This window comes from Betaproteobacteria bacterium (assembly GCA_016194905.1).
Taxonomy (GTDB): domain Bacteria; phylum Pseudomonadota; class Gammaproteobacteria; order Burkholderiales; family JACQAP01; genus JACQAP01.
Genome location: JACQAP010000022.1, coordinates 1 through 43,960 on the forward strand (window position 1 = coordinate 1; position 43,960 = coordinate 43,960).

Genomic DNA, 43,960 nt, shown 5'->3' on the forward strand with positions numbered 1-43,960 from the left:
AAGCCAACACCATGAGCGATAATGAAGCCGCAAAACAAGTCCAGCAGGCTCGAAAACTACTGTTCCAGTCCATAAACCGTCGATCCAAATCCGCCGCCTGACCTCGACAGTTTCAGCCTCATCTTACGATTAGAAAATACTGGCAGGCGCGCAGCCATCGCCCTTAGGCCTCACCCTGTAGACTTGGCATATGAATGTCGATGTCGCAGTAGTCGGAGGCGGGCCTGTCGGCGGCAGTTTCGCGCGCGCATTGGCGCCGACCGGGCTCAGCGTGGCGCTGGTGGAACCCAGGGTGGCGCGCGCATTGCCGTCCAGTGGTTTCGACCAGCGGGTCTACGCGTTGAACCGCCACAGCCGCCGCTTCCTCGAACGCTGTGAAATCTGGCAGCAGTTGTCGCTGGAACGTGTCGCGCCTGTCCGCGAAATGCGGGTGTTCGGCGACGATGCGTCGAAAATCGAATTCAGCGCCTACCGCAGCGGTGTTCCCGAGTTGGCCTCGATAGTCGAGGAAGCCAACCTTCAGCAAGCCCTGCAGTCGGCGCTGGCCACTCAAGCCAATCTCACGCTACTGACGGGAATCGAGTGTACGGGTGCACGCTGGAACGACGCGCTGGCGACGCTTTCATTGTCCGACGGCAGGCAGATCGAGGCTCGCCTCGTGGTCGCCGCAGACGGCGCAGAGTCCGCGTTGCGCACCGCGGCCGGCATTGCGACGCAAGTTCACCATTACGCGCAGACGGGGGTCGTCGCGAATTTCCGGGCCGGGCGGACACATCGCGATGTTGCGTATCAGTGGTTTTTGACCCATGGCGTGCTGGCTCTGCTGCCCTTGCCGGGCAATCACATTTCCATGGTCTGGTCCGCCCCCGACGCGCATGCACAGGTTCTGTTGGACGCCGGGGCGGAAGAACTGGCGCGAATGGTGGAACAGGCCAGTTCTGGCACGCTGGGCCAGTTACAGCCGGTCAGCGCGGCAGTCGGGTTCCCGCTGCAACGCATGCGGGCCAAGCGACTGATCGGGCCTCGTCTTGCCCTGGTCGGGGACACTGCTCATAATGTCCATCCGCTCGCCGGGCAAGGGCTGAACCTTGGGTTCGGCGACGCACAGGCGCTGGCGGCCGTGCTGGCCGAACGCGGCATGGAAAGCGACAGCGGCGCGGTTTCATTGTTACGCCGGTTCGAGCGCAGCCGGCGCGAAGACCTTCTTGCCATGGAAGTGGTAACTGACGGGTTGCAGGTGCTCTTCGACAGCAGCCTGCCCGGAGCAAAGCGGTTGCGCAACGCGGGTTTGCGCCTGACCAACCGGTTCTCTCCATTAAAGCGATTGCTCGTGAAACGAGCTTTGGGTTAAGCGGTCCAACGGGGCCTTTCATCGTCCACACAGGGTTTGCCTGGAAATCATGTTCATTCGTATCTTGACCGTACTGTCTTCCGTGCTGGTGTTGCTGAGCGGTGTAGCGTGTGCCGACGAAGCTTCGATTCGTGCCGAATTTTCAAAGAAATATCCCCAGGCCAACATCGAGAGTATTACCAAGACGCCTTATCTCGGGCTGTACGAAATGTTGGTGGACGGGGAAGTGCTTTACACCGATCCCGACTTCAATTATCTGATCGTCGGCAGCATCATCGAGACCAAGACCAGAACCAATATCACCGATGCGCGACAGCGCGAAATCGAAGACAAGAAGCTCAAGGGGCTGGCCTTCCCCTTCGAGCAACTGCCGTTCGAACTGGCGATAAAAAAGGTGAAGGGCGATGGCAGCCGCAAGGTGGCCGTGTTCTCTGATCCCGATTGCCCTTTCTGCCGCAAGCTGGAGAAGGATCTCGAGAAGGTTACCGACGTGACCATCTACATCTTCCTGTTCCCGATCGAGCAATTGCATCCGAAGGCGCCGGAGATGTCGCGCGCGATCTGGTGTGCATCCGACCGCGTGAAAGCGTGGGATGAGTACATGCTCAAGGGCTCCGCGCCGAAATCCGCCAAGTGCGACAACCCGGTGGACAAGATCGTGACCTATGGACAGTCGAAGAAGATCAACGGTACGCCGACCATCTTTTTTGCAGACGGCAAGCGCGTACCGGGAGCCATTCCCGCCGAGCGCTTCGAGGAATTGCTGAACAAATCCAGCAGCGCCGGCAAGTCGTAAAAACGACGTTGCGCATCTTCGCCGACGCTCTAGAATTGGGGCGTCAGCGTAACCGGCTGGGAGCGGTGGGTGCGCAGGATCCGACAAACTTCCCCAGGGCTGTCGCCAGCGATATTCAGCCGCATGTCCGCGGCTATCGCGCTTTCCGCCGCACTTCACGTATTCCTGATCTACGGATTTTCGCTGTCCGCGGACCCGGGTCCTGGCGTGCGCGTAACGGTTATTCGCGCGCGACTGATGTCCCCGCAACCCGCCGCAAGCGCGCGACGAGCCAGACTGCCTGAGCGGCTTGGTCCGCCGGACTTTTCTCGGCCCGCGCCCGTTGCGCTTTCGCAGCCTGAGTCGAGCGCTGCGGCAGAACTTTCAGCGGTGCCGACTCCAACGACCACGCCCATTGATCCGGAACCGGTTGTGCCCGCCGGTAACGATGCGGCAATCGCAACTATCCCGGACCCGGTTCACTACCCGGCAAAGGACCTCGATATCTATCCTCAGGCATTGAGGCGGATTACGCCGGTCTATCCTGAGACAGCCCGCGACGCGCAAGTCGCCGGTGCCGTCACGCTTTTGGTATTGATCGACGAAGTCGGGAAGGTTGTCGGCACATCGGTCATGGACGCCGCGCCGGACGGTGTTTTCGAGGAGGCCGCGCAACAGGCGCTGGCGAACGCGATGTTTTACCCGGCCCAGAAAGATGGCCGGATGGTACGCAGCCGGGTACTGATCAAAGTCGAGTTCGATCCGGAATTGACGGGTGCCGCGCAATGATCATGGTGGTTTTGGCTGGAAGCCACGTGGATACAGGATCCACATGCGGCCGCTTTGACGCATGCGTCCGGCGGATTGTCCCGCGTCGTCGCCGAACCCCCAGAAAAAATCGGCGCGCACCGCGCCCTTGATTGCCGTGCCGGTGTCCTGCGCGACGACCAAGCGATTGAGCAGGCGCGACGACAAGGGCGAGGTCGTGGACAGGAATACGGGTGCGCCGAGCGGAGTCGTCATGGCATCGACTGCGATGCTGCGCCCCGGTGTCAATGGCACGCCCAGCGCGCCGGTCGGCCCGAGCAGCGAATCAGGCAGCTCACGAAAAAACACATAAGCCGGATTTTGCTGCAGCAACGGCGCAAGTTTGTTCGGGTTCTTCGCAGCCCACTGTTTGATTCCCTGCATCGAGGCTTTGTCCGCGGCGAGTTCGCCGCGCTCGACCAGAATCCTGCCGATCGATTTGTATAAATGGCCATTGTGTTCCGCGAAGCCGACGCGGACCGTTTCCCCGCCAGGCAATCTGACGCGCCCCGAGCCCTGGACGTGCAGGAAAAACAGCTCGACGGGGTCGTCGACCCAGAGAATTTCACGACCGCGCAGAGAGGCCAGGCCACGCTCGATCTCCGAACGCGTGTAATAGGGGACGACTTTCTTGTCCTGCATGCGGCCGCGCAGCCGGATGCCTTTGAGGTCCGGATTACTCTCGGCCAGATCGATCACCAGAAGGTCGGGCGGCACGCCGTAAACGGGATAACGATAGCTGCGGCCGAACATTCGACTGCCATGGAGCAGAGGTTCGTAGTAGCCGGTCACCAGTCCGTCCGTTCCGCCATCCGCGTTGTGCACCAGCCAGGGAACGAAGGTCGATTCGAAGAATTGCCGTGCGGCCATGGGGTCGGCCTTGCGAACCTGTGCCGCTGCCGCGCAGGCTGAAGTCCATTCCTCGGCGGCTTTCAGGGCATTGCAGGAAAGCAGAAAAGCGGGCAGTGCCTCTGCAAGGTTGTCGTTGTTCCAGTCCGGCAACGCCGCCCAATCCTGCAACTCATAGCTTCGCACCTGCGACGACGGTTCCGGTGCCGTGACGATGGCCGGCTCGGGTGCGGATACGGATGCCGGTTCGGGCTGCGGCGGCAAAGGCGACGAAGGAACGGGTTCAGGAAAGATCTGCGCTGGTGGCGCGGTGTTGGGATTGGTTACACTCGCGCAACCGCTGACGACTGCCGCGCATAACGCGAGCGCCAGCCATTTTCCGGTCTGCATTCGGTGACTGTGCATGAACTTTCTGCGTTCCGGGTATCGCAAAGCGATACCCGGCGATTTTCCGGCCTGCCGGAGTTTTCTCAAGTGATCTGGCTGATACTCGAGGCGGTTCTGTCTGTCGTCCTGTTCCTGCTCATTATCTGGTGGACGATGCCGCGCAAGCGCGATCAAGACCACGACAGGAAGGAATAACGCGGAAAAGCCAGCCGGCGACTCCGATCGCGGAACTTGGAACTGACAACGACCTTGACACGGGATTGGAACAAAGAAGTGTCAGTGCAGCACTCGCGGTGCGCTCAGCGTGAACTGCGGAATCGGCGCGTCGAAGGTCACGCCATCCTCGGCGATCATCTGATAGCTGCCCCGCATTGTCCCCACCGGGGTCGCGATCGCGGTAGCGCTGGTATATTCGTAGCTCTGCTGCGGTTTAAGCAGCGGTTGTTCGCCGACCACGCCCAATCCGCGCACCTCCTGGCTACGGTTTTCGGTGTCGGTGATGATCCAGTGACGCGAGACCAGCCGGGCGGCGACGCTGCCCGAATTGACGATGGTGATCGTGTACGCGAAAACATAACGGTTGTTGGCTTCGTCGGACTGCCCGGGAATATGGGTCGTCCGCGCGGTCACCGTGATGTCGTATTTCTTGTGCTCGGCCACTGCGGCATTTGACCTGATTCCCCAGCAAGCGGCAAGGCCGAAAACGGTACAATGCCGCCGACTCTACCCGCCTGCCCGACCATGTATCGAATCGCTCCGAGCATTCTTTCCGCCGATTTCGCCAAACTTGGTGAAGAAGTGCAATCCGTCATTGGTGCGGGCGCCGACCTGGTTCATTTCGACGTGATGGACAACCATTACGTGCCGAATCTCACCATCGGCCCGATGGTGTGTGAAGCGATCCGGCCGTTGACCAAGGCGGTGATCGATGTGCATCTGATGGTCAAGCCGGTCGATCGCATCATTCCGGACTTCGCCAAGGCCGGAGCCAATATCATCAGCTTTCATCCGGAAGCCTCCGATCATGTCGATCGCACGATCGGACTGATCAGGGAATCGGGATGCAAGGCCGGCCTCGTGTTCAATCCAGCGACCCCGCTTTCCTGGCTGGACCACACGCTCGACAAGCTGGACCTGATCCTGATCATGTCCGTCAATCCCGGCTTTGGCGGGCAGAAATTCATTCCCGCGGCGCTCGGCAAATTGCGTGTGGCGCGCGAACGCATCGTGAAATCGGGCCGCGAGGTCTGGCTCGAAGTCGACGGCGGCGTCAAGGTCGACAATATTGCCGAGATTGCACGCGCCGGCGCGGATACGTTCGTTGCCGGCTCGTCGATCTTCGGCACCAAAGACTACAAGGCCACCATCGCCGCCATGCGCGCCGAGTTGTCGAATGCAAAGCTTTAACCACGGAGGACACAGAGGACGCGGAGGTAAGGGCAGGAGCAAAAAAAGCAAACGAGTGTAAGAAGCTCCAGTTGCGGATGCTCCAGCAAAGTCGAAATTGGCCGCAGAGGATCACGAACAGTCACTTTGCTTTTATCCTCCATTTTTTTTGGTTTTCCTAAAAGGGTACCCCGCGCTATCGCGAGGGTATCCGTGTTCTCCGTGGTGAGCGCATCTCTTGAAATTCCCGATCGAGATTAAGGCGATAGCCTTCGACCTGGACGGCACCCTCGTCGAGACTTTGCCGGACCTGCACGAGTCCGCGGTACGCATGCTCGCGCAAATCGGTCGGCCCGCCGTAACCGAGTCGACCGTACGGGCCTATGTGGGCGACGGCGTCGATCGCCTGGTCAGGCGCCTGTTGACCGGGAAGCCCGACGGTGAACCCGATCCCACGTTGTTCGAAAAGGCCGCAGAGAACTTTCGCAGCCACTACGCGAGCGTGCTGACGCGCGCATCGCATCCGTTTTCCGGCGTTGTTTCCTCTCTCAAAATTCTGCGCGCGCGCGGATTCAAGCTCGCCTGCGTGACCAACAAACCGGCGCGCTTCACCGAGCCTTTGCTGGAAGGATTGGCGCTGACCGGATACTTCGACCTGATCCTCAGCGGAGACAGCCTGCCTCGGAAGAAGCCCGATCCGTTGCCGCTTGTACACAGCGCGCAGGTCTTCGGCATCGACCCAGCACGCTTGCTGATGGTCGGGGACTCGCCGGTCGACACGGGATCGGCTCGCGCTGCAGGCTGCCCTGTGTTCTGCGTCCCCTATGGTTACCGCGGCACGCTGGCGGTGCAAGAGCTTGATTGCGATGCTATAGTACCCACGCTTCCCGACTTGCTGGATCTGATCAGACTTCCGCGTTCATGAACTCGTCGAAACTTGAAAACCTGGGAATGGAAATTCGGGCCGGTTGGCGCTGGTGGCGCCAATCCGCGTCCTGGCGTCGCGCCTGACGCGGCGTCGTTTCCGTTATCCCGTTTTCGAAGTTTCAGGAGTTCATCATGACTGAGCAGGAATTCACGCAACTCGCCGCGCAGGGCTTCAACCGTATCCCGGTTGTGCTGGAAACCTTCGCGGACCTCGATACTCCGCTTTCCGTTTACCTCAAACTCGCCAACAAGCCCTACTCCTATCTGCTCGAGTCTGTGCAGGGCGGCGAACGTTTCGGCCGCTATTCCTTCATCGGCCTGCCCGCCGAGACCCGCTTCGAAGTGCACGGCACTATGTGCAGCGAATATCGTCGCGGAGAACTGATCAGCCGGGATGAACATAAGAATCCGCTTGAGTTCGTCTCCGCCTGCCATGCGCGCATCCAGGCGGCCTCGCTACCGGGCTTGCCGCGCTTTCTTGGCGGGCTGGTCGGCTGCTTCGGTTACGACACGGTGCGCTACGTCGAAAAAAAGCTCGCCCGCACCGGCAAACCGGACACGCTGCAGACGCCGGACATCCTCTTGTTGCTGTCGGAACAACTGGTCGTGCTGGACAATCTCTCCGGCAAACTTTTTCTGGTGGTCTATGCCGATCCGGGCGCGGCCAACGCCTATGCGCGGGCGCAACAACGCCTGCAGGAATTGCTGTGGATGCTGCGCCAGCCGGTCGTCGTGCCGCCGGAAGCGCCAGTCCCGCCGGCGCAACCAAGTTCGGAATTCAGCCGTGAGGCTTTCATTGCGGCCGTGGAACGCGCCAAGCGCTACATCTTCGATGGCGACATCATGCAGGTCGTGTTGTCGCAACGCATGAGCCTTCCCTTTCGCGCTTCTCCGCTGTCGCTGTACCGTGCGTTGCGCGCGCTCAATCCCTCGCCTTACATGTTCTACTTCGACATGGCGGACTTCCATGTCGTCGGCGCTTCGCCGGAAATTCTGGTGCGCCTGGAAAGCGGCATGGTCACGGTCCGGCCGATAGCCGGCACGCGTCCACGGGGCGCAACGCGGGAGCAGGATGTTGCGCTCGAACAGGAACTCCTGGCCGATCCCAAGGAGCGAGCCGAGCACGTGATGCTGATGGACCTCGGGCGCAACGATATCGGCCGCGTAGCCGAAACGGGCAGCGTGCGCGTAACCGAGAACATGACGACCGAGCGCTATTCGCATGTGATGCATATCGTTTCCAACGTCGAGGCCAGGCTGAAACAAGGCCTCGATGCAATGGCGGTGCTGAAAGCGACTTTCCCGGCCGGGACGGTAAGCGGCGCGCCCAAGGTGCGGGCCATGGAGATCATCGACGAACTCGAACCGAGTAAGCGCGGCATCTATTCCGGTGCGGTCGGCTATCTCGGCTTCAACGGCGACATGGACCTCGCCATCGCAATCCGTACCGCGGTGGTGAAGGATGGCAGGCTATACGTGCAGGCTGGCGCGGGCATCGTTGCCGACTCGGTGCCGGAGAGCGAATGGACCGAAACGCAAAACAAGGCGCGAGCCTTGCTGCGCGCGGCGGAAATGGCCCAGGCTGGTCTGAACAGCAAGCTTGATTAAACACTAACCACGGAGGACACAGAGCGGCGCACGGACACGTTACCGGCGTAGTCGGTCGTTTGCGGGGAGTGCGCCGAAGCGCCGACGTGGAAGGCCGCCGAGTAGCGAATGGCATTTCTGCTGCTAGAACTGATCGAGCGGCACAGCGCGGAAATTCCGCAGGTATTAATAAATCTGTTCGCTTTTCGGTGTCGCAATGAGAGAGGGCTCTCGTCTACTGAATGTTCCCGCGTCCGTTGCCCCGGTACACAAAGTTCGGCTGAACGGCCTCGATCTGCGCGTTCTGTCCGCGCAGCTTCTCCATCTTCGCTGGTCCCGGATCCTCAGTGAGCGTTACGAGGAAGATGTTGCGCCCCAGACCCTGAGTGCCCTTGATCCCGAAACGTCCGTAGAGGTCGGCGATAGCCTTAACATCGGCTCCCGCGGCGAGCGTAACGAGATATTCCCCAGGCGCCCGGATCTGACGCGACGAAAAGTCCATCGGCGTCGGCGCAGGGTCGCGCGGCGTCTGGCTGCAGGCAGATGTCGCGGCCAGACCCGCCATGGCCACTACAAGTCCGATGCACCCCCGCCCTCCGCATCGCATGCCGCCTCCTATTGCACGGTGGCCGTCAGGCCCGTGGGCGGGTTGATGAACGCCAGGGACGACATGACATCGACCGCCTTGCCGGTCGTGGTTTTGCCGGCGAGGGCGGGGACGGATCTGCCGCCATTCTTGATGGCGTTGACGGTATTGGCGTAGGTGTACTCCGGGTTGAAGGCGCGCAGCATCGCAGCGAGTCCCGCGACCTCGGGCGAGGCCATGGAGGTGCCACTTTCGATTTGATAGGTGTTGGTCATGAGCGACAAAGCGTTGATCGAGAATTGCGTGATGCCAATACCGAAATCACCTGGCGTGGTCGGGCCGGTCGCAAGCTTGAAGCCGATCAGGCAGTTAATTTTCGCCGCGCAGTCGCTGATATCCAAGGAAACGAGGAATCCCGAATTGCCGGTATCGATAGGACCGGAAATACTTCCCGTTAACGCGCCTGCGCCGAAGGGATCAACGCCGTTCGGATCCACCCCAACGACAAATCTGTCCCCGCCATTGGCAAGATTAACCAACAAACCAAAATTCAAGATCACACCGTTGATTGCGGAGGTATTGAACCCCTTGGCGGCCGTGTCGTTCAGGTTGGGCCCATACTTGGTAATAAGAAAATTTCCTGGATCGACCAGAAAATCGTTAGCGCCATTGAGCACATGAGTCCAGCCGCTGCTGATCGTCCAGCCGGTCAGAGGGTCGGTCGTCGTCGCAACCGTCCCCGCATAGGTGCTTAAGATATTGGCCCCCGGCGCACCGACATCAACGCTGGTCGCTCCCCAGTTCGAGAAGCTCGCGAGCGCGTAGTTCTGGTCGAGCGCGGCGACGCAGACCAGGTTCGGCTGGGTGAAGTTGCAGGGATAAAAAGCAGTGACGGCATTGTTGCTGGCGTTGTTGCCTGCCGCCACCACCACCACGACGTCGCTATTTTTCGCGGTGGTGATGGCGTCGCTGAAGAGCTGGTCGAAGGCTCCGCCGCCGAGGCTCATGTTGACCACCTTGGCACCGTTGGTCACCGCGAAGTTGACGCCCTGGGCAATGGTCGCCGTCGTCCCGCTACCCGCGGCATCCAGCACGCGCACCGCCATGATGCTGGCCTTCTGGCACACGCCAGTGGTGCCCATCCCATTGTTACCCACGGCGCCGATGATGCCGGCGACATGCGTGCCATGACCGTTGAGGTCCATCGGGTCGTTATCGTTGTCGACAAAATCGTGACCATGGTTGGCACTGCCGTTCCACATGTTAGCGGAGAGATCTTGTTGATTATAGTTAACACCAGAATCGACCACCGCAACCACAACACTGCTGCAATCGGTGATGTGATCCCAGGCCGGCTCGATGTTCATGTCATCGCCCACCGTGCCACTGTTGGGCGGAAAGGTGCCGACAATCTGTCCGTTGTTCTTGAACGCCCAGAGCTGGGCGTATTGCGGGTCGTTGGGCGCCGCGGTGGCGTGGTAGATGTAATTCGGCTGGACGTATTCGACATTCGGGTCGTTGCGGTAGGCCGTGAGCGCCGTCTCCACCGTCTGGCCGGCGCCGAGCTTGATGTGCATCCAGCCGGGCTGCTCCAGGTTGGCGAGGACGGAGTGTCCCCGGGCCGCCATGGTCGCCGCGCGCTGCTGCATGCTGGCAGCAGGTTTGAACTTCACAATCACTTCACCCGGCACGTACTTCGCGCCAGCCGCGCCGGCCAGAGTGGGCAGCGCGAAAGGAACAGCGGAAACCTGAGGGGCCAGCGTCAGGACAGCCCCGACGAAAGCGGCTATGGCAATCGAGCGTGACGGTGTTTTCATTAGAGTCTCCTGCCTGTGTCAGGGCACGACCACGGTGAGCGACTGCGAGGGCGCGCTGAGGCGGCCGGAGCTGCCGCCTTGCGCATCGAGCGCCGCGAAGGCGCGCACGGTTACGGTGTAAGTCCCCGTCTGCAATGTCGTAACGGTGGATGTCGGTGCCGTGGGTCCGGCCGCATACGGCACTTCAATCGTCGGTTGGCCACTGATCGAGACTTGGTAGCCGCCACCCGCGCTGTTGACCCCATTTTCGTGGTTGGGCGCCCAAGCCAGGGTGACGGTGTGGTTCGTCACTGGTGGGGGGCTTGACCCGCCACCCCCTCCGCCACCACCGCATCCCGTTAGCGCCAATGTGAATGACACGACGCCGGCCTGAATCAGTGCGATTATTTGCGTCTTCACAATGGCCCTAAAAAAATCGCGGCAGGAAATGGCGCTACTGCGTCAAGCAACGAATAGGAGTGACTTTCCCTGGTTCTGGGCACGCATCGGATATGCACAGCCGGTAAGGAACACTATTCTTCCGCTTGACGTAGATCAACCATTTCGGATGGTCTTGGCCGAATTGCCATTCGAAAAGGCAAAATTTGGCCAAATCGGATGGCGCCAAGTCGGTATCGAGCCTCTCTGTGATCGCAACCCGGTGCCGCCGCGGGATTGGCGGCGATCCCGAGCGGTGCAATAATGCGCCCGTGATTCCTCTCTGCAACCCCGCCGTTTTCCCCTGCCGGCGCTGGCGCAAGCCTGCCGCCTGATCTCCCTTATCGCTGTGCCGAGCGTATCGGCGACCGAGGCCCGGAATTTCGGGGCATTATCCGGGGCCATCCAAATCAATAGCGGGTATTGAGTGCGGGTATCAAAGGCAAGTCAGCTTTGATGCCAGCATTTAGAAACAGAAGGTCAAGTCAATTATGCTGCTGATGATCGACAATTACGATTCATTCACCTACAACCTGGTGCAGTACCTCGGCGAGCTGGGTGAAGATGTGCGGGTTTACCGCAACGACGAGATCACGCTGGAACAGATTGAGGCTCTGCATCCCTCGAGAATCGTCATTTCCCCGGGACCTTGCACGCCTAGCGAGGCCGGCATTTCGGTGCCGCTGATTCAGCACTTTGCGGGCAAGTTGCCGATCCTTGGTGTCTGCCTGGGCCACCAGAGCATCGGACAGGCATTCGGCGGAAAAATCGTTCACGCCGGACAACTGATGCACGGCAAGACTTCCGACATCCGCCACAAGGATGCCGGCGTTTTCCGCGGGCTGCCCAATCCGCTGACCGCCACGCGCTATCATTCGCTGGTCATCGAAAAGAAAAGCCTGCCGGACTGTCTCGAGGTGACGGCCTGGACCGATGACGGTGAAATCATGGGCGTGCGTCACAAGGAACTGGCAGTCGAGGGCGTGCAGTTTCACCCAGAGTCCTTCCTCACAGAACGCGGCCACGATCTGCTGGCAAATTTTCTGAGAAATTGAAGAGCACAAACACTTACCGCAGGACGCAAAGGACGCAGAGGAAAATCAGAAACGAGGAAAAACGTATAGGAGTTAAAAGCAGGCGCAGGGCCAAAGTGACCACCGATACCATAGTCCTTACTTTCGAATGTTTAACTGTTCTTGCCCTTCCTCCGCGTCCTCCGTGGTGAAAGTGTTTTTATTGGGTAGAGGGAGAAGGGTGGCGCAACCCGTTTCGGCAACGTCAACAATGACTAGCCACAAGTTTCAGGAGCCGGCATGACACCTCAGGAAGCCCTGGTCCGGGTGATCGAGCATCGCGAGATCTTTCACGACGAGATGCTGTCGCTTATGCGCCAGATCATGAGCGGCGAGATGTCGCCCACGCTGATCGCGGCCATCATCACCGGCCTGCGGGTGAAAAAGGAAACCATCGGCGAAATCGCCGCTGCCGCCCAGGTTATGCGCGAGTTCTCGACCAAGGTCGAAGTTGGCGATTGCGCGCACTTGCTGGATACCTGCGGCACCGGCGGCGACAGCGCGCATACCTACAACATTTCCACCGCAACGGTATTCGTTGCCGCAGCGGCCGGCGCCAAAGTTGCGAAGCATGGCGGCCGGTCGGTTTCCAGTAAGTCCGGAAGCGCGGACATCCTCGAGGCGCTCGGTGTGAACCTGAACCTCACGCCCGATCAGGTGGCGCAGTGCATCGACCAGACCGGCGTCGGTTTCATGTTCGCACCCAACCATCACAGCGCCATGAAGCATGCCGCACCCGTTCGCCGTGAACTGGGCGTACGCACGTTATTCAACATTCTGGGGCCGCTTACCAACCCGGCCGGGGCGGGTAATCAATTGATCGGTGTGTTTCATCCGGATCTGGTCGGCATTCTGGCGCGTGTACTGCAACGGCTCGGCAGCAGGCATGTCATGGTGGTGCATGGCATGGAGGGCCTGGACGAGATCTCACTTTCCGGCGATACCCTGGTCGGCGAACTCAAGAATGACGACGTCCGGGAGTACGCCATCAATCCGAAACAATTCGGGATGGCCATCAGCGCGCTGTCTGAAATCCAGGTCAGGGACGGCGGCGAATCGAAGGACATGATGCTGACGGCGCTCTCCGACCAGCCTGGGCCCGCCCGCGACATCCTGGCGTTGAACGCGGGCGCCGCGATTTACGTTGCCGGGCTTGCAGACAGCCACCAGGCCGGTGTTCGTCTGGCGCTGGAGACTATCGCCAGTGGCGCGGCGAAGGCGAAGCTCGACCAGTTCATCACGGTTACTCAAAAGCTGAAGAACTGAGGCATTAACCGCCAAGGACGCCAAGGACGCGAGGGGAAACCAGTGGACGAGGACTGCATCGGAAAGTTAATCGTTCCCGCTGCGATGCACGTACATACTGCGCTTGGCGCCGGCCTCTTGGAGAGTGCGTACGAAGCTTGCCTCGCGTACGAGTTGGCAAAACACGGACTCATGGTTGAACGGCAAGTCTCGATGCCGGTGATCTACGAGTCAGTTCGTTTGGACGTAGGTTATCGAATCGACCTGCTGCTGGGGCAGAAAGTGGTCGTCGAAATCAAAGCGGTGGACCGAATAATCCCTGCGCACTTGGCCCAGATACTTACATACCTCAAACTCGGCGGTTATAAACTTGGTTTTCTGCTCAACTTCAATGTGGCCCACATGAGGGACGGTATAAAACGCGTGGCGAACGGGCTTTGAAACAGCGAATGTTGTCCCATTGGATGTCTTCGATGGTTGGTTTACCTGGCGTCCTTTGCGTCCTTGGCGGTTAAAGAGCGTGTCAGACATTCTTGAAAAAATCCTCGCAGTAAAGCGAGTGGAAGTGGCTGCGGCGAAGCAAAAACGCCCCCTTGCCGCGACTCGCAGCGACGCGGAGAAAGCGGACAAGCCCCGTGATTTCCTCGGGGCACTGCGCGCGAAAATTTCGGCCGGAATGCCGGCCGTGATCGCCGAGATCAAGAAAGCGAGTCCGAGCAAAGGGGTGCTGCGCGCCGATTTCGATCCCCCGGCAATTGCCCGGTCATACGCCAGACACGGCGCCGCCTGTCTGTCAGTGCTGACTGACATACAGTTCTTTCAGGGCCACCGTGACTATTTGAGACAGGCGCGGGACGCTAGCGGGCTGCCGGTCCTGCGAAAAGATTTCATCGTCGATCCTTATCAAATCTATGAGGCCCGCGCGATGGGCGCGGACTGCATCCTTTTGATCGTTGCGGCGCTGGATCAGGATGAAATGGTGGAGCTTGAGCGCATTGCCTTGGGGCTCGCGATGGCTGTATTGGTGGAGGTGCACGACGCCCATGAGATCGATCGCGCGTTGGGCCTGCAGACGCCGTTGTTCGGCATCAACAATCGCAACCTGCGAACCTTCGAAACCAGGCTGGAAACCACGCTGAGCCTGCTTGAGCACATCCCTCACGAGCGGCTCGTCGTGACCGAGAGCGGCATTCTTGCGCCCGCCGATGTGGCGCTCATGCGTTCTGCCGGAGTCGATGCCTTCCTGGTCGGCGAAGCGTTCATGCGCGCACCCGATCCCGGTGAAGCGCTTGCTAACCTCTTCCGCCTGTCAGTTACGGCTGTTTGAAGCCGATTGCGCGGATTTCCAGAAATTACTTTATATTTTCTTCTTAAGACCCTGTTTTTGTTATAAAACAGGTTTTAAGGCCTCTCAAGACCGTATGTTGCGGCGCGGTGTTGTAAATATGCCACACAACCTGCAAAAAGCCGCCTGTTTGCGGGAGAAATCGCTTGCTCCCCTGTGTTGCGTTTTGGCAGAATCGCGGCAACTTCTTTCTTTCCCGGGAGAGGTTACATCCGCGGCGCTCGAAATGTGTCGCCGTCAGGGAGGGCGAGTTAACGCGTCCGACCGGCTCAAGCAAATCAAAAAAGGAGATCGCATGAAGAAGAGTCTAATTGCAGTGGCGGTAGCGGGCCTGTTCGCCGCACCGGTCGCAATGGCGGAAGTCACGCTGAGCGGCGCCATCAACCTCGGCATCGAAATCGCAAAATCGAGCTCTAGCACGGTATTAGGTGTCCCCATTGCCAACGGGTTGACGAAGACGTTGCTGAACAGAAACTACTCACACGTGGACTTGGAGTCGGTTGACGACATCGGCGGCGGCAACAAGGTGATTTTCCACTATCAGTTGATCGCTTCTCCGCAAAGCACCGGCGTCGACAACACCAACCGTAACAGCTTCCTGGGTGTGGCCGGCAGTTGGGGTGCGTTTAAGATGGGCACGAACGAAAACGTGTACGAGCGCATGATGTACACGGCCGACCCGCTCGACGGCGCACTCGGACCCGGCGGCAACCTGATGATCCTCGGCACACCTGGACTTGGTACTGCATTTGATACTGGTCAGGGCGGCTGCAGCCCGACCAATTCTGGCGCCGGATGTATCGGTTTCTATCGCCGTACCGACCAGACCATCTGGTACGAAAGCCCGAACTTCAATGGCTTCGCGTTCGAAGTCGACTACACCCTGAGCGCATTCAAATCAAGCCCAATAGGGGGTTCCTCGTTCGATCCCAAGATTCTGTCAGTCGGTGGCAAGTTCCAGCCTGAAGGCGCGCCGTTCTACGTCGACCTCTCTTACGAAAAGCATGAAGACCTTTTTGCGCTGAACGCTCTGAACTTGAGTGGTGTTCCTGCAACTTCAAGCAGCGATACGGGTATTCAGGTCGGTGGCGGCTACATGATCGGCGATCTGGGTCTGCATGTTCGCTACGAACAGTTGAAGTACAAGAGCGATGGCACGTCAGCCCTCGATACTAACGAACTTAAGCGTACCGCATACTGGTTCGGCGTGAAGTACAACCTGCCGTCTGGCTATGTCGGCGGTGAAATTGGCATCGCACAAAATTGGAAGATCAACATTACCGGAGTGGGTTCGGGTACTGCCAACGATACGGGTGCGAAGATGTTCGGCATCGGCTACTTCCACAACTTGTCGAAGCAATCGCAACTGCAATTTATCTACGCCCGTACCGACAATGCGGACCTCGCGACTTACACCCAAGCAGGCGCACCGAACGGTGGCCTCCCCGGGTCCGATCACCAAGTTTTTCACGTCGGCATCAAGCACACCTACTGATCTGGCCTGACCAGAGAAGTCAATGTGATCCAACGGGCGCCTTCGGGCGCCCGTTTTTTTTTGCTCCTGGAAATCGAAAAAGACGCTCACCGCGGTGAGAGTTGGTTGTTTGGTGAGGATGGTAGTTTTTAAGATTTCACGGTGAAACGAGAGAGCGCCCGACGCAGATCGGCTCGTATCGCCGGCAGCCCACGCATTAGTGCCAAGGCGCCGAGCAGGCAGCAGGTTCCCTCGACCATCGCTGTGACCGGCGCGCCAAGCTTCCCGGCAAGTGAACCGGCGATCAGCCCGCCTAACGGCGCCATTCCAAGGAACGCCATTGCGTAGAAGCTGATGATGCGCCCGCGCTTGTCGTCGTCGACGATGGTTTGCAGCATCATGTTCACCGATGCGGCCGTGACGATGATGCCGAAGCCAAGGCAGGCCATGAATGCCAGCGAAACCCAGTAAATCTTCGAAACGCCGACCAGCACCAGCGCGATACCGGCAGCAGCCGACGTGAATGGCACCAATCTGCTCAATTCAAATACGTTCGGCCGCGTGGTCAGAAATGCGGTGCCAATGACCGCGCCGAGCCCGGCGCTGCCGACCAGAAACCCCAACGTGTGAGCGTCGCCGTCAAATACGTCGCGAGCGAATATCGGCATCAATACCATATAAGGCGATGCGGTCAGGCTGATCAGCGCGACCAGCGTCAGAAAGAGCCGGATCGGTCGCGTATTCCACGCATAGCGCGCGGCGACCGCGAGATCATTCAGTAGCGACCCCGGTACAACGACAGCGGATCTTGGCGGCAGGCGCATCAGGGTGACCGAGGCGATGATCGCCATGAAGCTCACCGAGTTGATCAGGAAGCACCAGCCTTCGCTGACGAAGACCAGCAGCAGACCGGCGATCGACGGTCCGATCAGCCTGCCACTGTTCATCAGGACCGAGTTCAGCGCGATGGCGTTCGGCAGATCATCGCGTGAATTCACCATCTGGCTGATCAGCGACTGCCGTGCCGGCGTTTCGAAGGCCATGATTACGCCGTACAGGAATCCGAGCAGCAGAATCTGCCAGACGCGGATCGTTGCAGTCAGTGTGAGGATGCCCAGTGTCAATGCCTGGGCCGCCGCCAGAGCGTACGCCGCGATCATCAACTTGCGTCGATCGTAGCGATCGCTGAGCAGGCCGGCCAGCGGCACGAAAATCAACATCGGAATCTGGCTGCAGAAGGTCACCAGCCCCAGCAGAAATCCGGAACCGGTTGTTCGGTACACCAGCCAGGAAAGTGCGATCTGCTGGATCCAGGTGCCGATCAGCGAGATGGCCTGGCCGGCGTAGAACAGCCTGAAATTCCGGTGCCTGAACGCCCTGAGCGCATGGTTCATGCTTGACCGCTTATTTCAAAGCGCATTCACCGCGGAGGACGCAGAGGACGCGGAGGAAGAGCAAAAACAGAAGAAAATATCCGAAAGTAAAAATCTGGCATTGGTGGTCACTTCGGCAGCGGGCCTGCTCTTCGCTCTCACATGTTCTTCCTTGTTTCTGATTTTCCTCCGGCGCCGCTTCGGCGCACTCCCCGCAAGCGGCCGACTACGTCGGTAACGTGTCCGTGCGCCGCTCTGCGTCCTCCGCGGTGAGTGAGTTTAGTTTTTCAAGTTCTTCAGCTAAGCGAAGCGAGTTGGGATTTGACCTTCTCCAGCGTCCCGGTGAAGCCGGACAACCTTTCCCTCTCCTGCGCGACCACGTTTACCGGTGCCCGCTCGACGAAGCCCGCGTTCGAAAGCTTGCTGCTGGCTTTCACGATTTCGCTTTCGAGCCGGGCAATTTCCTTGGAAAGGCGTTCGCGCTCGGCTGCAACGTCAACCTCGATCTTCAGCATCAGACGATAGTCGCCGATAATCTGCACGGGAGCTGCAACCGCATTCCTTTCCGGCACCAATTCAGCGACGATTTCCACTTCGGACAGTTTTGCCAAAGCTTTCAGCGCAGGAGAAAACTCCCGCAAAAGCGCCGCATTTCCCGAAATGACCAACGGGACGCGTTGAGCGGGTGAGATTTCCATTTCACCGCGCAATGCCCTGCAGGCCTCCACCAGCGATTTCAGTTGTCCGACCCAGGCCTCGGCCTGGTCGTCTATCTTCGACGGCTGCGAAGCGGGGTAAGGTTGCAGCATGATTGACGCTTCGCCGCCGGGATGGCGATCCGCCAGCGGCGCGACCTTTTGCCACAGCTCCTCGGTGATGAACGGAATGATCGGGTGCGCCAGGCGCAGCGTCGCTTCGAGCACGCGCAGCAAGGTACGCCGGGTCGCGCGTTGCTGGGTGCCGGTCCCGACCTGCATTTGAACTTTTGCGATTTCGACATACCAGTCGCAGTACTCGTCCCATACGAACTTGTAGATCGCGCCCGCAGCGTTGTCGAACCGGTATTCGGCGAAACCCTTTTCCACATCTGCCTCGGTACGCTGCAGAATACTGACGATCCAGCGGTCGGCCTGAGAGAAATCCAGATAACCGCCCGGACCGCACTCTTCGACGGCGTGTTCCTTGAGGCCGCAGTCCTTGCCTTCGCAATTCATCAGCACGAAGCGGCTCGCGTTCCACAGCTTGTTGCAGAAATTGCGGTAGCCCTCGCAGCGGTTCAGATCGAAATTAAGGGTTCGCGCGAACGTCGCCAGGGACGCAAAAGTAAATCGCATTGCATCGGCGCCGAATCCCGGAATGCCTTGCGGATAATTCTTGCGTATGGTCTTTTCGATCTTCTGCTTGTGCTCTGCGCGCAGCAATCCGACCGTGGATTTCGCCACCAGCTCTTCGAGCGCGATACCGTCGATCAGATCCAGCGGATCGATGGTATTGCCCTTCGACTTCGACATTTTCTGGCCTTCGGCATCGCGCACGATGGCGTTGATGTACACGTCGCGGAAGGGCACTTTGCCGGTGAAGTGCAGCGTCATCATGATCATCCGCGCAACCCAGAAGAAAATGATGTCGAAACCCGTCACCAGCACCGATGAGGGCAGGAACCGCTCCAGATCGCGGGTCTTCTCCGGCCAGCCGAGCGAGGTGAACGGCACCAGCGCGGAGGAAAACCAGGTGTCGAGTACGTCTTCATCGCGCCTGAGCGCGCCGGCGTAGCCTTTCGCGGTGGCGTGTTTTCTCGCTTCTTCCTCGCTGCCGCCGACATAGATATTGCCGTCCTCGCCGTACCACGCGGGAATCTGGTGGCCCCACCACAATTGTCGCGAAATGCACCAGTCCTGAATGTTCTCCAGCCAGTGATTGTAAAAGTTAGTCCAATGTTCCGGATGGAACTTCACCTCGCCATCGGCTACGCAATCCAGACCGCGCTTCGCGAGGCCTTCCATTTTCACGAACCACTGATCGGTGAGCATCGGCTCGACAATCACGCCGGTGCGGCCCGAGCGCGGCACCTTCAGCTTGTGCGGCTTCTCCGAGACGACCAGGCCCCGCGCCCGCAAATCGGCCAGCACGCGCTTGCGGGCTTCGAAGCGCTCCAGTCCTCGATACTTCTCAGGCGCGTGATCGTTGATTCTGGCATCCAGCGTCATGATGTTGATCAGCGGGAGTCCGTGCCGGTTGCCGACGGCGTAGTCATTGAAATCGTGCGCCGGCGTGATTTTCACGCAGCCGGTGCCGAATTCCGGATCGACATAGTCGTCGGCGATGACCGGGATCGTCCGTCCGCTCAGTGGCAGTTGCAGCTGCTTGCCGACCAGCGCCTTGTAGCGCTCGTCGTCGGGATGGACCGCGACGGCGACGTCGCCGAGCATGGTTTCCGGACGCGTGGTGGCGACAACCAGGCTGCCGTTACCGTCGACGAACGGATAGCGGATTTCCCAGAGGCGGCCCTCTTCTTCCTCGCTGTCGACCTCGAGGTCGGATACCGCGGTGCCCAGCACCGGATCCCAGTTCACCAGCCGCTTGCCGCGATAGATCAGGCCTTCCTCGTGCAGCCGCACAAAGACTTCGACGACCGCGCGCGACATCTTCGCGTCCATCGTGAAGTAGCCGCTCTTCTGTCTTTCGGTGTCGGCGAAGGTCCAGTTGCCGGACGCGCCGAGGCGTCGCATCTGCCGGGTGATGGTCGATCCCGATTGCTGTTTCCATTCCCAGACGCGTTCGAGGAACTTGTCGCGCTCCAGGTCGTGCCGGGTCTTGCCTTCGAGCTCCAGTTGGCGCTCGACCACGATCTGCGTGGCGATACCGGCGTGGTCCGTGCCAACCACCCAGTTGGTGGCGAAGCCGCGCATGCGGTGGTAGCGGATCAATGCATCCATGAGCGTCTGCTGGAATGCGTGGCCCATGTGCAAGGTGCCGGTGACATTGGGCGGCGGAAGCTGGATGCAGTACGCCGGGTTCCTGTCTTCGCCACGCACTGCGAAATAGCCCCGAGATTCCCAGGTCGGGTACCAGCGTTGCTCGATGTCCTTCGGCTCGAAGCTCTTTGCGAGTTCCATTTGTCAGGGGAAAAATTTCAAGCGGCGAATTATAGCCGACCGTCGTCGTCGGGCCGCGAGGGATCGGGTGTTTTCACCGTGATCGCGGCGCGTACCGCGGCAGGTAGCGCGCGTCTGAGTTCGGCGACCAGCCGATCGAGCATGCGTGCCTGCATCGCGTCGCCGCCGATTTGCGTCCGCAACCTCGCGTGCTCGGCTTCGAGGGCGATAGCCATTCGCCGCAGTATCAGCACGCTGCTGATCGCGCTGGGGCGGGCCGGTGAAGGCGGAAGCTTCGTCGGTCGGCCGGGTCCACTCACGACATCGCGCAGAATCGGAATTTCATCGTCGACCGGGACGGCTTCTTCCCGGGATGCATCCGTCAGCACCGGGACGGCGTCGGCAACCGCCGTCTTTGGCCGGTGCCGGTTCAGCAGCTGATCGATCTTGCCGAGAACGTCGTCGTGCTGGTCGGCCTCGAGGGTCGGTTCGGGTCCGCGGGGGATTTCCTCGGCCATTACGAAACAGGCGCTCCGAGCTGATGCGTGCGGATTTCGTAGCCGCGATCACGGTAAAAGCGAAAGCGCGCGCGCGCGGCTTCGCGGTCGGCATCCCCGGTGCCGACGATTTCCACCAGCCGCTGAAAACGGCTGAAGAACGGGGGCGTCTGATCGCAAAGATTCACGAGAACCTGGTCGTGGACCAGTGGATCAGCGACGTGGTCGACGATGACCGGCGTGACCGGAGCGAGCCGGTCACCGCTGCGACAGTGCGGCACGAATCCCGTGGAAGGCGCACTCCAGATCAACTTGCTGAGCCGCGCGGTTTCCGCGGAATCCGTTGTCAGCAGCATCACTCGCATGCCGCGCGCCAACGCCTTGATGGTCAGCGCGCAGGCTGTCTGCAGCTTGTTGTCGGCGTTGGTATAGAACAGGACTTCAGTCACCAGCCTGCGCGCGTCATGAGGAATTGCGTAAGCAACGGCACCGGTCGCCCGGTCGAACCCTTCTCGCGTCCGGACTTCCAGGCGGTGCCGGCGATGTCCAGGTGAGCCCATTTGAATTTCTTCGCGAAACGCGAGAGGAAGCAGGCGGCGGTGATGCTGCCGCCAGGCCGACCGCCGATGTTCGCCATGTCGGCGAAATTACTCTTGAGCTGCTCCTGATAATCTTCCCAGGCCGGCATAAGCCACACACGGTCCCAGGATGTCTGTCCCGCGGCGACCACTTCGTCTGCTAGCCGGTCGTCATTGGTGAACAAACCCGAAGCCACATGGCCCAGCGCGATGACGCACGCACCGGTCAGGGTCGCAATGTCGATCACTGCAGCCGGTTCGAAGCGCTCCGAATAGGTCAGGGCGTCGCACAGGATCAACCGGCCCTCGGCATCGGTATTCAGGATCTCGATGGTCTGGCCCGACATGCTGGTCACGATGTCGCCCGGTCGCGTCGCGTTGCCGCCGGGCATATTCTCCGTCGTCGGAATGACGCCGATCACATTCAGCGGGAGTTTCATCGCGGCGACCGCGCTTAGGGTGCCGAGCACGCTGCCCGCGCCCGACATGTCGTACTTCATTTCGTCCATCTCGGCACTGGGTTTCAACGAAATTCCACCCGTGTCGAAGGTGATGCCTTTGCCAACCAGGACCACGGGCTTCTGCTTTTTCGAGGCCCCGTAATACTCGATGGTGATGAGCTTGGGTGCCTGGCGGCTGCCGTCGGATACGGACAGCAGGGATCCCATGCCCAGCTTTTCCATATCCCTGCGTTCGAGCACGGTCACTTTCAGTTTGTGGGTTTTGCCCAGCGCGCGGGCCTGCTCGGCCAGATAACTCGGCGTGCAGATATTCGGCGGGAGATTGCCCAGATCGCGGGCAAAGTTGACGCCCTCGCCGATCGCAATGCCGCGTTCGACCGCCGTGCTGGCGGACTTGGATTCCCGGACGAGGCCGACAAGGATCCGTTTCAGGTTTTTCCGGTGTCCGCGGGATTTGCTTTTGAGGCGGTCGAATCGGTAAGTGTTTTCCAAGGACGCCATTGCCACCTGCATCGTCACCCACTTGGCATCGCGATCTTTGACGGCCATGTCCGCAACGTAGAGTGCGGCTTCCCCGAAGCCTGCCTCCGCAACGGCGCGCACTGCGCCCCGCACGCCGTCGCGATATTCCTTGGCGGCCGTCTCGCCCTCTGCGCCAAATCCGACCAGGAGCACGCGCTTGCTGGCCACCCCGGCCAGGTCGTAGAGCATCAGGGTCGATCCGGGCTTCGCGTCGAAATCGCCCTGCCTCAGAATTCCTGAAATTCTGCCTTTGCTGGCACGATCGAGCGCTTGCGCCGCCGCCGATAATTTCGCGGAAGCGAATACGGCGACAGCGACACAATCGCTCTTCAATTTTTCCGGCGCTGCGGCTTTTATGCTAAATTCCACTGCGGACTCCTCATAATGCTGTTTTTCATTCAATTACTTAGGATTATCCCTTCCACGTCGAGCAAAAGTCAAAGTAGCACATGATTTTTCAACGCTCCCTGCTGCGGGAGTTCGCCGCAACCGGAATCGCCACCTTCCTCGTCCTGCTGGCGATTACGATCACTACCCAGCTCATCCGGTTTCTCGGCTTTGCCGCGCGCGGCAACATTTCATCGGATGCGGTCCTGACCTTCCTCGGTTTCGCCAGTCTAAGATACCTGCCCCACCTGCTATCCATCACGCTGTTCATCTCGGTGCTGATGACATTGACTCGGAGCTACCGCGATTCCGAAATGGTGGTGTGGTTCACATCCGGGCAGGGGCTCAATTCCTGGATTCGCCCGGTGTTGATCTATGCCGCACCGGTAACTGTCGTGATCGCGACCCTGAGCTTTTTCCTGTCGCCTTGGGCGATCGCGAAGACCGAGGAGTACCGGCGCCAGCTCGAGAGCCAGGACGACATCGCCGCGATCTCCCCCGGCGTGTTCAAGGAATCGCGCAATGCCGAACGTGTCTACTTCGTGGAGAAGCTGGCGGCGAATCTGGCCACCGTCGCCAACATTTTCGTGCATTCGGACGAGAATGGTGAAATCGGCACCACGATTGCCAAGCGCGGCTACCAGGAAACGGCTCCCAATGGTGACCGCTTTCTGGTGATGCTTAATGGCAGGCGCTATGTCGGCCCGCCCGGCTCGGCGGAATACCGGATCATCGAGTTCGAGAAATACTCCGTGCGTATCGAGGCCAGCGAGGTCAAGGAAACGCTGCCCTCGGTCAAAGAACTACCGATGTCGGCGCTGATCTCCGACGAATCCTCAGTAGCGCGCGCCGAGCTGATATGGCGCGTCGGATTGCCTCTTAGTGCGCTGGTGCTCAGCTTGCTCGCGATCCCGATGAGTTTTGTCAATCCGCGCGCGGGGCGTTCGCTCAACCTCATGCTCGCCGCCCTGCTGTACATGGTTTATACCAACCTGCTGTCGATCTTCCAGGCATGGGTCACGCAGCAGAAGGTCGGCGTGTTCTTCGGCATGTGGGCCGTGCATGTGGTGATGCTGGCGATGGTCGCGATGATGTTCTATTTCCGGCTCTCGGTGCGCTCGTTGCGCAAGCTGAAGCGATGAAGACAATCCGGCGCTATGTGGCCGTACAGATCTTCTGGAGCACTGCGCTGGTATTCGCGGCCCTGCTGCTGCTGTTCGCTTTCTTCGATTTAATTCAGGAGCTCGGCGATATCGGCCGTGGCAGCTATCGGCTGTCCCTCGCGGGGCTCTATGTGGTTTTGAGCCTGCCCGGCAGGGCCTACGAGATTCTGCCGGTCGCGGCGCTCATCGGCACCCTGTTTGCACTGGCGCAAATGGTCGCGCATTCCGAATACACCGTAATGCGGGTTTCCGGCGTATCGATAAAGAACATGGCGATCGCGCTGGTGCAGATCGGTACGGCCCTTTCGGTGCTCACGTTCCTGATTGGAGAGTTCGTCGCTCCCGCCAGCGAACAGGCTGCGCAAAAGCTGCGGCTCAAGGCCACATCGAGCACTGTCGTTGCACAAGCATTCCGCTCCGGACTCTGGGTCAAGGACGATATGAATTTCGTCAACGTCGAACGGGTCATGCCGGAGACGGTGATCCATGAAGTGAAGATCTACGAGTTCGATTCCGACTACCGATTGCGCGCGATCAGTCGCGCGAAGTCAGGCGAGTACCAGCGGGAGAATCTGTGGCGGTTGAAAGACGTGATACAGACGCGCTTCGAGGAGAACCGCACCACCGTGAGCCGGATTCCCGAGGCCTATTGGCGCTCGGTGCTCAATCCGTCGATTCTCAATGTCCTGATGGTCGTGCCGGAACAGATGTCGCTGCTGGAACTGATTTCTTATATCGAGCACCTGAGCGAAAATCGCCAGGAGACATCGCGTTACGAGATCGTGCTGTGGCAGAAAATCATCTATCCGTTCGCGGTGCTCGTCATGATGGTGCTGGCGTTGCCGTTCGCCTACTTCCAGGTGCGAGAGGGTGGGGTGAGCGGCAAGATCTTCACCGGCATCATGCTGGGATTGGGATTTCATCTCGCCAACCGCCTGTTCGGGCATCTTGGTCTGCTCAACGCCTGGCCGCCGCTGTTCAGCGCGATTTTCCCCGCGCTGGCGTTTCTGGCCGCCGCGGTGGTGATGATGTGGAAGGTGGAAAAACGGTGAACAGCGAGCAGTGAACGGTAAAACCCGAAGCAGGAACACGGTCCGAAGGATCTTGCAGTTCGCCGGTCACCGATCGACGTTCACTCGCACGATGCGAGTGCCGGCCAGCCGGTCGTGCAGGAATTGACGTTCCCTGTCGAACGGCGCCCACAGCAAGCTGATGCCCGAGAGTATTCCGGGTATTGCCAGTAGGTAGCGCTTGACTGCTCTGCCCACGCTCGGGCCGCCGCCTTCCTCGGTGACGATCCGTATCCGCCAGGTTTTCATCGGCAGCGTCTGGCCGGTGCGTGCCCAGCAGAATACGAAATAAGCGCCGCATACCGATAGCAGATAAATCTGGAAGATGACGCGCGGCAATCCGGATTGTGCGTCGCGGGCAACACTCAGGAACAGGTAGGAGGATACAAACAGCACGGCGAACAGCAGTGTCCCCTCGTAGACCAGACTCACGAGCCGCAGACGCAGCGATGCCAATTGCAATGCCGCCTGTATCCGGGGTGGTGCCAGATCCAGCGTACGGCCGGGTCGCTCATGGGGCGGGCTTTGCACCGGTTACCTGCCGGGGTTGCCTCTAGCTCCGCGGCCTTCGCGCAGCTTCTGCCGCTGTTCTTCCGGCAGTTGCTGGTATTCATGCCAGCGCTGGTGCAGTTCGTGATGCTTTTCCGGAGAAAGCTGTTTCAGTTGTTTGTAGCGCTCGAGCGCCTGTGTGCGCTGCTCGGGCGTCAGCGACGCCCACTCGTGCATGCGCTGCTGAATGCGTTGCTGCCGATCAGGTGGCAGGCTGGGGTAACGGGCCGCCAGGCCAATCCAGTGTTTGCGCCGTTCCGGATCGAGCTTGTCCCAGTCCTGCTGCAGCGGGGCCAGTATGGTTTTCTGCTCGGGAGACAGCGTTGACCAGGCAGGGCCTGGCGCCTCCGCAAAAGCGGAGCGCGTAATCGTGGGCACGCCGACGAACAGGGAAAACGCCAGTACTATTGTTGCGACTGCGTGTAATTGGAGTGCTTTAACCAAGTTTCGAAACCCGGGTCGGTATAGGCATGTATAGGCAGTTCGCCGGCCAAGAGGCCAGTGTCCAGTTCTTCTTCATGATGACTCGACATTTGCCAATAGATCAGCCCGGTAAGACTGGCGAGGACGATGGCGGCCGGCAGAACCAGCCTTGCGGTCAGGCCGTGGCCCAAACCCCAGCCGCTCAGGATGCTACCCGCCCTGGAGTGCCCCCACAGCGGCCTGTCGGGGCGGTAAGCTGCCATGGCGGCCAGCCTGGCAGCCTGAAGTTTTTGGACGGTCGGTGCCGGCAAATCGGCCAGATTCTGATCGAGCCGCGCAACAATCCGTCCGGCAACCTCGTTCTCGTTCACAGTTCGATTCCTTTGTCCTTCAGAAACGCCGCCAATGCGTGCGTCGCACGGGAGCAGTGAGTCTTTACGCTGCCTTCCGAGCAACCCATCGCCTGCGCGGTTTCCGCCACGTCCAACTCCTCCCAGTAACGCAATAGAAAGGCCTCGCGTTGACGGGGCGGCAGCCGCTCGAGCCCCTGTCCGATTACGCCGGCTATTTGCGAACGTTCCAGCCGGTCGGCCGGGCTGTCGCCCTTTCCTCCCGGCCCTTCGGTCTCCATGGACTCGAGGGGATCGTAGTCTTCGTTGTCGTCTCGCGGTTGCAGCGAGGAAAAAAGGGTCGTCCACAGCGAACGGACCTTCTGACGCCGGTAAAAGTCGCGAATGGTGTTTTGCAGGATGCGCTGGAACAATAGCGGCAGCTCGGCAGCCGGCCTTCCTGCATACTTGTCGGTCAACTTCAACATGGCGTCCTGAACGATGTCGAGCGCCACATGTTGGTCGCGCACCGCAAACACCGCTTGCTTGAACGCGCGCCGCTCGACCTCAGCAAGGAAGGCGGCCAATTCCTGTTGGGTAGCCAGAAGATCCCCTCGAACTTCAATCAATCCCGTGCACGACGCGCCGCCGGTCGGCCCGGGAAGTCTGCGATACCGGGCGCCTCATCCTGTTCCGCCTAAAACGCCGCGACCGGTTCCAAGGTGCGGATTATACGGGCCCGGCTGCCGGGTTTGTGGCACAGGCATCCTCACAGGTAAAATGAGCGCGGCGAATCCATGCAAAGCGTCAATCTCACCAACCACTTCCTGATCGCCATGCCGAACATGGCCGATCCCCACTTTGCCAAGTCGCTGACCTTCATCTGCGAACACAACGAGCAGGGCGCGCTGGGCGTGGTGGTCAATCGACCGACCGACATGACGCTGGAAGCTTTGTTCGAGCAGATCGAAATCCCGCTCGAGAATCAGGCGGTCAAAAAAATTCCCGTGTATTTCGGTGGCCCGGTCCAGGTTGATCGCGGCTTCGTCCTGCATCGACCGATCGGAGGCTGGCAGTCGACGCTGTCGATCAACGGAGAAGTCGGGCTGACCTCATCCAAAGACATCCTGCAGGCGCTGAGCCAGGGTGACGGGCCGGGCCTGGACAACGTCCTGGTGTCGCTTGGTTACGCCGGTTGGGCGCCGGGCCAGCTCGAACAGGAGCTGGGACAGAACGCCTGGCTGACCGTTAAGGCACAGCCGTCGGTGATCTTCGAATTGCCGTCATCCGAGCGTTTTATTGCTGCGATGGAATTGCTCGGGTTCGATCCGGCCAGCCTCTCGGAGGATGCCGGTCATGCATGAGACGGTGCCGGGGGGCGGGTGCTGAGCATGTCCGCGAAGCCCGATACCGCGCCCGAATCCGCTCTCCGAGCCCGTAATTTTCGTTCCGGAACGGTGCTGGCCTTCGATTTCGGTGAACGGCGCATCGGCGTTGCAGTGGGGGAGCTGCAACTCGGCGTCGCCCACCCGCTCGATACCATCGATGCCGAAGCCAACGATGCGCGGTTCGCCCGCATCGAAGCGCTGGTCAACGAATGGCAGCCGGCCCTGCTGCTGGTCGGACTGCCACTGGCACTCGACGGAAGCGAACATGGACTGACCGCGCTGGCACGCAGGTTCGCGCAGCGCCTGCAGGGTCGTTACGGGATCGAAACCCGCCTGGTCGACGAGCGGCTGACTTCCGTGGAGGCCGAGCAGCAGGCTCGCGACATGGGACTGGATGTGCGCAAGGCCCGCTCAAAAATCGACCAACTCGCCGCCAAACTGATTCTGGAAAATTACTTCAACCAATGAACAAGCCTTTGCCCGACGCGGAAGACCTGCTGGCCCGCCTCGCCGAGCGCATGCGCGCATCCGTGACTCCGGACACGGCGCTGATCGGTATCCATACCGGCGGGGTATGGCTGGCGCAAAGACTGCACAAGGCGCTGGTGCTCAGGCAACCCCTCGGCACCGTTGATGTGTCTTTCTATCGCGACGACTATGGCAGCCGCGGCCTGCATCCGAAGGTCAAGCGATCGGATATTCCATTCGAAGTCGCCGATGCTGACATTGTCCTGGTCGACGATGTCCTGCACACCGGGCGCACCATCCGCGCGGCCATGAATGAATTGTTCGACTATGGAAGGCCGCAGAGCATACGGCTGGCCGCGCTGGTCGACAGAGGGGGTCGGCAGTTGCCGATCGCGGCGCAGTTCGTAGGCGCGGAAGTTTCCGTGGCTGACGAGGAGCAGATCGAGTTGAAGAAAAGCGAGAACGGTCAGCTCAGCCTGGTATTGAATCGGCAGGCTCGCGCATGATGGGCTTCAACCCGCAGCTGAACTCGAACGGCGAATTGCAGCATCTGCTGACCATCGAGGGGCTGCCGCGGGAAATTGTCCTGCATATCCTGGATACCGCCCATTCGTTCCTGTCGGTCGGGGAGCGCGAGATCAAGAAAGTTCCGCTGTTGCGCGGAAAAGCGATCTTCAACCTGTTTTTCGAAGCCTCGACCCGCACCCGCACCACCTTCGAGATCGCCGCAAAGCGCCTGTCGGCGGACGTAATCAACCTCAACGTCGGTACGTCCTCCCAGAGCAAGGGAGAAACACTGCTCGATACCGTGGCCAATCTGTCCGCGATGCATGCCGACATGTTCGTCGTCAGGCATTCGCAAAGCGGAGCGGCGCATCTGATCGCGCGACACGTCGCGCCTTACATCCATGTGATCAACGCCGGCGACGGCCGCCACGCGCATCCCACGCAGGGCCTGCTGGACGTGTTCACGATCCGCCACTACAAGAAGGAATTCGCGTCGCTGCGGGTGGCCATCGTCGGCGACGTGTTGCACTCGCGGGTGGCGCGTTCGCAGATCCACGCGCTAACGACGCTCGGTGTGCCTGAAGTCCGCGTCATCGGCCCGCGTACGCTGCTTCCCACGAACGTCTCGAAACTCGGCGTGCACGTTTATCACGATATGGCGTCGGGTTTAAAGGATGTCGACGTCGTGATCATGTTGCGCCTGCAGAACGAGCGCATGAACGGCGTATTGCTACCGTCGGCGCAGGAGTTTTTCAAGTATTACGGACTCACTCCGGAGAAACTCGCCCATGCGAAGCCCGACGCGATCGTGATGCATCCCGGGCCGATGAACCGGGGCATCGAAATTGAGTCCAGCGTCGCCGATGGACGGCAATCGGTGATCCTGCCGCAAGTGACGTTTGGCATTGCGGTGCGCATGGCCGTGATGTCTATCTTGGCGGGAAACGCATGAAGATCCAGATCAAGGGCGGGCGCGTCGTCGATCCCGGCAAGGCGGTAGACAAGGTCCAGGACGTTTTCATTGCGGCAGGGAAGATCGTAGCTATCGGACCCTCGCCAACCGATTTCGATGCCAACCGCGTCATCGATGCAACGGGAATGGTGGTATGCCCCGGTCTGGTCGATCTGTCTGCCAGATTGCGCGAGCCCGGATACGAGTACAAGGCCACGCTGGAAAGCGAAATGGCTGCCGCGGTCGCCGGCGGGGTGACCTCGCTGGTATGCCCGCCCGACACGGATCCGCCGCTGGACGAACCCGGCCTGGTGGAAATGCTCAAGCATCGCGCGCGCAGCCTCAACCAGGCGCATGTGTATCCACTTGGGGCCTTGACGCAAGGCCTGAAAGGCGAACGCATCACGGAAATGGCGGAATTGCTGGATGCCGGCTGCATCGCGTTCTCGCAAGCGGATGTGCCGCTGAGCGACAATCAGGTGCTGCTGCGGGCGATGCAGTATGCATCCACCTTTGGTTATCCGGTCTGGCTGCGGCCGAGGGATGCCACCCTTGCGAGGGACGGTGTCGCGCATGACGGTCAGGTCGCAACCCGCCTTGGACTTGCTCCGATTCCGGTTATCGCGGAGACGGTGGCGCTTTCCACGATCCTTCTGCTGGTTCGCGAGACTGGTGCAAGAGTGCATCTGTGCAGGCTGTCGACTGCGGAGGGTGTCGATATGATCCGCCAGGCCAAGTCGCTGGGAATCGACGTGACTTGCGATGTCTCGGCCAATCATGTGCATTTAAGCGAACTGGATATCGGCTACTTCGATTCGAACTGCCACTTGGTTCCGCCGCTGCGCTCCGCGCGCGACCGTGAAGCGCTGCGACGTGGCATGCAAGACGGAACCATCGATGCGATATGCTCCGACCACACGCCGGTGGACGAAGATGCCAAGCAATTGCCATTCGGCGAATCGGAACCGGGGGCGACCGGGATCGAGTTGCTGCTCGCGCTCACGCTGAAATGGGGCGACGAAGCAAAAGTCCCGCTGGCAGTCGCGCTTGCCAAAGTCACGAGTGAGCCGGCGCGCATATTGGGCATACGGGCGGGCGCCATTACTTCCGGCGAAAACGCCGACCTGTGCGTGTTCGATGCGCATGCGCGCTGGAAGGTCGAGCCGGGCACTTTGAAGAGCCAGGGCAAAAACACGCCGTTTTCAGGTTACGAGATGAGCGGAAAGGTGCGCTTCACCCTGATAGAGGGCCACGTCGTCTACGAAGGGTAAATGAATCCTCTACTCGATTTTTCCGGACTGCCGCGCTTCGCGGAATTCAAACCCGAATCGGTCACGCCCGCCCTGGATCAGTTGCTGGCCGAGAATCGGGTACTGGTCGAAAGCCTCCGGAACCAGGACGCGCCGCCCGACTGGGAAAGTTTCATTGCGCCGCTGGATGACGGCAATGAACGTCTGCGCCGCGCCTGGGGTCAGGTCTCGCATATGAATGCAGTGATGAACAGCCCGCAACTGCGCGATGTTTACAACGCCAATCTTCCGCGCATCACGCAATACTTCACGGAACTGGCGCAGGACGAAGTCCTCTTCCGCAAGTACAAGGCGCTGCGGGATTCGGATGCATTCATGCGTCTGACGGGAGAGCAGAAGAAAGTCATCGGCAACGAGTTGCGTGACTTTCGGCTGGCCGGCGCTGAGTTGCCGACCGAAGAAAAGACCAGGTTCAAGCAGATAGTCGAAAAACTTGCGGGATTGTCGTCGAAGTTCAACGACAACCTGCTCGACGCCACCAATGCGTTCGAGTTGAACATTTCGGACGAGGAACGGCTTGCAGGCATACCGGGCGACGTGCTGGAGTTTGCGCGTGACGCCGCAGCGCAAGCCGGCAAGCAGGGCTGGAAATTCACGTTGCACATGCCCTCCTATCTTCCCGTCATGCAATATGCGGATGATCGCAAGCTGCGCGAGCAGATGTATCACGCCTATGCGACGCGGGCAGCCGAGTTTGGGGAATCCGGATGGGACAATACCGCGATCATCGTCGAGATTCTGCGACTGCGCCACGAGCAATCTCGAATGCTTGGCCTTGCCAATTTCGCCGAATTGTCATTGCAGCCGAAGATGGCTGATTCTCCGCAGCAGGTATTGGATTTCCTCGAGGAGCTGGCGGAGCGCGCCAAACCGTATGCGCGACGCGATCTGGCCGAATTGAAGGAGTTTGCTTCCCTGCAACTCGGGTTCGACGATCTTCAGCCGTGGGATGTGGCCTATGCATCCGAAAAGCTGCGGGTTGTGCGCTACGCGTTCTCGGACCAGGAAGTGAAGCAGTACTTCCCCGAGCATCAGGTGCTGGAGGGGATGTTTCGCGTGGTCGAAACGCTGTACGGTTTGCAGATCAAGCCAGATGAGGCGCCGAGATGGCAGGAAGATGTGTGTTTTTTCTCCATCAGGAACCGCAGTGGTGCGCTGGTCGGGCAATTCTATCTGGACCTCTATGCCAGGCCCTCGAAGCGCGGAGGCGCGTGGATGGACGATGCCATCACACGGCGCCGCAAAGGCTCCGGCGTGCAAACGCCCGTGGCCTATCTCAATTGCAATTTCTCCGCGCCATTGAACGGAAAGGCCGCCCTCTTCACGCACGATGAGGTGATCACGCTATTTCATGAATTCGGACATGGATTGCATCATCTGCTGACCGAGGTCGAGGTGCTTGGCGTATCGGGAATCAACGGCGTCGAGTGGGACGCGGTGGAACTGCCCAGCCAGTTCATGGAAAACTTCTGCTGGGAATGGGAAGTGCTCAAGGACATGACCCGTCATGTGCAATCAGGCGCGGGCTTGCCCCGGGCGCTGTTCGACAAAATGGTGGCGGCGAAGAATTTCCAGAGCGGCCTGCAGACCGTCAGGCAACTGGAATTCGCGATCTTCGATATGCGTCTGCATTCTGATTTCGATCCCGATGGGCAGATGACGCCGCTGCAGCTCGTCGACGAAGTGCGCCGCGGTGTGGCTGTGCTTTTTCCACCGTCCTACAACCGGTTTCCCAACAGTTTTTCGCATATTTTCGGCGGCGGATATGCGGCGGGTTACTACAGCTACAAATGGGCGGAAGTTCTGTCCGCCGACGCCTACAGCATGTTCGAGGAGAACGGTGTCCTGAATTCGTCGGTGGGCCGCCGCTTTCGCGAGGAAATCCTGGCTGCGGGAGGAAGCCGGCCGGCGCTCGAATCGTTCGTTGCGTTTCGCGGTCGCAAACCGACCATCGATGCGTTGTTGCGGCACAATGGCATGGCGCAGGCGGCGTGACGCCGTGGCATGATCATTCCGACCAACAGGAGTGTTCGATGAAAAGTTGGGTGTTGTTTCCGGTCTTCGTACTGGCCTGCGTTGCCGCGCAAGCCGAGCTCTACCGCTGGGTGGACGCAGACGGCAAGGTTCACTACAGCGATCAGCTTCCGCCAGCGAACGTCAAGCAGGTTGAAAAGAAGAAAATAACGGGGGGCAAACCGAGCGAAGCGCCGTTGCCTTATGCGCTGCAGCAGGCGGTAAAGAATTTTCCGGTGACGTTGTATTCCAGCGAGTGCGGCGATGCCTGCACGCGAGCGCGTGAGCTGCTTGCAAAACGCGGAGTCCCCTACGCCGAAATGGATGCAACGGATCCGGCGGCCCAGGAAGAATTGAGGAAGCTTACAGGCGGGCCTCTCGAGGTCCCGGTTCTGAAGGTTGGCCGTGACGCATTGAGAGGCTTCGAGGAAGGCAAGTGGAATACGTCGCTGGACGCCGCGGGTTATCCACAGACGGCCGTGATTCCGCTGCGTCCGCCGACCAAACCAGCGAAGCCGGCAGCGGCCGCGCCACCAGACGCACCAGCGTCACCCGCCGAAGCGTCGCAATAGATCGTTGAAACTCGCCGCCTGGAACGTCAATTCCCTCAAGGTCCGGCTGCCGCAGCTGCTTGACTGGCTGGCGCGCGAACAGCCGGATGCGGTTTGCCTGCAGGAAACCAAAGTCGAAGATCACAATTTTCCGTTGCAGGATATCGAACGCTCCGGTTATCGGGCGGTATTTTCCGGACAGAAAACCTACAATGGCGTGGCCATCCTGGCGCGCGAATCGCCGCTGGCGGTCGAGCACGGAATTGGCGGCTTCGTTGATGCGCAGAGACGCGTGATTTCGGCCACGGTAAACGACGTACGACTCGTTTGCGCTTACGTGCCCAACGGCCAAAGCCTCGACTCCGACAAATATCGATACAAACTCGACTGGTTGAAAGCCTTTTCGGCCTGGCTGGACGCCGAGTCGAAGAAACATGCCCGCATTGCCGTACTCGGCGATTTCAACATCGCACCCGAGGATCGGGATGTTTACGATCCCAAGGCGTGGGAGGGACAGGTCCTGTGCAGTCCCGCCGAGCGAGCTGCCTTCCAGGAACTGATCGCGCTCGGGTTCAAGGATAGCTTCAGGCTGTTCGATCAGCCGGAGAAATCGTTCTCGTGGTGGGATTACCGCATGAACGCGTTCCAACGCAAGATGGGCTTGCGAATCGACCACATTCTTCTGTCCAACGGACTTGCGGGAGGTTGTAGATCGAGCCGCATAGACTTCGCCATGCGCAAAAACGAGCGGCCCTCCGACCACGCGCCGGTCATCGCGGAATTCTGATCGTCCCGTTCATTTCTCCCGGCCGGCTTCCTCGCCCAACCCCAGTTCCTGAATCTTGCGTGTCAGCGTGTTGCGGCCCATGCCGAGCAATACCGAAGCTTCGATCCGCCGCCCGCCGGTGTGCGCCAGTGCGCGTGTGATCAATGCGCGTTCGAACTGACGGGTCAGTTCATCGAGGATCGCGCTATCGCCGCGCTTCAACGAGGCTTCCGCTTCGCGCTCGAGCGCTGCCACCCAGCTCTCTGCGGAAGCGACGCGCGTTTCCTCGCGCAGTTCCGGCGGCAAATCCTTTACATCGATGTTCATTCCCGGCGCCATGACGGTGAGCCAATGGCACAGGTTTTCGAGTTGGCGCACGTTGCCCGGCAGATCCAGTGAAGTCAGATATTTCATCGCGGCGTCGGAAAGTTTCTTCGATTCCACGCCGAGTTCGCGGGCGCTCTTCTGCAGAAAATGCCGGGCGAGCAGCGGGATGTCGTCGCGACGCTCGCGCAGCGCGGGCAGTCGCAACCGGATCACGTTCAAGCGGTGAAACAGATCTTCGCGAAACAGGCCGCTTTTGACGCGGTTTTCCAGGTCCTGGTGGGTCGCGGCGATGATGCGCACGTTGGCCTTGATCGGTTGATGTCCGCCCACCCGATAGAACTGTCCGTCGGAAAGCACGCGCAGCAAACGTGTCTGCAGATCGGGAGGCATGTCGCCGATCTCGTCCAGGAACAGCGTCCCGCCCTCCGCCTGTTCGAAACGTCCGCGACGCATCGCTTGCGCGCCGGTGAATGCGCCTCGCTCGTGGCCGAACAATTCCGACTCGAGTAGATCCTTCGGAATCGCCGCGGTATTGATGGCGATGAAAGGCTTGGTGGCGCGCGGACTGTGGCGATGCAGCGCGCGGGCAACCAGCTCTTTGCCTGTACCCGATTCGCCGTTGATAAGAACCGTGGCATGCGACTGGGTGAGCCGGCCGATGGCGCGGAACACTTCCTGCATGGACGCGCCCTGGCCGAGAATTTCCGGAGAATCCTGTGTAACCTCCGCGACATCATCCTGCCGCAGGCTTTCCTCCATCGCGCGTCGTATCAGGTCGACTGCGTGGTCCACGTCGAAAGGCTTGGGCAGATACTCGAACGCACCGCCCTGGAAGGCAGCCACGGCGCTCTCGAGATCCGAATAGGCGGTCATGATGATGACCGGCAGGGTCGGATGTTTCTCCTTCATTTTCTGCAGCAACTCGAGCCCGGAGCCGCCGGGCATGCGGATGTCGCTCACCACCACTTGTGGCGTGGAGGAGGCGAGCGCCTGCAGCGCTTCCTGCGCGGAGGCAAATACCTTGAACGCGATGTCCTCGCGCGTGAGTGCTTTTTCAAACACCCAGCGGATCGAGCGATCGTCGTCGATGATCCAGACAGGTTTCATATTTTAATGGACTAAATGGTTAGTGATGAATAGGAACAATGACGCCGATGACCGGGATCTTGATCTCGACAGTCATTTCCTATTTGCCATTGCCGTTATCCGCCTCGTTCGAAATCGGAAATAGGATGCTGAAGCGCGTCTCGCCTGGTCTGCTTTCGACTTCTATCGTTCCGTGATGCTGGCTCACGAATGTCTGAGCTATCGTCAGCCCGATACCGTGGCCGCCTTCGCGCCCTGATATCAGCGGAAAGAAAATCTTGTCCTTGAGTTCATCCGGAATACCGGGCCCGTTGTCGATGATATTTACCATCAGCACAAGGCGATGCATCTTCTTTGCCAGTGTTACCCGCCGTGCAACGCGGGTACGCAATATTATTCTTCCCCTGCCCTGCATTGCCTGAGCGCCATTGCGGGCGATATTCAGCAGCGCCTGGATGATCTGCTCCCGATCGGCAGTCAACGACGGCAGGCTCACGTCATAGTCCGGATAGATTGTGATGCCTTCCGGAAATTCCGCCAGCAGCAGGCTGCGCACACGTTCCAGAGCCTCGTGAATGTTGAAGTGCGTAACTTGCGGCAAGCGATGAGGTGTAAGCAGCCGGTCCATCAGCGACTGCAGCCGGTCCGCTTCCTTCATGATGACCTGCGTGTATTCGTGCAGTTCCGGGCGCTCCAGTTCCCGGTCGAGCAACTGCGCCGCCCCGCGCAACGCGCCAAGCGGATTCTTGATTTCGTGGGCCAGGTTTCGGATCAATTCCCTGGTTTGTGTACTTTGATCCATGAGGCGCTCTTCGCGGGCGATCCGCAACTGCTGCTGCAGTGGACTCAGTTCGATCAGAAAACCCGAGAGTTCTGCGATTTCCATTGGCGTAACGGTGCACGATACTTCGAGCCGGTTGTGCCCGGTTACCGCAAGCAGAAGTTCGTGTTGCGTATAGCTGCAATTGTTCTGACTTGCATAATTCACTGCCGCGATCATCAGTTCGGGTTCGGCTATCACGTGGTCGAGCGGTGTTCCGACGATGTTCTTGGCGCTGATGGCGAGCAGATTTTCAGCCGCCGGATTCACGTAGTGCACGACATGATCCATGTCGAGCAGAACGACCGCTGTCGCCAGCGCGTCAAGTCCGGGAAAGCTGAGCGGCTTCATCGACACGTCACGCGACGGACGCCGAAGAGTGCAGCAAGAAGTGCGCCACGACGATACGCGGGCTTAGCGCAGTTGCAAAAGGCGGGCGTGTAGAGAAGAAGCGTGCCGGCGATGCGGTGATCGCGGTTGTTTACTTCAGATTGGCGATTTCGCGCTTGATCGCGTCGATATTGCGCTCGTGAGTCGCCACGGCATCCCGGTAAGGCTGCACGCGCTCGAGAAACCGTTCGTAATTGCGCTCGTTGCCATTGCGCACGGCTTCCTGCGCGGCAAGCTGCTCTTTGGCTTGCGCGAGTTGCTTCGTTTCGTCCGCAAGTTCCTGCTCCAGTATGCGACGGCGCTCGTCGTCCCGTATTTTCTGAGTGTCTTCGCTTACCCGCGGGAGCCTTCCCTTGGTGTCCGGGTTTGTCGGTTTGGAGTCCGAGTTCCTGGCGTTGGCCGGCGCCGGTTTTGGCGAAGGATCTTCGAAACACTTCACTTTTGTCGCGCCCTTCGGAGGGGTGTTCGGCGTGTTGGAATAGATCACGTGACCTTCGCTGTCCAGATATTTGCAGGTTTCCGCCCAAGCGACGGGTTGCAGCAACGCGAGTACGAGAAACGCGGCGAGACGGCGAGAATGCATCGGTATCACCTGCCAGGTTGACGGGGAAAGAGGGCGCGCGGCAGCACCTCGCGATCCCGTGGCGGAGTCTAAGGCAGCTGTTTTCGATTATCAATCCGCGAGTTCCCGGAAAAGTTAACGACGGCAAACAAAAAAGGGCGGGAAGTCCCGCCCCTTTTTCGGCGTGAAAGTGGCGGTTACGAGCTGTAGTACATGTCGAACTCGACTGGGTGGGTAGTCATCCGGAAACGGGTGACTTCCTCCATCTTCAGTTCGATGTACGCGCTGATCATGTCTTCGGAGAATACGCCGCCCTTCGTCAGGAAAGCGTGGTCCGCTTCCAGGCTCTCGAGCGCCTGGTCGAGCGAGTGACACGGATGCGGCACCTTCGCCGCTTCTTCCGGCGGCAGGTCATACAGATTCTTGTCGATCGGATCGCCGGGGTGAATCTTGTTCTGCACGCCGTCCAGCCCAGCCAGCAGCATTGCTGCGAACGCCAGGTAGGGATTTGCCGTGGGGTCGGGAAAACGCACTTCGACGCGGCGGCCTTTGGGGTTGGCGACATGCGGAATGCGGCAGGATGCGGAGCGGTTCTTCGCCGAATATGCCAAGTTGATCGGTGCTTCGAAACCGGGCACCAGGCGTTTATACGAGTTGGTGCCGGGATTGGTGATCGCATTCAGCGCCTTGGCGTGCTTGATGATCCCGCCGATGTAATACAACGCGAAGTCGGAAAGCCCGGCGTAGCCGTTTCCGGCAAACAGGTTCTGGCCGCCTTTCCAGACCGATTGATGCACGTGCATGCCGGAGCCGTTGTCGCCGACTACAGGCTTGGGCATGAACGTCGCCGTCTTGCCATAAGAATGGGCGACGTTCCAGACGGTGTACTTGAGTATCTGCAGCCAGTCCGCACGCTTGACGAGAGAATTGAACTTGGTGCCGATCTCGCATTGGCCGGGCGCCGCAACTTCGTGGTGGTGAACTTCCACTTCCACGCCCTGTTGCTCGAGCGCCAGACACATCGCGTTGCGGATGTCCTGCAGCGAATCGATCGGCGGGACCGGGAAGTATCCGCCCTTGACCGGCGGACGGTGACCCATGTTGCCGCCCTCGAATTCCTTGCCGGTGGACCAGGGCGCTTCTTCCGAAGAGATTTTCACAAAGCATCCGGACATATCGATGTTCCAGGTAACGCCATCGAATATGAAGAACTCGGGTTCCGGACCGAAATAGGCGACATCACCGATGCCGCTGGATTTCAGGTAAGCCTCCGCGCGTTTGGCGATCGAGCGCGGATCGCGGTCGTAGCCCTTGCCATCGGCGGGTTCGATCACATCGCAGGTAATGTTCAGCGTTACTTCATCGGAGAACGGGTCGAGGCGCGCGGAATCGGCGTCGGGCAGTAACAGCATGTCGGAGGCCTGAATGCCTTTCCACCCCGCGATCGAAGAGCCGTCAAATGCGTGACCTTCGTCGAATTTGTCCTGTCCAAAGACATGGGCGGGGACGGAAACGTGTTGCTCTTTGCCACGGGTGTCGGTAAACCGCAGGTCAACGAACTTCACGTCGTTTTCTTTGATCGTTTTGAATACGTCAGCTACCGCCATTTTGCTCTCCTGAGTGGGTAAATTAAGTGCGGGGGATTTTCAGCGAGCCACAATTTCAGCAGGAAGCATGCCCAGCGAAAAATTCCCATAAAACGATAATTCACAGACGCTTAGGTCATCCGAGGCGCATGATCATGCACTAAAAACAAGCCAAGCCTCGATGGGTGCCCGAAATTAGTGCATGGCGGTAGTCTTGGCAAGAGAAATCTGGCTTGAAATTTGAATCTGCTAGTCTTTAAATGCCGATTCGCACGATCGGGTTGTGGAATGCGAACCCAGAGATAAGTCTTTGTAGAGGTTAACATAATGGGAAATATATCAGAAATTTTGAACAAAGCTCGACAGCGAGCGCAAGAGATGAAGCTGCCCTACGCTGGTGCACTATTGCCGTTGGAAGCGTACGAACTCATTCAGAATGTCCCAGACGCCAAGCTCGTCGACGTTCGTACCCGCGCGGAGTGGGACTTCGTCGGTCGCGTGCCCGGTAGCGTGCCAATCGAATGGCAAAGCTATCCGAGTTCGCAACCAAATCCCGACTTCCTCAGAGAACTTGAGGCCCGAACCGAAAAGGACGCCCTGGTCATGTTTCTTTGTCGCAGCGGCGCTCGCTCGCATGCCGCGGCCTCCGCAGCAAGCCAGATCGGATATGCCAACAGCTACAACATTCTTCAGGGGTTCGAGGGAGACAAGGATGCGCATGGACATCGCGCGACAGTAGGGGGGTGGCAGGTTGCCGGATTGCCTTGGGTTCAGAGCTGAGAATCCGTCAGTCGTCAACGGGGAAGCGAAAAGCCGAGGCGCTCAACAGTCACGTCCACGGGGAAATCCCGATGTGCTGTCAGCCGGTCGTCCAGTTCACCGCTCCGGTTGACGCTGTCACCAGAACGGCTACCCCGAAGGCGATGCGATACCAGCCAAAGACGGTGAAATCGTGCCGGCTGATGTAGCGCAGCAACCAGCGCACGCAAACGAAGGCCGAGGCGAATGCGGCGACGAGTCCGACTCCCAATATTCCAAGGTCGTCGGCGGAGAGCGTGCTGCGATGTTTGAACAGTTCATAGGCCGATGCGGCAAATAACACCGGAATTGCCAGAAAAAAAGAAAACTCCGCGGCGGCGCGGCGCGAAAGACCGAAAAACAATCCGCCGATGATGGTAGCCCCCGCGCGCGAAGTGCCCGGCATCAGGGCGAGCGTCTGAGCGAGTCCGATCTTGAGCGCGTCGGACCAGGTCATTTCGTCCACGCTGCCCACCGTAATCTCGTGCTTGCGGCGTTCAGCCCACAGAATAATGAAGCCACCGACAATGAAAGCCACGGCCACCGGCACCGGCTTGAACAAGACTTCCTTGATCGCCTTGCCGAACAGCAAACCGAGAATCGCGACCGGTAGAAAAGCGATTAGAAGATTGGTTGCGAAGCGCCGGGCTTGCGGATCTGTGGGCAGTCGCGCAACGACCGAGGTCAGTCTTACACGGTACTCCCAGACAATCGCGAGGATGGCGCCGCACTGAATCACGATCTCGAAAAGCTTGCCTTTTTCATTGTTGAAGTCGAGCAGATCGCCAACCAGAATCAAATGGCCGGTACTCGATACAGGCAGAAACTCGGTGATTCCTTCGACGACGCCGAGGATCAGGGCCTTGACCAGCAGCGGCAGTTCCATGAGATCCTTGCGAAGATAAAAAAATGGCGGTGAATTCATTCACCGCCGCTGTTACGAACGGCCGTCACGCCTTGCGATAGATCTCGGCGCCACTGGCGACGAACTCCGCGGCCTTTTCGGTCATTCCCTTTTCCAGCGCCTCGACCTCAGGCACGCCTAACGCCGCAGCGTAATCACGCACATCCTGCGTGATCTTCATGGAGCAGAAATGCGGCCCGCACATCGAGCAGAAGTGCGCCAGCTTGGCGCCATCCTGCGGCAGCGTTTCGTCGTGAAACTGCTTTGCCTTGTCCGGATCCAGGCCGAGATTGAACTGATCGTCCCATCGGAACTCGAAACGCGCTTTAGACAAGGCATTGTCGCGCATCTGCGCACCGGGATGACCCTTTGCCAGGTCGGCGGCGTGCGCGGCGATCTTGTAAGCGATGATTCCGTCCTTGACGTCGTCCTTGTCCGGCAATCCGAGGTGTTCCTTCGGCGTTACGTAACAGAGCATGGCGGTGCCATACCAGCCGATCATCGCCGCGCCGATGGCCGAGGTGATGTGATCGTAGCCCGGCGCGATGTCCGTCGTCAGCGGTCCCAGCGTGTAGAACGGCGCTTCGTGGCACAGCTTCAACTGCAAATCCATGTTCTCTTTGATCAGGTGCATCGGGACGTGGCCCGGGCCCTCGATCATCACCTGTACGTCATGCTTCCAGGCGACCTGCGTCAGCTCGCCGAGCGTGCGCAATTCGCCGAGTTGCGCTTCATCGTTGGCGTCGTGGATCGATCCTGGCCGCAAGCCGTCGCCGAGGGAGAACGACACGTCATACAGCTTCATGATCTCGCAAATTTCCTCGAAATGCGTATAGAGGAAGTTTTCCTTGTGATGCGCGAGACACCATTTGGCGAGAATCGAACCGCCGCGCGAAACGATTCCGGTCATGCGTTTTGCGGTCAACGGAACGTAGGCGAGCCGCACGCCGGCATGAATCGTGAAGTAGTCGACGCCCTGCTCCGCCTGCTCGATCAGCGTGTCCTTGAATATTTCCCACGTGAGTTCTTCGGCGTGCCCGTCGACTTTCTCCAGCGCCTGATAGATCGGCACTGTGCCGATCGGAACCGGCGAATTGCGCACGATCCACTCCCGGGTTTCGTGGATGTGTTTTCCGGTCGACAGGTCCATGACCGTATCGCCGCCCCAGCGGATTGCCCAGGTCATCTTCTCGACTTCTTCCTGGATGCTGGAACCGAGGGCCGAGTTGCCGATGTTGGCATTGATCTTCACCAGGAAGTTGCGGCCGATGATCATCGGCTCGGATTCCGGATGATTGATGTTGGCGGGAATGATCGCGCGTCCGCGGGCGACTTCATCCCTGACGAATTCCGTCGTGATTTGCTTCGGCAGCATGGCACCGAAGGACTCGCCGGGGTGTTGTCGCGTAATCAGTTCCGGTAATGCGTCGTGGCGCTGGTTCTCGCGAATCGCGATGAATTCCATCTCCGGGGTGATGATGCCCTTGCGGGCGTAATGCATCTGGCTGACGTTCATGCCCGGCTTGGCGCGCCGCGGAGTCCGTTTCAGATTGAAGCGCATCTGCGCCAGCTTCGCATCGTCGAGCCGCGTACGACCGTAAATCGAAGTCGGCCCCGCCAGCAGTTCGGTGTCAGCGCGATCCTCGATCCACCGCTCGCGCAGCGGCCGCAGGCCGTTGCGGATGTCGATCTCGGCGCGAGGATCCGTGTAGGGCCCCGACGTGTCGTAGACGAACATCGGCGGATTGGGCTCCGCGCCGAAGCTCGCAGGCGTGTCGCCTTGGGAGATTTCGCGCATCGGCACCTGGATGTCTGCGCGCGAACCCTGAACGTGAACCTTGCGCGAACTCGGCAACGGCTTCACGACCGCTTCATCGACATGGGCCGTGGCACTCAGAAATTTTGGATTGGCATTCATGATGCGCTCCTGGAAGCTGTGGAGGCACAGGAGAGGCGCGAGAAAAGAAGACTTCGACGCGCTTCCCTGCATCGGCATTATCCGTACAGGTTCGAAGGGTTTGTCTCACCCGCGCCACCCGTGCGCAGGACCCCTAACGCAGTCATGACGCTAATTGAATTGTGTGATAATTGCAAGCTTCGAAAATCGTCGATCGTCCTCGCAAGTAATGAATCCGGAGCAGGCGCGCTTCAACATGGTCGAGAGCCAGATCCGCACTTGGGAAGTTCTCGACCAGACCGTGCTGGATCTGTTGCTGACCGTCAGGCGCGAGGAATTTGTTCCCGAGCGCTACCGATCCCTCGCATTCGCCGACATGGAGATACCGCTCGGTCATGGCGAGGTGATGCTCGCGCCGAAGATGGAGGCCCGGATGGTCCAGGAACTCGGCGTACGCAAGACGGACAAGATCCTGGAGGTCGGAACGGGAAGCGGTTACGTGACTGCTTTGCTGGCAAAACTGGGCGGCCAGGTGGTGACCCTGGAACGCATCAGGGAATTCAGTCAGGCGGCCACCCGCAAGCTCGCCGGCCATGGACTTCAGAATGTCCAGTTTCACGTCGGCGATGGTTCCGAAGGCTGGCTTGCGCAGAGGCCCTACGACGTGATTCTCCTGACCGGTTCGGTTCCGGTGCTGTCGGAATCGTTTCAGCAACAACTCGCGGTCGGGGGGAGGCTGCTTGCGGTGATCGGCGACCCTCCCGTGATGACCGCCAATCTGGTAACGCGGGTTTCCGAGCGCGCTTTCAACTCGGTAGGCCTGTTCGAAACCGCAATCCCCCCGCTGCAAAACGTCAAACAGCCAGAGCGCTTTGTGTTTTAAAAAGAATCCAGGTCGCCACGCGCCGGCATGGATGGTTGCGGCGATGTCCGAGTAAGCAATAAGGGAAAATACAGAACATGAAACGGGTGTCAAAAAAAATTCTGGCCCTGGCGCTGATGCTGGGAACCGGAGAGGCCACCTTCGCCGCCGATCTGATATCGATCTACCGGGAAGCGCAAGTGCAAGACGCGGTGTACGCGGGGGCGAAGGCGCAGTACATCGGCGCGCAGGAGAAGCTGCCGCAGGCGCGCGCGCTGCTGCTGCCGAGCGTCAACTTCA

At 59.6% G+C, this 43,960-nt stretch carries 45 protein-coding genes and 1 riboswitch; of the genes, 25 read left to right on the forward strand and 20 right to left on the reverse strand.

Annotated features, from left to right (window positions below; genetic code table 11):
* Window positions 1-190 precede the first annotated feature (190 nt).
* The 3 genes from HY067_16355 (at window position 191) to HY067_16365 (ending at window position 2,915) form a co-directional block, all read left to right on the forward strand.
* Window positions 191-1,351: an FAD-dependent monooxygenase gene (locus HY067_16355; protein MBI3529525.1), complete on the forward strand. Its 1,161-nt coding sequence runs from the start codon at window positions 191-193 to the stop codon at window positions 1,349-1,351.
* A gap of 49 nt (window positions 1,352-1,400) precedes the next feature.
* On the forward strand, window positions 1,401-2,147 hold the full coding sequence (locus HY067_16360; GenBank protein ID MBI3529526.1) for a DsbC family protein: 747 nt from the start codon (window positions 1,401-1,403) through the stop codon (window positions 2,145-2,147).
* 123 nt (window positions 2,148-2,270) lie between these two features.
* Entirely contained in the window at window positions 2,271-2,915 is a 645-nt protein-coding gene (locus HY067_16365) for an energy transducer TonB (GenBank protein ID MBI3529527.1), read from the forward strand.
* Here the strand turns inward: HY067_16365 and HY067_16370 are convergent, their stop codons facing one another.
* Window positions 2,916-4,187 (reverse strand): MltA domain-containing protein, encoded by a 1,272-nt coding sequence (locus HY067_16370; GenBank protein MBI3529528.1) that lies wholly within the window; start codon window positions 4,185-4,187, stop codon window positions 2,916-2,918. It lies immediately after the preceding gene.
* Between HY067_16370 and HY067_16375 the strand changes: the two genes are divergently transcribed.
* Window positions 4,182-4,364 carry a hypothetical protein gene (locus HY067_16375; GenBank protein ID MBI3529529.1) on the forward strand — a complete coding sequence of 61 codons (183 nt, stop codon included), beginning with the start codon at window positions 4,182-4,184 and terminating at the stop codon, window positions 4,362-4,364. The two genes, HY067_16370 and HY067_16375, sit on opposite strands and share 6 nt — an antisense overlap.
* Window positions 4,365-4,445: 81 nt before the next feature.
* Here HY067_16375 and apaG read toward each other — a convergent pair whose 3' ends face one another.
* On the reverse strand, window positions 4,446-4,829 hold the full coding sequence (apaG, locus tag HY067_16380) for a Co2+/Mg2+ efflux protein ApaG (protein ID MBI3529530.1): 384 nt from the start codon (window positions 4,827-4,829) through the stop codon (window positions 4,446-4,448).
* An 81-nt stretch (window positions 4,830-4,910) separates the two neighbouring features.
* Here apaG and rpe point away from each other — a divergent pair, with 81 nt between their 5' ends.
* The 3 genes from rpe (at window position 4,911) to HY067_16395 (ending at window position 8,090) form a co-directional block, all read left to right on the forward strand.
* Complete coding sequence (gene rpe, locus HY067_16385; protein ID MBI3529531.1) at window positions 4,911-5,576, forward strand: ribulose-phosphate 3-epimerase; 666 nt, start codon at window positions 4,911-4,913, stop codon at window positions 5,574-5,576.
* A 217-nt stretch (window positions 5,577-5,793) separates the two neighbouring features.
* The gene (locus tag HY067_16390; GenBank protein MBI3529532.1) at window positions 5,794-6,480 is read left to right on the forward strand and encodes a phosphoglycolate phosphatase; all 687 of its coding nucleotides are present in this window, start codon (window positions 5,794-5,796) and stop codon (window positions 6,478-6,480) included.
* A gap of 134 nt (window positions 6,481-6,614) precedes the next feature.
* Entirely contained in the window at window positions 6,615-8,090 is a 1,476-nt protein-coding gene (locus HY067_16395) for an anthranilate synthase component I (protein ID MBI3529533.1), read from the forward strand.
* 214 nt (window positions 8,091-8,304) lie between these two features.
* On the opposite strand, the gene HY067_16400 is transcribed toward HY067_16395, so the two are convergent.
* The 3 genes from HY067_16400 to HY067_16410 are packed head-to-tail and all read right to left on the reverse strand — an operon-like array spanning window position 8,305 to window position 10,763.
* A complete protein-coding gene (locus tag HY067_16400) occupies window positions 8,305-8,676 on the reverse strand; it encodes a hypothetical protein (GenBank protein MBI3529534.1) in 372 nt (123 codons plus the stop codon).
* Between the two features lie 8 nt (window positions 8,677-8,684).
* Entirely contained in the window at window positions 8,685-10,472 is a 1,788-nt protein-coding gene (locus HY067_16405; GenBank protein ID MBI3529535.1) for a S8 family serine peptidase, read from the reverse strand.
* Window positions 10,473-10,490: 18 nt separating this feature from the next.
* Window positions 10,491-10,763, reverse strand: a complete 273-nt coding sequence (locus HY067_16410) for a fibronectin type III domain-containing protein (protein MBI3529536.1) — start codon at window positions 10,761-10,763, stop codon at window positions 10,491-10,493.
* A gap of 617 nt (window positions 10,764-11,380) precedes the next feature.
* Between HY067_16410 and HY067_16415 the strand changes: the two genes are divergently transcribed.
* The 5 genes from HY067_16415 to HY067_16435 all read left to right on the forward strand — a co-directional run bounded on the left by HY067_16415 (window position 11,381) and on the right by HY067_16435 (window position 16,047).
* On the forward strand, window positions 11,381-11,944 hold the full coding sequence (locus HY067_16415) for an aminodeoxychorismate/anthranilate synthase component II (protein ID MBI3529537.1): 564 nt from the start codon (window positions 11,381-11,383) through the stop codon (window positions 11,942-11,944).
* A gap of 258 nt (window positions 11,945-12,202) precedes the next feature.
* Window positions 12,203-13,228: an anthranilate phosphoribosyltransferase gene (gene trpD / locus HY067_16420; GenBank protein MBI3529538.1), complete on the forward strand. Its 1,026-nt coding sequence runs from the start codon at window positions 12,203-12,205 to the stop codon at window positions 13,226-13,228.
* Between the two features lie 42 nt (window positions 13,229-13,270).
* Window positions 13,271-13,648, forward strand: coding sequence for a GxxExxY protein (locus tag HY067_16425; protein MBI3529539.1), 378 nt, complete (start codon window positions 13,271-13,273; stop codon window positions 13,646-13,648).
* 79 nt (window positions 13,649-13,727) lie between these two features.
* Window positions 13,728-14,534 (forward strand): indole-3-glycerol phosphate synthase TrpC, encoded by an 807-nt coding sequence (gene trpC, locus HY067_16430; GenBank protein ID MBI3529540.1) that lies wholly within the window; start codon window positions 13,728-13,730, stop codon window positions 14,532-14,534.
* Complete coding sequence (locus HY067_16435) at window positions 14,488-16,047, forward strand: porin (protein ID MBI3529541.1); 1,560 nt, start codon at window positions 14,488-14,490, stop codon at window positions 16,045-16,047. The genes trpC and HY067_16435 overlap by 47 nt, the downstream gene beginning before the upstream one ends.
* Window positions 16,048-16,175: 128 nt before the next feature.
* Here the strand turns inward: HY067_16435 and HY067_16440 are convergent, their stop codons facing one another.
* The 5 genes from HY067_16440 to HY067_16460 all read right to left on the reverse strand — a co-directional run bounded on the left by HY067_16440 (window position 16,176) and on the right by HY067_16460 (window position 22,921).
* On the reverse strand, window positions 16,176-17,420 hold the full coding sequence (locus HY067_16440; protein MBI3529542.1) for an MFS transporter: 1,245 nt from the start codon (window positions 17,418-17,420) through the stop codon (window positions 16,176-16,178).
* Window positions 17,421-17,695: 275 nt separating this feature from the next.
* Window positions 17,696-20,515: a valine--tRNA ligase gene (locus tag HY067_16445; GenBank protein ID MBI3529543.1), complete on the reverse strand. Its 2,820-nt coding sequence runs from the start codon at window positions 20,513-20,515 to the stop codon at window positions 17,696-17,698.
* Window positions 20,516-20,544: 29 nt separating this feature from the next.
* Entirely contained in the window at window positions 20,545-21,012 is a 468-nt protein-coding gene (locus HY067_16450; GenBank protein MBI3529544.1) for a hypothetical protein, read from the reverse strand.
* Entirely contained in the window at window positions 21,012-21,440 is a 429-nt protein-coding gene (locus HY067_16455; GenBank protein ID MBI3529545.1) for a DNA polymerase III subunit chi, read from the reverse strand. The genes HY067_16450 and HY067_16455 overlap by 1 nt, the downstream gene beginning before the upstream one ends.
* Complete coding sequence (locus HY067_16460; GenBank protein MBI3529546.1) at window positions 21,437-22,921, reverse strand: leucyl aminopeptidase; 1,485 nt, start codon at window positions 22,919-22,921, stop codon at window positions 21,437-21,439. The genes HY067_16455 and HY067_16460 overlap by 4 nt, the downstream gene beginning before the upstream one ends.
* A gap of 80 nt (window positions 22,922-23,001) precedes the next feature.
* On the opposite strand from HY067_16460, the gene lptF reads away from it, so the two are divergent.
* Window positions 23,002-24,081, forward strand: coding sequence for an LPS export ABC transporter permease LptF (lptF, locus tag HY067_16465; GenBank protein ID MBI3529547.1), 1,080 nt, complete (start codon window positions 23,002-23,004; stop codon window positions 24,079-24,081).
* Window positions 24,078-25,154 (forward strand): LPS export ABC transporter permease LptG, encoded by a 1,077-nt coding sequence (lptG, locus tag HY067_16470; protein ID MBI3529548.1) that lies wholly within the window; start codon window positions 24,078-24,080, stop codon window positions 25,152-25,154. The genes lptF and lptG overlap by 4 nt, the downstream gene beginning before the upstream one ends.
* A 66-nt stretch (window positions 25,155-25,220) precedes the next feature.
* On the opposite strand, the gene HY067_16475 is transcribed toward lptG, so the two are convergent.
* The 4 genes from HY067_16475 to HY067_16490 form a co-directional block, all read right to left on the reverse strand.
* Window positions 25,221-25,634: an RDD family protein gene (locus HY067_16475; GenBank protein MBI3529549.1), complete on the reverse strand. Its 414-nt coding sequence runs from the start codon at window positions 25,632-25,634 to the stop codon at window positions 25,221-25,223.
* 72 nt (window positions 25,635-25,706) lie between these two features.
* Complete coding sequence (locus tag HY067_16480; GenBank protein MBI3529550.1) at window positions 25,707-26,090, reverse strand: DUF3106 domain-containing protein; 384 nt, start codon at window positions 26,088-26,090, stop codon at window positions 25,707-25,709.
* Between the two features lie 35 nt (window positions 26,091-26,125).
* Window positions 26,126-26,515, reverse strand: a complete 390-nt coding sequence (locus tag HY067_16485; protein MBI3529551.1) for a DUF3619 family protein — start codon at window positions 26,513-26,515, stop codon at window positions 26,126-26,128.
* Window positions 26,512-27,078: an RNA polymerase sigma factor gene (locus tag HY067_16490; GenBank protein MBI3529552.1), complete on the reverse strand. Its 567-nt coding sequence runs from the start codon at window positions 27,076-27,078 to the stop codon at window positions 26,512-26,514. The genes HY067_16485 and HY067_16490 overlap by 4 nt, the downstream gene beginning before the upstream one ends.
* 192 nt (window positions 27,079-27,270) lie before the next feature.
* On the opposite strand from HY067_16490, the gene HY067_16495 reads away from it, so the two are divergent.
* From HY067_16495 to xth, 8 genes are read left to right on the forward strand one after another with little or no spacing between them, the layout of a single operon-like run.
* A complete protein-coding gene (locus tag HY067_16495) occupies window positions 27,271-27,837 on the forward strand; it encodes a YqgE/AlgH family protein (protein ID MBI3529553.1) in 567 nt (188 codons plus the stop codon).
* A gap of 27 nt (window positions 27,838-27,864) precedes the next feature.
* Window positions 27,865-28,329, forward strand: coding sequence for a Holliday junction resolvase RuvX (gene ruvX, locus HY067_16500; protein MBI3529554.1), 465 nt, complete (start codon window positions 27,865-27,867; stop codon window positions 28,327-28,329).
* Entirely contained in the window at window positions 28,326-28,835 is a 510-nt protein-coding gene (gene pyrR / locus HY067_16505; GenBank protein MBI3529555.1) for a bifunctional pyr operon transcriptional regulator/uracil phosphoribosyltransferase PyrR, read from the forward strand. Before ruvX ends, pyrR begins: the two co-directional genes overlap by 4 nt.
* A complete protein-coding gene (locus HY067_16510; protein ID MBI3529556.1) occupies window positions 28,835-29,788 on the forward strand; it encodes an aspartate carbamoyltransferase catalytic subunit in 954 nt (317 codons plus the stop codon). Before pyrR ends, HY067_16510 begins: the two co-directional genes overlap by 1 nt.
* Window positions 29,785-31,059 carry a dihydroorotase gene (locus HY067_16515; GenBank protein MBI3529557.1) on the forward strand — a complete coding sequence of 425 codons (1,275 nt, stop codon included), beginning with the start codon at window positions 29,785-29,787 and terminating at the stop codon, window positions 31,057-31,059. Before HY067_16510 ends, HY067_16515 begins: the two co-directional genes overlap by 4 nt.
* Window positions 31,060-33,093 carry a M3 family metallopeptidase gene (locus tag HY067_16520; GenBank protein ID MBI3529558.1) on the forward strand — a complete coding sequence of 678 codons (2,034 nt, stop codon included), beginning with the start codon at window positions 31,060-31,062 and terminating at the stop codon, window positions 33,091-33,093.
* A gap of 38 nt (window positions 33,094-33,131) precedes the next feature.
* Window positions 33,132-33,683 carry a glutaredoxin family protein gene (locus HY067_16525; GenBank protein MBI3529559.1) on the forward strand — a complete coding sequence of 184 codons (552 nt, stop codon included), beginning with the start codon at window positions 33,132-33,134 and terminating at the stop codon, window positions 33,681-33,683.
* 4 nt (window positions 33,684-33,687) lie between these two features.
* The gene (gene xth / locus HY067_16530; GenBank protein MBI3529560.1) at window positions 33,688-34,449 is read left to right on the forward strand and encodes an exodeoxyribonuclease III; all 762 of its coding nucleotides are present in this window, start codon (window positions 33,688-33,690) and stop codon (window positions 34,447-34,449) included.
* Window positions 34,450-34,458: 9 nt separating this feature from the next.
* On the opposite strand, the gene ntrC is transcribed toward xth, so the two are convergent.
* The 4 genes from ntrC to glnA form a co-directional block, all read right to left on the reverse strand.
* A complete protein-coding gene (ntrC, locus tag HY067_16535; GenBank protein ID MBI3529561.1) occupies window positions 34,459-35,862 on the reverse strand; it encodes a nitrogen regulation protein NR(I) in 1,404 nt (467 codons plus the stop codon).
* 79 nt (window positions 35,863-35,941) lie between these two features.
* Window positions 35,942-37,012 carry a PAS domain-containing protein gene (locus tag HY067_16540; GenBank protein ID MBI3529562.1) on the reverse strand — a complete coding sequence of 357 codons (1,071 nt, stop codon included), beginning with the start codon at window positions 37,010-37,012 and terminating at the stop codon, window positions 35,942-35,944.
* Between the two features lie 130 nt (window positions 37,013-37,142).
* On the reverse strand, window positions 37,143-37,634 hold the full coding sequence (locus HY067_16545) for a DUF4124 domain-containing protein (protein ID MBI3529563.1): 492 nt from the start codon (window positions 37,632-37,634) through the stop codon (window positions 37,143-37,145).
* Between the two features lie 176 nt (window positions 37,635-37,810).
* Complete coding sequence (gene glnA, locus HY067_16550; protein MBI3529564.1) at window positions 37,811-39,220, reverse strand: type I glutamate--ammonia ligase; 1,410 nt, start codon at window positions 39,218-39,220, stop codon at window positions 37,811-37,813.
* A gap of 306 nt (window positions 39,221-39,526) precedes the next feature.
* On the opposite strand from glnA, the gene HY067_16555 reads away from it, so the two are divergent.
* Window positions 39,527-39,979 carry a rhodanese-like domain-containing protein gene (locus HY067_16555; GenBank protein MBI3529565.1) on the forward strand — a complete coding sequence of 151 codons (453 nt, stop codon included), beginning with the start codon at window positions 39,527-39,529 and terminating at the stop codon, window positions 39,977-39,979.
* Between the two features lie 79 nt (window positions 39,980-40,058).
* On the opposite strand, the gene HY067_16560 is transcribed toward HY067_16555, so the two are convergent.
* Window positions 40,059-40,883 (reverse strand): undecaprenyl-diphosphate phosphatase, encoded by an 825-nt coding sequence (locus HY067_16560; GenBank protein ID MBI3529566.1) that lies wholly within the window; start codon window positions 40,881-40,883, stop codon window positions 40,059-40,061.
* Window positions 40,884-40,947: 64 nt separating this feature from the next.
* Window positions 40,948-42,819, reverse strand: coding sequence for a phosphomethylpyrimidine synthase ThiC (gene thiC, locus HY067_16565; GenBank protein ID MBI3529567.1), 1,872 nt, complete (start codon window positions 42,817-42,819; stop codon window positions 40,948-40,950).
* A 46-nt stretch (window positions 42,820-42,865) separates the two neighbouring features.
* Window positions 42,866-42,964: riboswitch (TPP riboswitch) on the reverse strand.
* A 63-nt stretch (window positions 42,965-43,027) separates the two neighbouring features.
* Between thiC and HY067_16570 the strand changes: the two genes are divergently transcribed.
* Both HY067_16570 and HY067_16575 read left to right on the forward strand, forming a co-directional pair.
* Window positions 43,028-43,681: a protein-L-isoaspartate O-methyltransferase gene (locus HY067_16570; GenBank protein ID MBI3529568.1), complete on the forward strand. Its 654-nt coding sequence runs from the start codon at window positions 43,028-43,030 to the stop codon at window positions 43,679-43,681.
* Between the two features lie 77 nt (window positions 43,682-43,758).
* Window positions 43,759-43,960 (forward strand): channel protein TolC (locus HY067_16575; GenBank protein ID MBI3529569.1); only part of this gene is annotated, 202 nt, incomplete at its 3' end.

Coding starts and splice junctions, on each gene's coding strand:
- HY067_16355 (MBI3529525.1), top strand. CDS start 191: ATGAATGTCGATGTCGCAGTAGTCGGAGGCGGGCCTGTCGGCGGCAGT.
- HY067_16360 (MBI3529526.1), top strand. CDS start 1,401: ATGTTCATTCGTATCTTGACCGTACTGTCTTCCGTGCTGGTGTTGCTG.
- HY067_16365 (MBI3529527.1), top strand. CDS start 2,271: ATGTCCGCGGCTATCGCGCTTTCCGCCGCACTTCACGTATTCCTGATC.
- HY067_16370 (MBI3529528.1), bottom strand. CDS start 4,187: ATGCACAGTCACCGAATGCAGACCGGAAAATGGCTGGCGCTCGCGTTA.
- rpe (MBI3529531.1), top strand. CDS start 4,911: ATGTATCGAATCGCTCCGAGCATTCTTTCCGCCGATTTCGCCAAACTT.
- HY067_16395 (MBI3529533.1), top strand. CDS start 6,615: ATGACTGAGCAGGAATTCACGCAACTCGCCGCGCAGGGCTTCAACCGT.
- HY067_16400 (MBI3529534.1), bottom strand. CDS start 8,676: ATGCGATGCGGAGGGCGGGGGTGCATCGGACTTGTAGTGGCCATGGCG.
- HY067_16405 (MBI3529535.1), bottom strand. CDS start 10,472: ATGAAAACACCGTCACGCTCGATTGCCATAGCCGCTTTCGTCGGGGCT.
- HY067_16415 (MBI3529537.1), top strand. CDS start 11,381: ATGCTGCTGATGATCGACAATTACGATTCATTCACCTACAACCTGGTG.
- trpD (MBI3529538.1), top strand. CDS start 12,203: ATGACACCTCAGGAAGCCCTGGTCCGGGTGATCGAGCATCGCGAGATC.
- HY067_16440 (MBI3529542.1), bottom strand. CDS start 17,420: ATGAACCATGCGCTCAGGGCGTTCAGGCACCGGAATTTCAGGCTGTTC.
- HY067_16445 (MBI3529543.1), bottom strand. CDS start 20,515: ATGGAACTCGCAAAGAGCTTCGAGCCGAAGGACATCGAGCAACGCTGG.
- HY067_16450 (MBI3529544.1), bottom strand. CDS start 21,012: ATGGCCGAGGAAATCCCCCGCGGACCCGAACCGACCCTCGAGGCCGAC.
- lptF (MBI3529547.1), top strand. CDS start 23,002: ATGATTTTTCAACGCTCCCTGCTGCGGGAGTTCGCCGCAACCGGAATC.
- lptG (MBI3529548.1), top strand. CDS start 24,078: ATGAAGACAATCCGGCGCTATGTGGCCGTACAGATCTTCTGGAGCACT.
- HY067_16495 (MBI3529553.1), top strand. CDS start 27,271: ATGCAAAGCGTCAATCTCACCAACCACTTCCTGATCGCCATGCCGAAC.
- ruvX (MBI3529554.1), top strand. CDS start 27,865: ATGTCCGCGAAGCCCGATACCGCGCCCGAATCCGCTCTCCGAGCCCGT.
- pyrR (MBI3529555.1), top strand. CDS start 28,326: ATGAACAAGCCTTTGCCCGACGCGGAAGACCTGCTGGCCCGCCTCGCC.
- HY067_16510 (MBI3529556.1), top strand. CDS start 28,835: ATGGGCTTCAACCCGCAGCTGAACTCGAACGGCGAATTGCAGCATCTG.
- HY067_16515 (MBI3529557.1), top strand. CDS start 29,785: ATGAAGATCCAGATCAAGGGCGGGCGCGTCGTCGATCCCGGCAAGGCG.
- HY067_16520 (MBI3529558.1), top strand. CDS start 31,060: ATGAATCCTCTACTCGATTTTTCCGGACTGCCGCGCTTCGCGGAATTC.
- HY067_16525 (MBI3529559.1), top strand. CDS start 33,132: ATGAAAAGTTGGGTGTTGTTTCCGGTCTTCGTACTGGCCTGCGTTGCC.
- ntrC (MBI3529561.1), bottom strand. CDS start 35,862: ATGAAACCTGTCTGGATCATCGACGACGATCGCTCGATCCGCTGGGTG.
- HY067_16540 (MBI3529562.1), bottom strand. CDS start 37,012: ATGAAGCCGCTCAGCTTTCCCGGACTTGACGCGCTGGCGACAGCGGTC.
- HY067_16545 (MBI3529563.1), bottom strand. CDS start 37,634: ATGCATTCTCGCCGTCTCGCCGCGTTTCTCGTACTCGCGTTGCTGCAA.
- glnA (MBI3529564.1), bottom strand. CDS start 39,220: ATGGCGGTAGCTGACGTATTCAAAACGATCAAAGAAAACGACGTGAAG.
- HY067_16555 (MBI3529565.1), top strand. CDS start 39,527: ATGGGAAATATATCAGAAATTTTGAACAAAGCTCGACAGCGAGCGCAA.
- HY067_16560 (MBI3529566.1), bottom strand. CDS start 40,883: ATGGAACTGCCGCTGCTGGTCAAGGCCCTGATCCTCGGCGTCGTCGAA.
- thiC (MBI3529567.1), bottom strand. CDS start 42,819: ATGAATGCCAATCCAAAATTTCTGAGTGCCACGGCCCATGTCGATGAA.
- HY067_16570 (MBI3529568.1), top strand. CDS start 43,028: ATGAATCCGGAGCAGGCGCGCTTCAACATGGTCGAGAGCCAGATCCGC.